Below are 48,011 nucleotides of genomic sequence, written 5' to 3'. Positions count from 1 at the left end.
CTTCTCTGGGGGATGGCGAAACTCGTTTTATCGAATCAAGCAAAGTAACCGAGCAGCTGCAAGAGGTACTGGGTCTTTTTGATGTGATTGTTGGTACAGAAGAAGAGTTTCATATTTGTGGTGGCTCTATTGATACCGTTGAAGCATTAAAGGCTGTTCGCCAAGTATCAGACGCTGAGCTTGTATGTAAACGTGGCGCGCTAGGTTGTTCCGTTTACACCGATGCAATTCCAGCAACGCTCGATGAAGGTATTACCATTACGGGTGTGCGCGTTGATGTATTGAATGTGCTGGGTGCAGGCGATGCGTTTATGTCAGGTCTGTTGCGTGGCTACATTAACGGTGAAGGTTGGGAGAAAGCTTGTGCGTATGCGAATGCATGCGGTGCACTTGTGGTCTCGCGCCATGGTTGTGCGCCAGCCATGCCAACTAAATTGGAACTCGACAACTATCTAGCTAGAGCAGAAAGTGTGAAGCGTCCAGACTTGGATTCCGAACTTAACCATCTGCATCGTGTGACAACTCGTAAACAGCAGTGGCCTGAGTTGTGCGTGATGGCGTTCGACCACCGCATTCAGTTTGTCAATATGGCTCGTGAAGTCGGCGCTGATGTTGCACAAATTAAACCGCTGAAAAAACTCATCTTAGAGGCTAGTCGTCAAGTCAGTATTGAAGCCGATCTTATTGGTAAGTCGGGTCTATTGTGTGACAGCTCGTTTGGTCAAGATGTATTGAATGACATTACTGGTGACGGATGGTGGATTGGTCGTCCGATTGAACTACCAGGTTCACGTCCGCTGAAAATGGAACACGGCAATATTGGCTCTCAGTTGATCGATTGGCCAAAAGAGCACGTCGTGAAGTGCTTGTGTTTCTACAATCCAGAAGACGAGTATCAAATTCGTTTAGAGCAAGAACATCAAGTGCGTGAAGTGTATGAAGCGTGCTGTAAGTCTGGTCATGAATTGTTGCTTGAAATCATTCTACCGGAAGGGATTGAGAAGAGTGACCAGCTGTATTTCCGAGCCATGACTCGCTTCTACAACCTCGGCATCAAACCAGATTGGTGGAAACTACCACCATTAGCTGCACAAACATGGGATCAAGTATCTGAGCTTGTGAACGCAAGAGATGAGCACTGTCGTGGCGTTGTTATCCTAGGTCTAGATGCCCCACAAGAGGAGCTAGCGAAAGGGTTTGCTCAAACTGCCGGGAAAGACATCGTGAAAGGCTTTATGGTGGGTCGTACCTTATTTGGCGAACCGTCGCGTGAATGGCTTGCTGGTCAAATTAGCGATCAGACACTTATCAATAAAATTAAAATCAATTACCACAATCTGATCGAACTTTGGAATCAGCAACGTGGTTAAAAATTAGTGAGACAAACGGAGAATTTATAATGGCGATTCAACTAGGTATCAACCCTCTAACTTGGACTAACGACGATATGCCTGCTCTAGGTGCGGAAACTCCACTAGAGACATGTCTAACAGAAGGTAAACAAGCAGGCTTTGCTGGTTTCGAACTGGGCAACAAATTTCCTCGTCAAGCGAGCGTACTCGGTCCAATTTTGGATGCGCATGGTCTAAAACTTGTGTCGGGTTGGTATTCACTTGAGCTATTAACGCGTTCTGTTGAAGAAGAGATTGAAGCTGTACAAGATCACTTAGTACTGCTTCGTGAGCTTGGTTCAACTGCAATGGTTGTATGTGAAGTGACAAACTGTATTCACGGTGCAAAAGATACACCAGTGCATCTGCGTCCTCAGTTCCCAGCAGAACAATGGGAAGAGTACGGCAAGAAGCTGACTGAGTTTGCAAAATACACACAAAGCCAAGGTGTGAAAATTGCATACCACCATCACATGGGTACCGTGATTGAAACGGCAGAAGATGTCGATAATCTAATGAAGCATACTGGTCCGGAAGTCGGTCTACTACTAGATACTGGTCACTTAACATTTGCAGGAGCAGATCCAGTAGAAGTGGCTCGTCGATGGGCTGATCGTATCAACCACGTTCACTGTAAAGATGTTCGTAAAGATGTGTTGGCTGATGTGAAAAATCGCAAGTTAAGTTTCCTTAACTCTGTACTAGAAGGTGTTTATACCGTTCCTGGCGACGGCTGTGTCGATTACCCTGCCGTCTTTAAAGTACTGAAAGATGTAAACTACAGCGGTTGGTTGGTCGTAGAAGCTGAACAAGATCCTGCGATTGCTCATCCACTAACCTATGCGACGCTTGGTTACAACAACCTAGAAAAACTAGCAAAAGACGCTGGTCTTATCTAGTTCGTTATGTGGAATAAAAAAAGCACCCTTTGTGGTGCTTTTTTTAATGGGAACGAAAAATTATGGATGCTCTTTTCATTACTGACCCTTGGTTTTACTGTACAGCAATTCCGGCAATACTCATTTTTGGTATTGGGAAAGGCGGTTTAGGCGGGGCTCTTGGTATCGTGGCAGTACCGTTAATGTCATTAACCATCGCTCCTGTTCAGGCTGCCGCAATAATGTTGCCTATCTTATTGCTGATGGATGCTTTTGCCGTTAAGCACCATTATCGCTCTATCGATTGGCAAATCGTTAAACAGATGCTGCCGGGAATGGTCATAGGGGTCGCAGCAGCAGGCATGTTTATGCTCTCTTTTTCAGAGGCATTGATCAGAGTGGGGATTGGGTTGTTGTGCTTGTACTTCTCTGCCAGATATTTTTTATCTTATCGACGACGTGACGAAGAGAACGCTCATTTAATGGCTACGCCGTGGGGGTTTTTAAGTGGCTTTGCTAGCACAGCGATACATGCAGGCGGTGGTCCTGCGAGTATCTATTTCTTGTCGTTGAAAATCGACAAAGTAGTACTTATTGCAAGCATGGCGGCTTTTTTTGCTTTAACCAATGTGTGTAAGTTAGTGCCGTTCTACCTGCTTGGAGAACTTGAAATCGCTAACATGGCAACAGCACTTTTGTTGATGCCTATCGCGCCAATTGGCGTCAAAATGGGGGTTTGGCTACTGCATCGTTGCAGCAATGAAACTGTGTATACCTTATGTTACTCTTTGCTCGTTCTTTCTGGGTCGAATCTATTTATTGATGGTGTTGCGGCACTGTAATTGAAAAGGAGATTTTGCTCATCGATTGAGGCATTCGGTTGGTGAGCGAAAGGGCCATTTGTTCCTTTCCAGCACGTTCCCCTTTGATGTCTCTCATTCTGTCCGGTCAATGTTTACTCGAACAGAACGCTGTCAGGTTATGTTAGCGTATAATGAACCAGTGTAGTGGGAGGGAATCAGCGATAAATAAAAAACCACCACTGCGTGACAGTGGTGGTTAAGAGTGATGTTGTTGATAATTACTCGGAAGAGGCTCGCATCATGCGTACACGTGGACTATTCATCAATACACGTGCAATTTGCCAGAATACATAACCTAATGCGCCGGCTGCTAATACGTAATAGGTGGTCATCAACCAACCCGGTACGTTATGGGCGAGGAAAATGTACATTGACACTGAAGAGAGTGTGATTAACACCGCTACGGCTGGCGTCATTGACCAAGGCGTAATATCTACTTGCTCGGTGTAGACGTCGACGTGCGCTTCTTGAGGGTAGAAGTAACCTACAGCCAGCATAAATATGACGTTCGCGACAAACAGCGCCCCAACTAAGTGGAAGAAGTGAATATCAACGGTGAAGACGAAGTTAAATAGAATGTAAGCTGATACACCGAAAAGTAGGCCCAATTTCGCCGCAATAGCCGGGACTCGTTTGGTTAACAGACCAACCAAAACCACACTTAGAATAGGTGAGTTAAATAACCCTTGAAGTTGCTGAATTAAGTAGAACAATCCATTTGGGGCGTTAGCGACAAGCGGCGCAACAATCATTGAGATCAGTGCTAACGACAAGCCAAACCATTTACCAAATTTAACTAACTGCTCTTCCGTTGCGTCTGGGCGTAGGCTCTTCTTGAAAATATTAACAGTGAACAGCGCAACGGATGAGTTGAGACCGCCACTGAAAGTAGAGAATACCGCCCCAACAACCACCGCGGCGAAGAAACCAACCAGCATTTCAGGCAGTACAATTTGTACGAGGCTCGGGTATGCATGATCAGGGTTACTGATTTCACCATTGAAAATGTGGAAGGCAATAATACCTGGAAGGATAATAATACTAGGGATCATCAATTTAAAGAACGCACACAGCAGTACGCCTTTTTGACCTTCTGCTAAGTTTTTAGCACCCAGCGCTTTTTGTACAATCGATTGGTTGGTACACCAGAAGAACATATTCGATACGATCAAGCCGGTAAATAGTGTCGAAAACGGCACCATAGAGTCTTCATCACCAATGGAATTAAACTTATCAGGGTTCGCTTCATATACCTCAACTAAGCCACCCCAAACGTCACCATCACCCACATAAGCCAGTGCAAATAACGTAACTAACAAACCACCAAGGATCAAGCCAACGCCATTGATAGTATCGGCTACGGCGATCGCTTTAATACCACCAAAGATAGCGTAAAGAGCCCCAATGCTGCCAACGCCCCACACCATGACCCAAAGCGCGGTGGTTTTATCTACATCGAACACATTGGATACTTGGAATAAGCTCTCGAGTGCAATTGCGCCGGTATAAAGCACAATTGGCAGTAGAGAAATTACGTACATAGCAAGGAAAAGGATGGATGTGATAGTTAGTGTTTGTTTGTCAAAACGTTTTTCTAGGTATTCTGGAATGGTAGAAATACCCAGCTTGAGATAGCGTGGTAAGAAAAATATGGCGAATAAAACGATGGTCATCGCAGCCATGACTTCCCAAGCCATAACGATAAATCCGGTTCTAAATGCTAATCCATTAAGCCCAACTAAGTGCTCGGTGGAGAGGTTCATTAATAACATTGAACCGCCAATGTAGATACCGGTTAAAGAGCGTCCTCCGAGGAAGTAACCTTCCGATGATCCTGTTACGTCAGTACTGCGGGTTTTGTAATACGCAAACCCTGCGACAAATAAAGTAAAACCAATAAATGAAATAAAAGCGAGCATGGTACCTCCAGTAGCTTTTATTACGACCCCGCGTCCTTAACTATGCAGAGCCTGGTAAGCCACCTAGGTATGACCTAGGTGGGAGCCGTATGGTATAGAGCTTTATAGTGCGATTTCTTTACCTGTTAGAAGAGATTCAAGAGCTTTGTCTGCCATTAGCAACGCTTGTTCACCGTCAAAACCGCTGCATTCGGGTTGGGCTTTACCTGACAATACATCAACAAAGTGCTGCCATTCTGCGCGGTAAGCTTTCTCATAACGCTGTAGGAAGAAATGTTCTGGTTTAGCCGCGACACAGCCTGGTTCACCCCAAACTTCAACGGCATCTTCAAGGATATTGTTCGCACGAAGTAAACCATTCTCACCGTGCAGTTCGATGCGTTGGTCGTACCCATAGCCTGAACGGCGACTGTTAGAGATCGTAGCCATTGCTCCTGACGGGAACTTCATCACGATAAATGCAGTGTCGATATCACCAGCAGCCCCGATAGCTGGGTCGACTAAATTACTGCCTTGCGCATAGATTGAAACTGGATCTTCACCCATGATGAAACGCGCCATATCGAAATCATGAATCGTCATGTCGCGGAACATACCGCCAGAAACTTTCACGTATTCTGCTGGCGGTGGGGATGGATCGCGAGAAGTGATCAGTAGGCTTTCTGCTTTACCAATGGTACCAAGGCTTAGTTGTTCACGTACCTTTCTGAACTGAGGGTCATAACGGCGGTTAAAGCCAACAAAGAGAGGAACGTTACACTCATCAACGATTTTTAAGCAATCACGTACACGCTCAAGATCTAAGTGAACTGGTTTTTCACAAAAAATGGCTTTGCCTGCTTTCGCCGATAATTCAATTAACTCTGCGTGAGTATCCGTTGCAGAAGCAATAAGAACGCCATGTACATTTGGATCAGACAGTGCTTCATCGATAGTTTGAATTTTTGCACCATATTTTGTGGCTAACGCTTCGGCATTTACCGTGTAAGGGTCACTGACTGAATAAAGTGTCGTTTCTTTGTGGTTGGCGATGTTCACAGCATGGACTTGACCAATACGACCTGCACCAAATAGAGCGATATTGTACATAGGATATGTTCCTCATTAATTATATTAACCACTCTTATCTTCTTAGAGCCAAAGTGTTATCTGTGTCTCATGTAGGGTGTGAAGGATAAGAGCATGTCTCGTTGTGGGACACATTAACAATGAAAATTATGTTTCACAATATTAATTAATGAAACGTACGTTTTTTGGTTTAATATTGTGACCTTGGTAGTTTTTTGCTCGATGATTGATGGGCGATATGGCGAGGCACACAGTGTTTTTTTTGGCTTTTCTTTTGTTAAGATCTTGATTTTGTTGGTTTTTATTGTCATTTGAGTGAGCAAGATCAAATAATGCCAAATGACAAGTGGTTGATTTGTTGCGCAATTTGGCGATTTGGTTCTTGAAATTGTGCTTTTTTGTTAATTGACGGGTGTTATCACTGGGTGAGAGAGGGGGTGGTGGTGGAGATAAATAGATTCTAACGTTTGATTTTTAACCATATATATCATGTAGATATGTGCTTTATTAGGACATATTTAGAGACCAATTGCTTGCGACGATAAGTCAGTAAAGCAAAATAGGTATGAAAACGTTGCCTAACTCACTAAATGATTATTTTGATTTGGTAAATTAGAATTATGAAATGTATATTTCATTTGAAGCGTTCATTTCATTTTAATTTGTAACGTTCATGGTTACCGCTTGAGCGTGATGCTAGCGCAAGGTTTTTTATCCTGTCTCGCTAATCAAGGGGGGACTTAATAAAGAATCATTGATTATTAGGATGTCGTAATGTTTGTAACTAACTTAGATGAACTCAACACACTCGTCTCTCGAGTGAAAGCTGCGCAAGCAGAATTTGCTACATTTTCTCAGGAGAAGGTTGATAAGATCTTTCGTGCAGCGTCGTTAGCTGCCAACCAAGCACGTATTCCATTAGCACAGCAAGCGGTGGCGGAATCTGGCATGGGTATTGTTGAAGACAAGGTGATTAAAAACCACTTTGCTTCAGAATACATTTACAATAAGTACAAAGATGAAAAAACCTGTGGAGTCTTGGAAGAAGACAAGGCGATGGGCACAATGACGATTGCGGAACCGGTCGGCATTATCTGCGGTATCGTTCCAACGACTAACCCAACCTCAACGGCGATATTTAAGTCGCTGATTGCACTCAAAACGCGTAATGGCATCATTTTTTCACCTCACCCTCGAGCGAAGGGGTCTACGAATGACGCTGCTAAATTAGTTCTTCAAGCAGCAGTCGCCGCCGGTGCTCCAAAAGACATTATTGGTTGGATTGATCAGCCAACAGTGGAACTCTCTAATGCGCTAATGAAACACGATGACATCGCGTTAATTTTAGCGACAGGCGGACCAGGCATGGTGAAAGCGGCATATTCATCTGGTAAGCCAGCTATTGGTGTGGGGGCAGGTAACGTACCGGTTGTGATTGATGAAACTGCGGACATTAAGCGTGCCGTGGCTTCAGTGTTGATGTCAAAAACGTTCGATAATGGTGTGGTGTGCGCATCCGAGCAAGCGGTTATCGTCGTTGATAAAGTCTACGATGAAGTAAAAGCACGTTTTGCTAGTCATAAAGCTTATGTATTGAATAAAACAGAAGCGGATAAAGTACGTAAAGTGTTATTGGTTAATGGGGCATTAAACGCCAAGATTGTCGGTCAACCAGCCATTGCTATCGCTGATATGGCTGGGGTCAATGTGCCTGCTGATACCAAAATTCTGATAGGTGAAGGGCTCGGCAAAGTGTCGATTGATGATGCATTTGCGCATGAAAAACTATCTCCAACACTTGGTTTATTCCGTGCGACAGATTTTGAAGACGCCGTTGAACAAGCGGTAACCATGGTGGAAATTGGTGGGATTGGTCACACCTCTGGCTTGTATACTGACCAAGATAAAAACGCAGACCGTGTGCGCTACTTTGGTGACAAGCTCAAAACTGCTCGCATTTTAATCAATATACCAACGACGCATGGTGGTATTGGTGACCTTTACAACTTCAATGTCGCGCCTTCTTTAACCTTAGGCTGTGGCTCTTGGGGGGGGAACTCTATTTCAGAAAACGTCGGACCGAAACATCTGATCAACAAAAAGGTGGTCGCGAAACGCGCAGAAAATATGCTTTGGCACAAATTACCAAAATCAATTTACTTCCGTCGCGGATGTTTGCCGGTTGCTTTAAGCGATTTAGCGGGCAAAAAGCGCGCGTTCTTAGTCACCGACCGATACCTATTTAATAACGGTTACGCCGATGATGTCGTGCGCCTATTAAAAGCACAAGGCATGGAAGTGAGCACATTCTACGAAGTGGAAGCAGACCCAACTCTAAGTGTTGTGCGTAAAGGGGCTGACGCAATGCAAAGCTTCCAACCAGATGTCATTTTGGCGCTTGGTGGGGGGTCACCAATGGATGCAGCCAAAATTATGTGGGTAATGTACGAGCATCCAGAAACGCATTTTGAAGAGTTAGCGATGCGATTTATGGATATTCGCAAGCGTATTTACACTTTCCCTAAAATGGGTGAGAAAGCCGATTTAGTATGTATTACAACCACTTCTGGTACCGGCTCTGAAGTGACGCCTTTCGCGGTAGTAACCGATGATGCGACAGGGGCTAAGTATCCATTAGCTGACTATGAACTCACGCCAAATATGGCTATTGTTGATGCCAATTTAGTGATGAACATGCCCAAGTCATTGACTGCTTTTGGTGGGTATGACGCAGTAACACACGCTTTAGAGGCATATGTATCAGTACTCGCGAATGAATATTCTGATGGTCAAGCATTGCAAGCGTTAAAAATGCTCAAAGAATACCTACCATCAAGTTATGCTAACGGCGCCTCTGACCCGATCGCTAGAGAGAAAGTGCACAACGCAGCAACTATAGCAGGCATGGCATTTGCGAACGCTTTTCTTGGTGCGTGCCACTCAATGGCACACAAACTGGGGGCTGAGTTCCATCTACCTCATGGTTTAGCCAATGCATTACTGATTTCAAACGTAGTGCGTTTTAATGCTAACGACAATCCAACTAAGCAGACAGCATTCTCTCAATATGACCGTCCGCAAGCTCGCCGTCGTTATGCAGAAGTTGCCGACCATCTTGGACTTTCTCTGCCTGGCGATCGCACAGCACAGAAAATCGAACGTCTACTTGATTGGCTAGAACAGCTGAAGTTAGAGCTTGATATTCCGCGTTCAATTAAAGAAGCGGGCATCAACGAAGCTGACTTTATGGCGAAGATTGATACGTTAGCGGTTGAAGCATTCGATGATCAATGTACTGGAGCGAACCCTCGTTATCCTCTTATTAGCGAACTACGTGCAGTTCTCGTTGCGTCCTACTACGGGCACAAATTTACAGAGGATCTACCTGAGTCGAATAAGCCATCATTAAAAGTGGTGAAAAAAGAGAAGAACGAAGAAGCTGTCGCTTAATCGTTGTTTGAGTAACATTTGACTCCAATTGCGCCGCATTGTCGGCGCTTTTTTGTTATTGAATAATGAAACGTACATTTCGCGTTGCAGCGTTTTGATTTGTTCATCATCAGATTGCAAGTGAGACAAAATACCCAGACGAGTGAAGTTTCTGATCGTTCAGAGAATTACCGCTATGAGAATGAAAAAGAGCACATTAATTTAATCACGTGCTCTTTGGAAGAAGGAAGGTGAAACGCAGGTTAGTTAAACTTCACCCAAGCTGATTGGTTGTCCGCTGATTCAACGCATTTTTCGCATAAACGAACACCATCGATACCGGCATCAATACCTGGATACCAAATGTTGTTTGCGGTGATCATATCATCACGATTAACCGCATCCATCACTAAGCCAAAGCGGTGGTAGAGGTTCGCCCATGATTCAAAATACCCTTCTGCGTGTCCGCCACCTACGTGACTAGCTGCAACGCCTTCAACATCTTTATATAGGTAATCCATATCACGGTCGAGCAGGCGAGCAGGCTCACCTTGAACTTCGTAGCGAAGCTGATTTGGGTGCTCATCCCACCATTCAATAGAGGCTTTTTCGCCGACAATACGGATTTTTTGTTGGTGCATCGATCCGGCATTGACGGCTGATGCCCATAAAGTGCCCACTGCACCACCTTTAAATTCCATCATGACATGGGCATTGTCCTCTAAAGGGGCGCGGGAGGCGATAAAGCTTTGGCGCATACAAGATAAGCGTTCAACTTTCAGCCCGGTCATCATTTCACATAGGTAGAAAGCGTGCGTCCCGATATCCCCTATGACATAAGTTGGTCCCGATACTTCTGGGCTTACACGCCACTTTAATCCAGGATTATCTTTCTCATGCTCAATATTATGGAAGCCATGAGCAAACTGCATTGTTACAACACGAACTTTGCCCAGGTCGCCTCTTTCAACCATTTCTCGCGCTTGATGTACCATCGGGAATCCCGTGTATCCGTACATCACTCCAAGGATTCGACCTTTTTGTTGGGCAATAGATTTTAGCTCTTCTGCTTCTTCCGTTTTGAACGTGATTGGTTTTTCACAAACAACATGCAAACCTGATTCCAGTGCGGCTTTACATATTTCATAGTGTGTAGAGTTTGGTGTAGCAATAGAGACTGCTTGGATACCATCTTCACGCTTGGCTTCCTCAGCAAATAATTCTTTGTAACTGGAGTAACAACGCTGTGGGTCAAGACCGATGTTTTTACCAAAATCACGACAACGATCCGCATCTAGGTCAAAGGCTCCTGCGACCAATTCAAATAGACCATCTCGTTGTGCGGCATTACGGTGGGAATAGCCTATTTGGCTGCCTCTTCCACCCCCGACCATCCCCCAACGAATAGGTTGTTCAAAGCGTCGTTCTTCATTAAACATGGTTACGTTCTCCTCAATTTCAAGCTGCGCATCAAAGCCCATCTGTCAGGGATGAGGCGCCTACAATTTGACATGATAGGTCGTAAGACCCTTAGATGTGCAGACTATAAAACAAGCTAAAAATGAAATTAGTATTCCAAAATTAAAACTGTGATGAAATAAAAATATTACCTGTAAAAATTAAGATTAACTTGCATTTGATCACAGAAAAATTCGTCATGAATCTGGTTTTTGTTCGTTTTTAGGGCATTTCTGTTCAATGTGAAGACATATGTTTAACGTGAGAGTTACGTGGTAATGAGTGAAGTTATTACTTTTCTTGTAAAAAATAACACTCATTAAGCTGCTAGTGTGAAAATTACATTTCATAAACGAGTTGCAAAAAAAGTGACAACGTCATGTTTTTAAGGTTACCTAGTTAGATGAATGCAACTCGACTGCTCAAAAGTGTCCTGTTTTAGGGCATGAATCATGACATGTCCTAAAACAGGACATGTGTATTAAATTGATGTCGATGTTTATCACGAATATACGTTATTAAAATTGGCACACTTGATGCAATAAGTACAAACACGAGATAAACGAATGAGAATTTGATTATTCATTAGATCTAATTTAGTGATTGATGGAGTTTTTATCCTAATTACTTTTATTTTTATTTTAAATTTGTGTTGGAGTATTTATGAAAGATTATAAGTTGTCAGTTTGTTCTGAAATGGTATTTCAAGAGTTACCACTACTTGAGAGAGTTAAAAAAATTCATGAACTTGGATTTAGTGTCGAAATTTGGGATTGGACAAATAAAGATATTGATGCGTTAGTTGCAACGGGCGCTGACTTTACATCAATGACAGGTTACATATCAGGAAATCTAACGGATGATGATGAGATTGAAAATTTACTAAATAGTGCAAAAGAATCGATTGAGGTTGCCAAACGTTTGAATTGTCCTTCTCTCAATCTACATGGCACAGGTTTAGGTGAAGGTGGTATTCCTGTAAAACCTGTTGAAGTTGTCACTGGTGACATGTGGCTTAAAGCTCTGGATACACTGACTAAAATCGCAAAACTAGGGGAAGAACACGGCAAAGTATTTACCTTAGAAAACTTAAACCTTGAAGTAGACCATGCCGGTACTCCTTTTGGTAAAGCGTGCGATACTTTGGCTCTTGTCAGCGCAGTAAATAGCCCTTATCTAAAGATGAACTTGGACCTTTATCATGCCCAAATTGGTGAAGGAAATTTGATTGAATTGGTTCGTAAATGTGACCAACATATCGGTGAAATTCAAATTGCAGATGTACCAGGACGAATGGAACCAGGTACAGGTGAAATTAATTACCCAGCGATTGCAACCGCACTAAGAGATATTAATTATACCGGCGTTGTTGCGATGGAAGCTTGGGCATCTGGTGACTCAGATCTTGCACTTGAAAGATTTAAAAACGCTTTTAAATAAATTTAACCACATAAATTAAACCTCAGTAATTTAATTAATTCACGTTCTGGTGAAGGAACGTTTACATAAAAAGGAAACATATATGTTTAATATTGCGCTATTCGGTGCTGGTCGAATTGGTCAGGTGGTACACGCAGTTAATATCGCTGAACACCCACAAACTAACCTTTACTCAATCATCGATCCGTTTGCGGACAACGCAAATAAAATCGCTAATAAGTACGGTTGTAAGATCCAATCAGTAGAAGAAGCGATGCAAGATGCCAATGTTGATGCTGTTTTGATTGCATCAGCAACGGATACTCATGCAGAACTAATTGAACTTGCAGCAAAAGCGGGTAAGCCAATCTTCTGTGAGAAGCCTGTACATTTGGATATGGCTCGAGTGGAACAATGTTTAGCCGTGGTCGAAGCGCAACAAGTGCCACTATTTATCGGTTTTAACCGTCGCTGGGACCCGCAGTTCAAGCAAGTAAGCGATCGTTTAAGCCTAGGTGAAATTGGTAAAGCAGAGAGTCTTCTGATCACCTCTCGCGATCCATCGCCACCGCCAGCTGAGTATGTGAAAGTGTCAGGTGGTCTATTCCGTGACATGACAATTCATGACTTTGATATGGCACGCTTCATCATGGGTGAAGAGCCAGTGTCTATTTACGCTTGCGGCAGCTCAATTGTTGATGAAGGCATCAAAGCGGTGGGTGATATTGATACGGCATTCGTGGTCATGAAGTTCCCATCGGGCGCAATGGCTACAATTTCGAACAGCCGTCGCTCTGGCTATGGTTACGATCAGCGTATCGAACTGCATGGCGAAAAAGGTGTCCTAACAGCGAAAAATCTACATGAAGATGCGGTAGAACTATGGACCGAAGAAGGCTGTAAATACGCGAAGCCTGAATTCTTCTTCCTGGAGCGTTACAAAGCCGCATACATCGCAGAATGGAATCACTTTGTCGAAGTACTCAATGGTCAAGCCATTCCAGCAACCAGTGGTCTTGATGGTATGCAAGCGCTTTACTTAGCAGACAAAGCGCTAGAATCACTACAAACCGGCAAAGAAATTCAACTCTAAGTTGATTTGAAGAAATTCGGTAGTGAGCATCACAGTTCACTACCGAACGTCTATCAGTTGCATGAATTGTGAAGTGCTAACTATCGAGTTGAGTAATGGTTAAATTATACTAATGCACTGATAATTATATAAATAACTGTATTTTCGCTTGATGTATACGCAACCATGAGTTGGTGTATCTGCGGGATTGGGCTTTTGAAATGCTAGTAGAACATAATAATAGGCGCGATGTCGTCGAGCTTGAGCTGCTTCCTCAAGAACAAGAAGCTAAAAGTACCGATAAAGTAATCCGCTATGCATGGGAACAATTTATTGAAGGAGGACAACCAAACAACGTACGTCCTTCGATATTGGCGTCTTGGCAACGCTCACTCAAAAATAATATTGACCCTGAAACCTTTGTTTACCGCTCACTCCCTGAAGATGAGCTTGCGACCGTGCTACTTGATAATCGAGAACTGATCTCTGTCGCCAGAAAGTTCATGCAAGACCTGCTTTACTACAATCCTGATGGTCATATTAATTTAACGGATAATCACGGTACCACCCTTTGCTATTGTGGGTCCGATCTGACCCCGGTAGGCAGTATTCTCCATGAAGAAGAGCTCGGCACTAACTGTACGGCACTGTGTCTGCGCAAAAAAAAACTGGTGTACGTTCTCAGCGCTGAAAACTGGAAATTTCATCTAAGAGATCGCAGAAAACAATGTGCAGCCGCACCGATTATGGACAGCAAAGGGACACTTATCGGTGTACTAACACTCACCGCCACTCAAGAAAACTTTAATACACATACTTTAGGTACGGTCCAAGCAGCGGCGCATGCGATAGAGCAACAACTGCGGCTTAAAGAACTGCTTGCTGAACAACGTTTGATTTTAGAGACCCTAAATGAGGGTGTTATCGTGATTGATGATGCTGGCATCATTAAAAACATCAATCGTTATGCAAAACAGATTTTCAGCGACTTAGATCTCCTCGGGCGCAATATTGATAGGGTACTCAAACCGGAAGATGAATCCATGTTGCGCATTCATCAAGGTAATGATCATGAAGTGCTCTTTCGACCAAGCAGTAATAAAAGTATCAATTGCCTCATCTCTGTGATGGAAATGAATAATGGCAACCGCGTGATATCGTTGCGCGAAGACCAACGTATTAAACGCATCGCACGTAAAGTACTTGGTGGAAACGCGACCTACACCTTTGATCGCATCATGGGCAACTCTGATGCACTCAAAGAAACCGTATCACGAGCAAAAGTTGCCAGCCGCAGTCAAAGTACCATTTTGATCACCGGTGAAAGTGGCACGGGTAAAGAGCTATTCGCTCAATCTATTCATAATCACAGTGAGCGCGCCGACGGTCCATTTATCGCCCTCAATTGCGGGGCAATTCCGAAAGATTTGGTGCAAAGCGAACTCTTTGGCTACGTTGAAGGCGCGTATACTGGTGCAAGGGGCGGTGGTGCTGCAGGTAAGTTTGAACTAGCTGATGGCGGAACGTTATTTCTCGATGAAATTGGCGAGATGCCGCTTGAGGCTCAAACCAGTTTACTGCGCGTCATTCAAGAAAGCGAAGTCATTCGTATTGGTTCATCCAAGCCAAAAAAAATTGATGTGCGCATTATCGCAGCCACCAACCGAGATCTAGTCAATGCCATTGATGACTCAATGTTCCGACGCGACCTCTATTATCGCCTCAATGTGATTTCAATCCATATCCCGCCTTTGCGCCATCGTGACAAAGACATTCGGGATTTAATCGAGTATTTCTCGGTGAAAATGTGCAATACTTTTAAAAAGATGCGTCCATCAATTTCATCTGAAGCACTCGAAGCGTTGTGTGCTTACACTTGGCCAGGTAATGTCCGTGAGCTCGAAAACGTTATTGAACGTTTAATCAACCTTAACAAAGGATTAGCGATCCAGCTCCACGATCTACCTGACGAAATCCAACTACCGCCACTGCCGGTTATGACCGTTCCGACAGCATCCGAAGTACAACCTTTTACACCACATATCATGCCTGTTTTTTCAACCATCAAAGTCTCTTTAGAGAGCAATGAGCGCCAACACATCATTAATCTTTTAAAGGAGTTCAGAGGAAACATCCGCAAAACAGCAACCACACTATCTATTTCTAGGAACAGTTTGTATTGCAAACTGAAAAAGTGGGATATAAAAATACACGAATACCGGCAGTAAATTATAAATCACCTGTATTGATATTGAACATGAATTAATACATGTTCAATATTAAGACATCGGTGAATATATTTATCGTTTTTTGATCACAAATAAATAAGCAAATATATGGCACAGCTATTGCTAAATTAAATAACAAAAACCAAAAGGTTAATAACATTAAATTTATTTGCTTTTATTAAATCTAATTAAGGAACAATGATGGTCAAACATAATATACTTTACGCTACGATGATATGTATTATCGCCTCGCTGAGCGGTGTTATGCTAGGATACGATGCCTCGGTAATATCTGGCGTTATCGAGCCTCTAACAGCTTACTTCCAACTGACTCCAGCGGAAAGTGGTTGGGCGGTATCTAACGTGCTCTTTGGTTGTATCTTTGGCGCATTGATAGTCGGATCAATCTCCAACAAATACGGTCGTAAGAGAACCCTCATCTTTACTGCCGTATTATTTTTTGTTTCTGCAATTGGCTCTGCACTCGCAACCACATTTTTCTGGTTTGTTGTTTATCGCATGATTGGCGGCTTTGCCGTGGGTATGGCCTCTGCCATTACGCCACTATACATCGCAGAAGTCTCTCCAAAAAACTACCGAGGTCGCATGCTTGGCTTACAGCAAATGCTGATGGTTGGCGGGCAAATGGTGGTGTATATCGTTAACTTTATGATCGTGAAAGGCATGGCTGAGGCATGGGTAGTCGATATGGGATGGCGCTGGATGCTAGCGTCTGAACTCGTGCCAATCACGCTGTTCTTATTACTGGTCACCTTCATGCCTGAATCGCCACGCTGGTATGCAATGGTAGGTCGTAATGATGATGCTTTGAAAGTACTCTCGCGACTGTCTAATCTAGAGCATGCGAAAAAACTACTCAGCGAAATTACTGACTCAATTCGCCAAGAAGAATCAAGTAAAGCCGCCAGTTTAAATGTCTCGCAAATTCTTTCTAATCCCAAAACTCGTTACATTGTACTGATTGGTTGTGTTATCGCGACACTGCAGCAACTTATTGGCATCAACATCCTACTTTACTACGCCCCATCACTTCTATCGAACATTAACGCCAACATCCAAGATTCTCTTTTCCAAAGTATTTTCCTTGGCGCAGCCTTGTTCATTGGTGTCTGTGTAGCGATCTTTATGGTTGACAGAGTCGGTCGCAAACCGCTACTGAAATTTGGTGCTATCGGTTGTATGGTGTGTCTAATTTTAACGTCAATTCAATTTATCATGGGGATCACCGGTTACCTGCCAGTCATTACACTGGTGATGTTTGTGTTCATCTTTGGTCTATCATGGAGCCTTGGTGCCTGGCTATTAATGTCTGAGATCTTCCCAAATCGTATGCGTGCCGTTGGGATGGGAATTGCATTTTGTGCCATGTACATCTCGAATTTTAGCGTGACACAAACGTTCCCGATGATGAACCGCAGTGACTTCTTAATGGAGCAATTTAATGGCTCATTCCCACTACTAATGTGTGCGGCATTCTGCTTGCTTGGTTACTGGTTTATTGGCCGTTTCTTACCAGAAACTCGTGGCGTTTCTTTGGAGAATATTGAACCATTGATGTTGTCTAAATCTAAACGTTTTGGCAATGCACAACCTGATACGCCAAAAGAGCCATTAGAAGACATTGTGGTGAGCAATTAATCTTATCATATGCGATATCATATAAAATGACGCAGTATCAGCATTGATCCTGCGTCATTTTTTAATTGGATAGAAAATAAAAATAACGGTTAAAATAATTAATGAACTAATAAGATGATTCAATATAAAAAAGGCCTTTTGTATATTCTATAAATAAATCCTCATAAAGTTTAAGTCAACCACATCTAATTTTAATATCAAAATAAGATAAATGATTTATACTTGGCACACTGTTTTAATCGATAAATCTTACCTAGTTGGCGCTAATAAATTCATACCTGTAAAAAAGCCCCCCAATGGCAGTCATGGGAGGCTCTTCAAGTAACACAGCAAAAATATCACAACGATCGTCAAACGATGACACCGAACAAGAATGTGTGACGCCGTCACTAAGTCCGGCGTTGTAGATAATCCTGATAATCAGGGATTTCCAAAGCAACTTCTTGATCGAACAAAGGCGATGCGAGCAGGAATTCCGCGCAAGCTCGGTTTGTCGCGACCGGTATGTTCCAAACACTGGCAATCCGTAATAATGCTTTTACATCGGGGTCATGCGGTACCGCATTCAACGGGTCCCAAAAGAAAATTAAGATATCAATATCGCCTCTTGAGATACGTGCACCAATTTGCTGATCGCCCCCCATTGGACCGCTTATCATTCGTTCAATTTGCAAATTTGTCATTTGGTTAATTAGCGCTCCAGTCGTACCGGTTGCACATAACTCATGGCGACTCAATCGAGTTTGGTTGTCTTGGATCCACTGCAGCAGTTCGGGTTTGCAGTTATCGTGTGCAACCAATGCAATCCGCTTAATGGCAGGCATAAGACGCGTAACGGTTTTCATTTTATTCTTCCTCCTCCAATGCCCTATTGGAATGCTAGTGACAGGCATAACGACTGAATTAAACACTGAGTAGCGGATAAGGTACGAAATGCATCTTTCACCTTGGTCTCTTTTATCACGATGGAAACATCACCAAAGCTGGCCAGCGGGCTAATTGGGTGGTCGGTGATCGCCAGTTGGCTAACGCCTTTGTTTGCTGCATAGCTGCAGGCGGCCACCGTTTCTTCTGCATAGGGTGAAAAGCTCACAGAGATCAGTAAATCGCCGGGCATTAACGCGTCCAGTTGCTCATCGAGCGTACCGCCCACCCCGTTTAAAAGATAACTCGCAACATCAAGATGAGAGAGTGAATAGCAAAGATATGACGCTATGCTAAACGAACGACCTATACCAATAACAAACACATTATTAGCCTTAGCGATCAACGCCGTTGCTTTCGCCAAATCGACTTCATCGACCTCTCGAGCTAAATTGCTCAACGACTCTATATTGGAGAGAGAGAACTCCTTAAGTAACGCATGAGGCGTCACATCACTGTCACTCGCTTGAGCTAACTTCGCCCGTTCAGCATAATTCGGTATTTCACTCAGCATTGAGGCGCGAAACATCTTCTGAATATTGCTAAACCCTTTATGTTCAAAAGTTTTTGCAAATCGGACTAGTGTTGAAGGGGGCACGTTGGCTTGTTGGGCTATATCATTAATTGTCGCAAATGCCACGGTAATTCTATTTGCCAGCAAATACAAAGCCACTTGCTGCAATCGAGGGCTTAAAGTGTCAAACTTATCGTGAACTTGTTTTTCAAAATCACTTAAGATTTGATAATCGTCCATAGGGGCTTCTCATCGTAAAAGCCAGCCCCAGGGGCTGGCTTAATCACAACCTATTCGTTGTCACCTTCTTGCCAAACCTTGTTGTACAGTTCAACCATATCTTCGACTGACGGTACTCTTGGATTATTCAGAGGCGATCCCGAAGCTAACGCTTGTTCAGCCATCGTCTTGGTTAGCCCCAAGAACTTCTCTTTATCAATACCGTATGCCAGTAATGATGGTACGCAAAGCTCTTGATTGAGAGCACGAAGCTCAGCCACTAATTTTTGACAGGCTACAACATCACTATCGCTTGGCGTCGCCACTCCCATTGCTCGAGCGCAGTCGGCATAACGATCTTCTGCGTTAGGTGTAGAAAACTCAGTAATACAAGGCAGTAACATCGCATTAGATAAGCCATGAGGCACATGAAAGAAAGCACCAATCGGTCTGCTCATGCCATGCACTAACGCAACAGAAGCATTTGAGAAAGCAATGCCTGCTAAGGTTGAGCCTAACATCATCGCTTCACGTGCTGCGCCGTTATCAGGTTGTCGATAAGCCATTCGTAGATTCTGGCCAATTAGACGCATTGCTGTAAGAGCTTGTGCATCAGAAAACAAGTTTGCTTTCTGGCTGACATAAGCTTCAATTGCATGAGTTAGTGCATCCAAACCACAATCAGCCGTCACTCGCGGCGGCAAGCTCAACGTGAGTTCATAATCCACTAATGCGGCTTGAGGCATAAAGCCAAGTCCCATGCACAGCATCTTTTCATCGCTTTTTTCATCAGTGATCACCGTAACACGCGTCACCTCCGACCCGGTTCCAGCCGTAGTTGGGATCGCAATGATAGGCAATCCTTCGGTTGAGACATCAACAGGAAATTTATAATCACGAACTTGGCCACCCAGTTTACCCACAACCGAAATAGCTTTCGCACTATCGATAGCACTACCGCCACCAATTGCGATGATGGAATCAAACCCCCCTTCTTTAATCATCTCAACACCAGCCTGAATTGAAGCAGCTGTAGGTTCAGGGATTGTGTCTGCAAATAGAGAAGATTCAATGCCCGCTTCTAATAGAGATTGTCGAATACGCTCAACGTAACCAAGTTGTACCATCATCTTGTCGGTAACGATTAACGGCTGATTGACTTGCAACGTTTTAAGCACTTCAGCAGCTTGCAAAGCCGCGCCCTGGCCAACATGCATGATTCTCGGTAATACAATCTTTGCGCTCATGAATAGTCCTCATTTAGCAGTTAAAGTATGAAATCAATTTGAAACAAGATAACCGATAAAACACAAAAGCGAAATAAATTAATGAAAAAATCATTTCAAAACAAAGAGAAGATCAAATCCTTACAAACTACAACTAATCACATAAATCACTGTACAAAAAGACAAAATATTAGGGAGACTTAGATTCCAACGTAAAACTTCGTGGCTAGAAAACAAAAAACACTTTAAACAAAATGAAATAAATGATTCAATTATACCAATTGATGAAACAAACTTGTTTCTTCGGGTGATTACACTTAGATATTGGAGCTCATCGTGGATCTAGGAATCTTTGGCATTTTATTGTCATTAATACTGTTGATGTACTTTGCGTACAAAGGAATGTCAGTTATCTGGCTAGCACCGATTTTGGCACTGGTTGCCGCGCTTTTTTCCTCAGGCACATACCTTATGGCAAGCTACACCGAGGTATTCATGTCGAGCGCAGCTAACTACGTAAAACTCTATTTTCCTGCGTTTTTACTCGGGGCGATTTTCGGCAAAATCATGGATGTATCAGGTGCCGCGAAGACCATCGCACGAGTTATCACCACCAAAGTGGGCGAACAAAATGCCATCCTAGCGGTTGTACTTGCAGTCACAGTACTTACCTATGGTGGCGTGTCGATGTTTGTCGTCGTTTTTGCTGTTTATCCTATTGCTGCCCAAATCTTCCGTGATAGTAATGTGCCTAAACGTCTCATCCCTGGCACCATTGCACTAGGCTCGTTTACCTACACCATGACAGCACTACCAGGTTCACCACAGATCCAAAATACCATTGCGATGCCATTCTTCGGCACCACAGCTTACGCTGCACCAGTGCTCGGTATTATTGGTTCAGCCATCATGTTTGGTTTGGGTATGATGTGGCTAAAACGTCAAGAAAATCGCGCGCAACTGGCTGGTGAAGGATTTGGTGGAATAGTCGAACTCGAAGAGGAAGAAAACGAGAGTGATACCCCGTCTGTGATTAGTGCCTTTATCCCTATCATTATTGTGCTTGGTCTAAACTTTCTTATCGTTACTTTTTATTATCCAAATGCGCATACCGCTTATCTAAGTCAGTTCGGAACAACCGTGCAAAAAGTTCAAGGGATGTGGAGTTTAATCATCGCCTTAACCACCGCGATCACAGTTGCGCTAGTACTGTTTAGAAAATATATCCCTGATCCGCGTGATGCGATAAATGAGGGCGGTGAAAGCTCGATCATGCCTATTATGAATACCGCAGCGGCCGTTGGGTTTGGTAACGTGATCAAATCACTAAGCTCGTTTGAAGTGGTCAAAGAGATGGTGCTTTCAATCCCAGGCTCGCCGCTTTTCTCATTCGCGCTTTCAACCAGTTTACTAGCCGGCATCACCGGTTCTGCATCCGGCGGTTTGAGTATAGCGCTGGACGCATTAGGGGATGTCTACATCCAACAAGCCCAAACATTAGGGATCAGCTTAGAGACATTACACCGAGTTGCTGCTATTGCTTGTGGTGGATTGGACTCACTGCCACACAATGGCGCAGTAATCACCTTATTGGGAATTTGTGGTATGACACACCGTCAGTCATACAAGGATATTTTTGTTTGTACCTTAGTGATCCCAATGATAGCAACACTCGCAATCGTTATGATTGGTTCAATGGGTATCTAGCCCTAAGAGCAGGTCTTCAATCCGCAAAGAGCAAAATCATTTCTGGTGATTTTGCTCTTTTCACGTCGCAATAGTGAAAAATAAATTTCACTATTGCATTCAATTTGAATAAAATTGTGAAAAATGTAATGCGGAGAACGATATGACACCGGCCAGCACATTGAACGAACTGCAAGATCAGATTCGAGCTAAATACACAGATTTAAGTAAAAGACTTCAGCAAGTTGCCGAGTATGTACTTGATAATAAGAGCAGTGTGGCGTTTGAAACTGTACAAGTAATTGCAAAACAAGCCGATGTACCACCATCCACATTAATTCGATTTGCGAGTGCGTTTGGATTTAATGGTTTCAATGAAATGAAACAAGTTTTTCGCAATCACTTACTTGAAGAGACATCGAACTACACAGACCGAGTAAAATTACTCAAAGAGATGGACGAAGATAGTCATACGCCGGATAACCCTATCGATATCCTGCACGAGTTTGCACGTGCAAATACTAATGCGATGCAACAACTGTCATCTCAAACCCCTGCAGACAAACTCAATGAAGCAGTTGAAACATTGTCAAAAGCAAAAACGATTTATGTCATGGGGCTAGGTCGCTCTTTCAGCGTCGCATCTTACTTAACGTATGCGTTAAGACACCTCAACAAGAGAGCATTCTTAATAGATGGGTTAGGTGGCATGTTCAAAGAACAGTTAAGCATGGTAGATGCCGATGACGTCGTGATTGCTATCAGCTTCTCACCGTACGCCAAAGACACCACTGATATTAGCGACTCTTTAGCAAAATCAGGTACCAAACAAGTGATCATCACCGACAGCCCGATCAGCCCGCTCGCCTCATTCAGCGATGTGTGCTTTGTGGTAAAAGAAGCCAAAGTCGATGCTTTCCGCTCACAAGCCGCCTCTCTATGTCTCGCGCAAACGCTCGCGGTGTCGCTAGCGTTTCACGAACAAAAATAATGACATCTAAAAGGAGCACTCGCTCCTTTTACTTTTTAATAGCGAAACTAAACTCATGGAACCCACAACCTCGATTCGTTGTGTCATTTTTGATTGTGACGGAACGTTAATTGATAGCGAAAGATTATGCTTACAGGCGATATGTCTGACTCTTGAAGAAATTGATATCCACGTCAGTTACCAATGGTTAAAAGAAGAGTGGCAAGGTACAAAGATCGACATCATTTTCAGTTCTATTCTCGGTATGCATTGCCAAATTGAAGAGGTCAATCTAACGGCACTGATCACGCGCTATCGTGAACATTGCAACCAACTTTTTGCTCAAGAACTCGAACCGATTGATGGGGTAATGGAAGTCATTCAAGAGCTCGATAAACGCAATATCGCCTATTGTATTGCTTCTAACGCACCACTTGAAAAGATGGACATTACTCTCAACCTAACCAAACTGATGCCTTATTTTGAAAATAAGATTTTTAGCGCATTTGAAGTTGGCAGTTGGAAACCTGAGCCAACACTATTGCTAACCGCACTCAACACGCTTGGGTTTACCCCCGAGCAAGCCCTATTTATTGATGACTCACCGGTCGGCGCAGAAGCAGGCGTTAGAGCAGGCATTCGCACACTCTACTTCACTCATCAACAAACAAACACCACTTCCCTGGCAGGAACTCACACAATTACTCATCTGAAAGAATGCTTAGCTCACCTTATTTAACGCCTCATCAGCTTTGTTTCTCATCGGCTGCTTAAAATGAGAAACAAAGCGGCTTTTATCACCAAACGCTAATTGACAACAATACAATTAAATGGAAAATATATTTCACTTTATCTTTGTTTTAGAAAAATAATTTCAAGAGCGTATTATGAATTGTGTTTTGGACCAAAATGATTTCTCCGCGTTAGCTGAATTACTTGCTACTACTGATGCTGTCTCTGTTCGCAGCAAAGAGAAAATCTCAGAACTGCTCAATCAAAGCTCATCAAGCAACACATGGTTCGGCTACAAAATTGCCAATAAACTGTGTGCGGCGGCGCATGTCACCAGTGATGAATTTGCCAGTGGAACTTGGATTGTTAACTTTGTCGTCGTACGCCCAGATCAGCAAAATCGAGGGATCGGTAAGGCGCTACTCAAATACATCGAGTTTAAATTACGCACCGGAAATCATCGTCGCTTATTGGTGCATAGCTACGGCAAGAAAGAGTACAGCAAGTACCGTCATCTATGTTTACGCTTGGGTTATATCTGCGAAGGCATTGTCAACGATTACTATGAAAATGGTAATGACAAAATCACGTACAGTCGCGTTATCGCCCGCTAGTGTGAACCTTCTTAATCCACGGTCAATGCACTCTTTTACTCATCTTTTTACACTACACACAACGACCTATCTCTCAAAAAACATTCATCCCTTAATTTTTACTACTAACCTCAAAAATTAAGGGATATACTATTTCTAATTCCTTCATGGAGATAGAAATGGACACCCAACACACCACTCAGGATTTTCAACACCTTAAACAAGGTGCGGATGACTACATTAAACGTCGTAACCTGCGTTTGCTTGCGAACCACCGTAAAGAGCTGCGTAACTTTACCCGCGCAGAAGCGTCGGCTTATCTTGGCATTGATGCAAAAACGCTAGACAAATACGTCTCAGCGGCAGAAATCGACCCGCGCCGTCACGAAGACTCACAATGGTCGATCGACATTGCGGAAATGTATCGTGTGCGCGCTTTACTGCCAGAGTCTTTACGTAAAGAGCCTAAGTTCGTGCGTAATGACAAACAGCAAACACAAGTCATCGTGATCCAAAACCAAAAAGGTGGAGTGGGTAAAACCGTGTCAGCGGCAACCATCGCTTCCGGTCTGGCGACCGAATTTCATCAAGAATACCGCATTGGTCTGATTGATATGGATGGCCAGGCAACGTTATCGATGTACTACGCGCCAGAGGCCGAGCAAGAAGGTAACCTCTCGGTTGGCGATCTCATGATGCGCAACTTCGATCTTGATGAAGGAGAAACGTTCGAGCAGGTCGTTCGTGAAGCCTTTTTAGAAACCACCATTCCTAATCTTCGAATCCTACCGGCGGCGCAAAGTGACCGCGCGATGGAAGGTTGGTTTCACGAGCAGGTGTTTAGCCACCAACTGCCCTCGCCTTACTCACTACTGAGTGACATTATCGAGAGCGTAAAGGACGAGTTTGATATTCTGATCATTGATACGCCACCGTCTCTAGGTTACGCGACATTCAATGCTTACTTTGCGGCGACCTCAGTTGTCTTCCCATTGTCGATCACCGAAAACGACATCGACGCAACCTGTTCGTACTTTAGCTACATCCCGCAAGTATGGGCGCTGCTCGAAAACGCCAATCACCCAGGTTATGACTTTATGAAAATATTGCTCACTAACCACCGTGACAGCTCAACCACAACCGAGCTGATGAACAGTCTTTATGACTACTTTGGACCGTACTTGTACTCCAAAGAATTCAAACACAGTGAAGCGATCCGTCAGGCCTCTTCCCTACTTTCTACGGTATTCGATATGTCGAAAAGCGAGTACCCAAAGAGCAAAGCAACTTTCCAATCTGCGCAGCAAAATGGTTATGAAGTCACTAGTCAGATTCTACGCGACATCGTCAACGTTTGGCGTGAACAGGAGCAAGCATAATGGCGAAAAAACGTGGCGGCAGCCCATTAGGAAATGCACCCGGTGCCGTAGCAGCGCAACAATCTGCCGCGAAAGCGAACGTAGATTCATTAGCTAAACAGCTAACCAACGAGCTTGCCAAATCTGGCCAAGATGCGGCGGCGTATCTGCAGCAACAATTTGGTCTCACTGCCGTCGGTCAAAGCATGGTATGGCAGCTTGCATCCGGTGACACTGCAACGTTCAACGAAGTGACGCTCTCTTATGAACAAGTGCGCGACACTACCTTGGTGACGTTTGATGTTAACGGTCGCGATCAATCCATGTTAACCGCAGAGTCACTGCAAGATTTGAACTCACTAGAGTTCCAACAGTTCTATCCTGCCGTTGGTCGTGAAGTCGACGGTAAAATCGATGTTCTGGACGGCTCACGCCGCCGTGCGTGGTTCTTACTGCAACAAGGACGCGTAAAAGAATTTCGTCTGCTGGTTACCCAAGACACGATTTCCATTGCCGATGCCAAAGCGCTGGCAAAACAACTGCAAACCGCCAAAGAGCACAACTTGCGTGAGATCGGCTTGCAATGCCTTGCCATTCAGAAGAGCGAACAAGGAGTGACACAAGCTGAAATCGCCAGTCGACTTGCACTAAGCCAAGCCGGCGTCAGTAAAGCGATGAAAGCCGCTTCCATTGACGAGACGTTGATTCAGCTTTTCCCGGTGGTTAACGCCCTTTCACATCCAGACTACGCATTACTGGATAAGGTGATGAAAGCCTGTGGCGAGCCAAAACAGTTGGCGAGTTTCGTGCAGAAAACTGAGAAAAATCTTGTCAATATTCAGGCTGAATATCCGCTCGAAGATCAGAAAGACGCCATCATTACGTTAATCAAATCTGAGCTTAAAATCGCTGAAGCGAAACAAGAGAAGGACAAGGCGCAAGTGACTGCCCTCGCCCAGTTTGACAGCAAAGGCATGTTCGCACGCAAGAAGGTCAAAGGTCGTAATTTCTCGTATGAGTTCGGGCGTTTGTCCAAAGAGGTTCAAGCTGAGTTGGATAAAGCTATCGCTGCTGTGTTAAGTAAACACCAATAACGTCATCATCAGATGCACAAACGCCAGCTATTTAGCTGGCGTTTTTATATCGTCACTCAATCACCGCATTAGCGATTTTCCCAACGTTGGCGAAGTGTGCCTATTCTTGCATCCGCGCGTAATGAATGTCCTTCGGGATCACAAAGCTTAACCGACCCTTCTGGTAAACCAAAAACCTCTTCAATTGTCGCGCGAATTGAACCAACTCTTGCATCAGATCGAACGGCTCGCTCCCGTGTATACACACCTTTAGAGGGCATTGAAACACGATCATCGACGCTTACACTCGCATCGGCTGCAACGCTATTAATTTGGTTCATCTCTCTCAATAAGTCGCCAGCTTCGTAAACCTTAGTGTTACTTGGATATCTAGCATAGTCTTCATCGGTATATTGATAGTCGTCATCGTCTAGTTCTGGTGACTCTTCGCTATCATCGAGGTCAGAATAAGCAAACCAAGTCACGTCATCGTCTTGCTGCCAAACATAACCATCCTCGATATGAAGCCTGCAGCGCGATTGCTTGGTGAGAATAGAATCGCCGTAACGGACATCAACCCCCGGCATAGACTCGAAGCCCTCCAAAATTAACTCAAGAGCATTTTGGCTCCCCACAACCCCAATAAAGACTGAGTAACCAGAGCGCATAAAGTTCACTGATGATGCCTGCTGCACATACACCGTCGCCCGCAGCTCCGGTGATGACTCAGCCAATGGTTGCAAGCTCTTAATAACAACGTCGAGGTAGTCATGACATCCCTGCGGAAGGCTATCGAGATCCACTTCAACAGTGTCTATCGCCTTTGCTGAATTACTAAAATGCAAAGCATTAATCAATCGTTTCATTTTTAGAGCTCCAGATTCTTAACGAGGATGACATTCCTATATTTCACTTTAAGGAATCGCTTAATGACTCAAGCGCTCATTCTCCCTCGACAATACTTTAATAATGAGACCCATCTGAACCATCATTTGAGCCTCGATAGTTTGTGACCACCCATAGTGCTGAGAGATCGCTTGCAACTGGCCATCAAATGAAAAAGATTTCCTGATCAATTTTTCTAACGCCTGTCGATTTTCTGGTGTAATCGATGATAAGTATGCTGTTCTCGCAAGGTGACATACGTTTTGCAGAGATAGCTGAAGCTCAAGGACCGAATTTTGCTCACCTACAGAGTCAGAATGTTCTTTCTGAGCATCTAAAAGCTGATAAAGAGTGGCAATTGGGTCAGCGATCTTGCTTGGCAATTCAGGAAAATGAGCTTTGTTCATGTTGAGTCCATTAAGGTGACTTTAAAAAATAGGGCAACATCAAAGATAAATCAGACTACCACTTAAGCCGCGATTCGTAGCGAGCAACCAACTCACTACGAACCGTTGGATAATGACTCCTTAACCGACCGAGTAAGTCGTCGACCTGAAAGTAGAAGCAATAAAACTGAATGTCCCCGCGCCAACAATGTGATTTAGAACTCTCACATCTTGGCTTGAACTCGTCGAAGATGATAAAGCTCTGTGATACAAAGCGCTAAATGCCACCAATCCTTCGCCCCAAGTGATTGGGCGCGTAGGAGCGATGACTGCATTGCAAAATGACTTATGGTATTCAAATATTTCTTCAACGCCTTTAGCAACGTCACAACTCGAAAAGCATAAGCAGGTATCTTTCAGGTGAGGCCATGCTATTTGGTCAAGTTCTTTCCAAGTAATAAAACCGTCTGTTAATTCAATTCCTTCTTCACTACCATGCCCACTAAAGTGCACATATTTTATGCTCTCATTTGCGGCATACTTGATGGCTTTTTCAAAGTACGTTTTATTAATCACTTCAAAGTGCTTTGCGGATATCCCTTGCAGTTTCAAAACTTCTTTAAGAGTGGCTCCTTCATATCTGTCTTCGTAAATGTCTCTTGCACTTCTTGATTCAATAATCAAGATTTCGTTTTTAGCCATAACCACTCTATCCATACTACTAGTTTTCTTTATTTACAGTATCTTAGGTGATTTTTAAGACCATTTCTTTGACATAATATACAAGATGCATAAAAAGAGGATGGAGCATGATTATCGTTAATACTCCTAATCAGAATATTAGGAGTATTAACGATAATGAAGTGCAACAATGGCTTGTCACAATCTATGCTCGGCTCCACATGATTGTCACCTAACTTGGTGAAATCATGACAAACTGTTACTGAGCGAACTCCTCAAAAAATTAGCTCGAATCTTGTCAATATTCAGGCTGAATATCCGCTCGAAGATCAGAAAGAAGCCATCATTACAGTCATCAAATCAGAGCTTAAAATCGCCGAAGAAAAGTAAGAGAAAAACCAAGCAGAAGTAATCACCCTAGTCCAGTTTGGCAGCTAAGACATGTTCGCGCGTAATAAAGTCAGTGCGCAACTTCTCGTATGAACTCGGGTGCCTATCTAAAGAGGTATAAAATATATCTAGTTCCCGGAGACAAAAACACCAGACTTTTAGCTGGAATTTTTTATTAAACAAGGTCAACCTCTCTGTTAAATAATATATTGCTTGCATATGAAATGTTAAGGCATCATCATTTCCAACAATAACAAACGGGGAATACACCATTGAAATCTATAGCTTTCTTTAATAACAAAGGTGGGGTTGGAAAAACGACACTACTTTGTAATCTTGCAGCATCACTATCTATGAAGTTTGATAAAAAAGTACTTGTCATTGATGCAGATCCACAATGTAACGCTTCAGCTTATTTGTTGCCCGAAGAAAATCTAGAGAAAATTCTAATGGATGAAAAGCATTATAGTGTCGATGCTTTTTATGAACCTATTAGACGTGGGCGCGGTTATCCTGCAGAAGTCCCATCTGTAGTTAGGAGTGAGAGGTTTTCTGTCGATTTAATCGTAGGTGATCCTAAGCTTTCGATTCGTGAAGATTTGATCGCTACCGATTGGGCTTCGACTAGAAATGGAGATCCCCGAGGGTTTCAAACAACATATGCATTCAAAGAACTGGTATCCCGCTTTGATAACTATGACTATGTTCTTATAGATATGGGACCATCCTTAGGTGCCCTTAACCGCTCTGTACTCCTTGCTGCAGACTATTTTTTAATGCCATTATCAGTTGATATATTTTCAATGATGGCTGTCGAAAACATAATCAAGTCACTAACAACTTGGAAATCATCACTCGAAGATGCTATTCAAAGGCATACTCGTGAAGAAGGATACAGTTTTCAAATAGCTAATGCAGATGTGAATTGGAACTTAAGTTTCGCTGGTTACGTTGTACAGCAGTATCGAGCTAAGAAAAAAGAAGGTGTAAGACAAGCTGTAGGGGCTTTTGAAAGAATAATTGATAGACAAAAAACCGAATTAAAAGAACTTAGTTCATTTTTTGATATTCCCCATGAATATACAGATCTAGGTGAAGTACCTACTCTTTCTAGTGTGGTTCCTTTGTCACAACAGGCCCACGCTCCAATTTTTGATTTAGGCTCCAAGGATGGCGTTGTAGGCGCTCAATATACTCGTGTTTCTGAAGCATCTGAATTTTTCCATAACATTTCTAATAAATTGATTGAAAGGTTAGAGCAATGATTGAATGGCCACCAATCTTAGTTGATGTTCTAGCTAGGCGCCGCTGCGTAATCGTATTAGGTGCTGGTATTTCCAAAAACTCAAAAAATAGACATGATAAAAGACCCGATACTTGGGAGGAGTTTTTACGACACTGTATGCAAGGACTGGATAATACCGAATGCATCGAAGAGTTATTAGCAAGACATGATTATCTGACGGCTTGTGAAATTATAAAAAACAGGTTAACTACTGATGTTTTTATAGATAAAGTCCAACATGAATACCATCAAGCAGGTTATGTTCCTGCTGATATACACAAACAAATCTATTTACTAGACGCAAGCATTGTTTTAACACCAAATTTTGACCAAATTTATGATACATACGCTCGAACTGAATCTGCAGGGACAATTTTAGTCAAAGATCATACAAGTAATGATATTGCTAACTATTTACTAGGTGGTGATCATCGCTTAATACTAAAAACTCATGGTTCCGCGGACTCTCCTCAAGAGCTTATATTCACTCGACGTGATTACGCAGAAGCAAGAACAAAATTTGTTCTTTTTTATGAAATTTTAAAATCTTTAGCACTGACGCACACATTCTTATTTCTTGGCTGTGGAACTGATGACCCTGACATTCGAATGTTATTTGAAGATATTCAATTTGCACACGGAAGAACTCCATTTCATTATATGACATTACCTTCAGGTGAAGTTCATTCAGATATCTTAACTATCGCAAATGAATCAATGAGAATGAAATTCTTAGAATACTCTTCAAATAATGGGCATATTGAACTCACAGAGTCCCTAGAAGAATTAGTTTCTAAAGTTGAAGAACTCAGAGCAACAATTAGTGCAAACCAAAGTTGGTAATCTAATCGATTAAGTATATGCCTTGTGAGGCATTACATAATTAGAGTGTCATACGTATATGGACTACTGAATAGTTCATCTTCATTCAGTAGTACCGTATGATCACGCCATGCCGACTATGCTCCAACCAAGATACAATATATAAAGCTTCTTACAACTACCTCAGCTTTACACATGGTCAGTTGTCGATTTTCTCGGCCTTATTGACCCAAATGGCATAAAAAAAGCTCAAAAGTTTAAAGAGCACTTGGGTAATGAAAAGCCAATAAGCAAATTTACTTTGGCGTACTAATTCTGAGCAATACTTGTCATTATTCAGCCTGAATATTGACAACTTTTCTCCCCTTTAAATCAGTCTAAATCGGTTCTGTTTCCACTCCTGTGCATCGATGAGCCCCTCGTTATACATCCCCGACCAATCGTAAAAGAATGGCGCAAAACCTTGTCCTCCCGTCAGATGGACAAACGCCAAACACAACAAAACAACACCAGCGGCAATTGCGTACTCCACCGGGTCACCGGTGCGAAATCGACCACCGAACAAATGAAAGCGTCGGTCGCTGTAGGGCGAAAAAGGCACACCTGAAACCGTCATCGCATCGGTGAGTATGTGGCTTACACCGCCCCAGGCAAACGCCATCCCAATTCCTTGGTAATCCCACACCAATGTGCACGCAATCGCGGCAATCAACCAATGGGTAAAAATATGCGTCACGCCACGATGTTTGATGTGCTTGCCCGACAACTTAAAAAGATATTCCAACCAATCCGGCGCCGTTGCGCCAGCAATACAGATTGGCACATGCGGCGGTGAGATCACCGCGCAAATTGAACCGGCAATTAAGCCGTGATTAAGCCACTTCAACGAGCGTTCTCTTGCGCTAAGGGTTGGTTAGGCGGAGGAGGTAAGTAAGCGAGCTGCTGCAAATAGTGGTTCACTTGTTCACTGTAGCTCTCCTCACATAACGCCACCAAGACTAAGCGATGCTCCACAATTTTGGCTTCATGCGCTAATACATCACGGTGCGCAGTGGCGACTTTTTCTAGCAAGGTGACTTGCTCCGATACATTGGCCACGCCTTGCGCTACTCGCCGTTGTGCGCGCGCCTCAAGCGACAGATAAAGCCCCATTAAGCGATACGCATAATTGCGGTCCGCCAACGCTTGAGTAAATGCCGCTACCGACGTGGCAGTCGCGGTACGCCGTTGATATTCCCATTGGCGTTCGCGAGATTGCTCAGTGGAAGAGTAGAGCGGCATCTTGCCTACGATGCCAATATAGTGCTCCGAGATCTCCGGCCAATCATCACTGTTGTACTCATCAAGATTGGTTTTCATCCCAGCCACCAAATTCAAGTCCAATTTGAATTTGCTCTTCTCTGGGTAGCAACTCAGCACAGTGTGAAAAATCCGGTCAGGGTCTATTTTGGGCGCTGGTTTCAATGCCGGAGTAGGGGTGTTGTAGTGAGGGGCGACGCCTTTAAGGGTAGGGAGCTCAAACGGTTTGATTTCAGGTGCTATGACTTCCGGCTCTTGCCACGGTATTTCAATTCCCCAATCAGCGGCAAACACCTCCCGAAACGAAAATATCAACGTGATTGCGATGGCAAAACTAATCAGCACGCGTCGACCTCCTTCCCGAACCCAACATCTGCAGCCCACCAATCACCGCGCCCGCTTCCCAAGCACCCGCGACCACACACAATGCCACCATAAACCAAATCAGCGCTTTAGTGGTGTCGTAACTGACATCACTCTCTAAATTGATGCGTTGCGGATCACGTCGCTCAATAATAGGGCGTATGGATGGCGGCAAACGACCCTCTTCGCTGCAGGTGATCAGCCATATTTTTGCTGACAACAAGCACTTTCTCGCGATCTGCGCTTTGCGACCGGTGAGCTTATGCGCGTCATCAATAAAGAGTAAGGACTGGGTATCCACCAAGTAATCAGCCAGCAAATCGGCCTTCTGTTGCAAGTTGAGTTTATGCCAATGCATGGCTTGGCTCTCATCTTGGCGGTATTTGCTGTACCACTTATCGATGCCCTTAATTTCAACCCAACTAGAGAGAGGTAAAAGACCCTCTAGTAAGACAGGCTGCGTTTTCTTCCCCCATATTTCGTGCCGGTTGTCTCGCAGGCGCGTTAACCAGCGACTCTTTCCCGAGTCGTGTGCGCCCGTGATGAGCTGGCACTGTTTTCGGCGCAAGCAGGTTTCCTTTCGATCACGGCTCGGAGCAAAGCGGCGCGGTGCATCCACCACTAACGGCGTGACATAGCGCGCGCCATCTTTACGTATTCGGTTATGATCGGTTCTGAGTTTCAAAAATCGCATGATGTCTTATCCTCTTTACCGACCATACGCGCTTTGCCAGCAGATGAAAGCTGATGAAGCGAGCTTGAGAGTGCACAGAAGCTTGCTTGTAATTGAGTTGTTTATCGCCACTAAAAACGCCTGCCGTATTCGCGCGAATGCCAGCGGTTATTTCTGCACAACCAGAAAAAATTTAAACCAAAAGGAAGGGGTAAATAAAAGTGATGAGAGCGATAAAAAGACAAGAATAGGGAGGTGAACAAAAGTAATGACCGTTTATTTCGCACATTAGGGTTCTAAGACGGGGCTGGGTGATGCAACACAAAAGCGTTAACGTCAACCCAAGATCCGACTCTCTATTTGATGTTGGTTTTTCAACATAATGCGTTATCAGGTGCGTATTTACGTGACAGATTAGTTAAGGCTGGGCATAGTCACACGGCTCGCCGCACCGCTGCAGGTTGAGGCGTTACTCTCTTCCCTTTCCTAGACTGGTCTGTGTACTGACTAAATCAACCTAACAGCTAGGCATCACTTGTTAACCCGTTTATCAATTGTCCACACAACACCATTGGTCAATCGCGTCCCCCGTAAGACGGCATTACATTGTCACTTACTCTTATTTCATTTAGACAAGCCTAAATGCCACCCAATTATTTCACATCGCTGGCGTCTGCTCCCGCAACGACCAAGTGAGTAAGTTACTCAATTAATTTGGCTTCGTTAAGCATTCCTTAAAAAGTGAAAATCTCTTTGAACGTATAACGGGAGGCATATGGGGGACAAAACGGAGACCGCGAGATCCGATCCACTGAGAAAAATCTGATCTTAACAATCTTATGAATTGCATTTACCTAGGATGAATTCACGAAATTGACACATAGATGACAAAATTTAGGTGGAAATACTAGATATACACCTAAAAGATGTCATAATTACCTAGATTTTGTCAGCATTGGATTTTTTGTTAATGGATAATGAAGAGTATTTTTACCCAGTCGTTAGCGATAACCTACCGAAACATATCAAGAAAGGGCATCAACTTGTCTTTAGCCGACAAGATCTTTCTTCACGTGAAGCGGACATGTTTGCCTTAATGGTGGCACACATGAAAGCAGCAGATTGGGACCAGTCGACTCCTCATTATGAATTTACTTCCCACCAACTCTCAGAATGGCTTGGGGTCGAATCCAAACACATTGGTAGCAATCTAAGCCCAGTCGCCAACCGTTTAGCTAGTCGAAAAATTGGTATTAAGGTGGAAACTCCAAAAGGAGACACCGAGTTCGATTACCGTCCATTGTTCAAGCACATTGCCTATAAAAGCGGTGTTCTGACTATGGTACCTAACGATATGCTGAAATCTGAGTACATCGAATACAATCAAGGCTTTGCTCTGATCAATACTCGCAACTTCTTCGATGTAAAAAAAGAATACTCAAAAAGATTGTATGAGCTTCTTAGCCGCTTTAAAGACAAGGGCTTTGAAATGCACTCACAAAAACTAGACGAGTTAAAAGGCGTGTTTGGTTTACTTGATGAAGTTGGCAAACTGAAAAAAGACAAAGCATCATTTAAAAACAACAGCGTTTTTATGAAGCGCTGCATCCGTGAGAGCATCAAAGAGCTCTCTGAGCATCCACAGATCAGTAAAGAGTTGTTGTTCTTAGAAAGCGACAAAGGTGAGAAAGGTTTTGAGGTGATCAAAAAAGGTCGCTCAATTACAGGCATTAAGTTCCTTTTCCGCTGGATAAAATTGGGCACCATCGACGAGCTAAACCAACATGATGCACTCAAAAACATCCGCGAACTTGAACTTAAGCGTTTACAAAACAATGTCAAACTCACCGATTCAGAACTGGAAAACCTTGCGATAGCTTACCGATACATAGGTCGCGATGAACAAGCTCTAAAAGTAGAAGAGAGTTTATCACGAAGACATTTCCAACAAGTTCAGCAGGTTGAGGAAGCAGAGCAGACGGATATCGACTCATTGATGGAAAAGATAGACACGCTCGCGACTATGAGTAATAACCCGGATTATTAAAGCAAACACTTTTTAGGTGTTCACTTCAAATAAATGACATTATTTAGGTGTTTTTCTCTTTAAGTGACTTTTTTTAGGCGAGAAAGTGGTGTTCAAGCGAGGTACATGCCCAAAATTAGGACACCGAAACCTAAAATATGTCATCTATACCTCAAATTTGTCACGTTATAGGCACTCAAATGAGGCAACACCTAAAATGTGTCATCTAAACACCTAATATTTACACTCAAACACCTAAAATATGTCATCAATGACCTGATATAAGATCATTAAGACCTATAATATGATCATCACCACCTATATTTTGTTATCTAAACACCTTAAATATGATCATTTGAGCTTGATTTATCATTTAAAAACAATAGCTTACAAGGTCTATAGATCTTATAGATCTCATAGTTAAAATAGTAATATATAGATATATATAGATCCTTATAGTTATTGTGGATAACTGGAAAATCAAAGATTTACACAGTTGCCCACAATCCAAAATCAATCTTTCTCTTTTTTCTTATGATCACAAATTAGGTCAAACCGCACTTTCTCATTACAGACTCTTGCTATAACAACTCCTTACACAAGGAGGGACCATGAGTCATTACGCTTACTTAAGAGTGTCATCAGATAGCCAAGATACCGCGAATCAAAAACACGGCATTTATGAATACTGCAATAAATTTGGGATTGGTGATCTTTGTTTTGTTGAAGATGTCGTCACAGGTAAAAAGAAATGGCACGAACGCAAACTTGGTCGACTAATTGAAGGTATGGAAAGGGGAGACAAACTCATCTTTGCCGAAGTCAGCCGGATCGCTCGTTCAACCTTGCAAGTATTAGAAGTGCTTGAGATCTGCATGGAGAAAGGTATTGATGTATACATTGCCAAACAAAACATGCAATTGGATGGTTCAATGCAAGCTCGTATTACCGCGACGGTATTGGGTTTAGCGGCTGAAATTGAGCGCGAATTTATCTCAATGCGCACCAAAGAAGCTCTAGCAGCCAGGAAAAAGGCCGGCGTGATACTCGGTCGACCAAAAGGTCCCGCTGAGCGCTTAAAGTTAGACGCCAAACGTGATCAGATAGAAAAGTACATAAAATTAGGGTTGGGAATTCGCCCAACCGCCAAATTGATTGATGAAGCGCCAAGTACGCTGCGTGATTACATTAAGCGCAAAGGTATAAAAGCGATCACTGTTGCTGAAAGTGCTTAGCAGGGGACATATTGCGACCCAATACCGCGGCGATAACAATATGGTCCGGTTTTCTAATGTAGTAAATCACATGATGCTTTAAAGGAAAGCGGCAATAACCCGCACCCAGTTCGGGCATGTCGATACCAATTAATTCGTTATTGGCTAACAACGTCATTGATTGTTTGAGTTCATTGAAATAGTTAGTCCATTGCACACTTCCCCAGTTTTCGAGTGTGTAGCGGCGGATATCGATAAGATCGGTCTGTGCGGCAGGAGAAAGTTTGTATTGTGCCATTAGTCAAACTTGCCTAGATCCAATTCGTTCATGAAGGTATCGCCATCGACCAAATTATCATTCGCGATATCTCGCTCCGCTTGCTCAAAACGCGACTTCACCATGGCCATCTTTAAAGCTTCAAGCTCTGCATATTCTTCGCATGACATCATGACTGCCACCGGTGAACCATTTTTGCTGATTTGTACAGGCTCACGCTGTACCTTCATAAGTAGGTCACCAAATTTAGTTTTTGCCGTATTAGCGGTTAATGATTGCATAGAGTGCTCCTTTTTCGTTCATTATAGTCGAATCGTTCGATTCATGCGAATCATTCGAGGGGATGGGAAAAGGGAGTGTCCATAAAGGTGTACTTTTAGGTCACTAAACTTATAAGTACCTCATTGCGTCCAATATGTCCTGTTGAATTCAAATGTACATGCCCATAATATAAATTATATGTTTTTGAACAATTTTGGTGTCCATCATGCAAATAGGCTACGCGCGCGTCAGTTCCAGCGATCAATCTCTAGCGATTCAAGTAGATCAGCTTACCCAACTCGGTTGTGAAAAAATTTTCCAAGAAAGTGCCAGTGGTAAAGATTCGGAACGCACTCAGTTAAACGCTATGATCGATTTTTCCCGCGAAGGCGACACCATCCACGTAATGAAAGTTGACCGCTTGGCTCGTAACACCATCGATGCATTACAAATTGCCGATACCCTGGCACAAAAAGGTGCAGGTCTCGTCTTCCATGATTTAGGTAACGTAGATATTAACAGCGATGTCGGTCGGGTTATTTACACCACAATATCAGCGTTCGCAGAAATGGAGCGAAAACGTATTCTAAAGCGTTGTAATGAAGGTAGGGAGCGCGCCAGAGCCGAAGGAAGGCACCTCGGCCGATTTCCTGATAAGACGCTTCATCAGCGCATACAAGCGCTGGCAGAGCAAGGAATGAACAAGCATGCGATCAGTAAAGAGTTGGGTTGCAGTCGGACGACGGTGTATAAGGTTTTAGCCAATAAACTGTGAATGGTGCAAATTAGCTTTTTAATCAGTAGTCCGAATACTAATTTATTCGTATATGGGTAATGTTATTCCTAAATCCAAAGAAGTTACTTACCTTATTTTTAATGTAGGAATAATTAAAATCCCCCTCCATTGATAAGGTTATGTATTGATTTATATGCCAATAAAAGTTAGGTCTTCTTAAACACTGTAGACCGAGTTTTGGTGTTGGTATGCGGAACATGAAGTAGCCTTGCTAATAATATAGTGTAGTATTAACCGATTTTTATCGCCCCGAGATAGTGTTTATGAACAAATTTTTAGAAATTATTGATACATTTTCAGAGATGCAAGATGTCGAGAATGTATACGACAAAAAAGCGAGAACGTATGGAGATGTTGAGGGTACATACACTCCTTCTGAGGCTTTTTTGGTTAAGTATATTTATGAAAATGATCGAATTTCTGTCACTAACATATCAAAAAAAATGTACAAGTCTAAAAGTGCCATATCACAAATGCTTAAGCGAATTGGTGATAAGGGTTTGATTGTAATCAATAAAAATTCAATCGATGCTAGATATATGGACATTACACTAACTGAATTGGGCATAGAGTTATATTTTGCTAGACAAAAAGTTAACGATAACTATTCCGAGCAACTCGAAAAGTACCTAGAGCCTTTATCATCCGAAGAACTGGATACAGTAATGAAGTTTCTCGATTTATATATGAAATTCAGGAAAGACACTTCTCTTGGGAAAAATTAGACCTTAGTCATTTCTAAACACAGTCCTTTTTCTTTTTTGCTGATTCATCTCACAAAGTAGCAGCAATTGCTTTTTTCTACATTGATAGTTAAGGACCTTAACTATATAGTTAACCACCTTAACTATGTGTTTGTTTTGATCTATTTGAGGTTGTTTATGACAGAAAAAAGCTCGTTATCTCATACAGTTAGACCGCCCACGGCGGTTGAGTCGTTCTCTTGTTTTGCCTTTCTAATTGGTGCGATATTTTTTGGTATTGTGATTCATGGTGTCAGCATAGGGATTATCATGGTCCTTGCGACAGTAGTGGCGCTAATAGTCGGCTATCGTTGTGGGTACCAGTGGAAAGATATAGAACAAGGTATTGAACAGGGAATCGGTGATGTGATTCCCGTGCTAACGATAGTACTGGGTATTGGTTTTACGATTGCTACATGGATGTTTTCGGGAACTATCCCTGTTTCTATCTATTATTTACTTAGCATTGTAAACCCGGATTATATTGTTGCTTTTGCCTTTATCGCATGTTCAGCTACCGCTGTAGCCATTGGTACCTCTTGGGGGACCGCTGGTACTATCGGTGTCGTTATGATCGGAATGGGAGAGATTGCTGGCGTGCACATGCCCTTATTAGCCGGAGCTGTTGTTGCTGGCTCTATGTTTGGTCAGATTTTTTCTCCTATGTCTGATATGTGTAACCTTGCATCTTCAATTAATAAGATTTCCACTTACAACACCCTAAAAGGGACTTCGTATATAGTTTTCCCAGTGACAATTATCTCTATTGTTGCGTATCTATTTTTGGGTATGTCTTACAATGAAGAAGTTGCTACAACGACGTTATCGAACAACTTTTCAGAACAAGTCGAAGCACTATTCAACGTTAATCCTCTTGCCGTACTTCCGTTAATCATACTTATGGGTTGCGCTATTAAAAGGCTCCCAGTTGTACCATCAATGTTTGGTGCTGGTTTTTTAGCGATTGCTATTGGTGTCGGTCTGAATGGCTTCAGTGTTATTGATGGCTTAAAGGCAAGTTGGGGTGGTTTCAGTGTAGATATGATACCAGCATCAAAAGACATGATTGTATCGGACCAAATCCGTTCTCTTGTTGGTCGAGGTGGTATCGATTCCATGGCATGGATGTTCACGCTAATGTTCTGTGCAATGATGTTTATCGGTATTTTTTCTAAGATTGGTTGCCTGAATGTCATTGTCGAGACTTTATTCGGTAATATGAAGAAAAAATCATCGCTTGTTTTTGCTTCTGTTAGTGCAACGCTAGTGACAGCTATTGCGACAACCGAATCTTATATTTCAGTTATCGTTCCCACTGAGTTGTTTAAAGAAAAATTTAAAAATGCAGGGTTGCCTCGCGTTAGCCTTTCAACTGCAACACTATCAGCATCAGCTATTTTTATTCCTTTAATACCTTGGGGCAGTACTGGTATCTATATGTCAGGTGTAACAGGTGTATCGATCATGCAATTAGCTCCGTTCGCATTTTTCTGCTGGATGCCCGCTATCATGACAATCGTATTTGGTTTCTTGAATTTTGGAGCAAAAGACGAAAATGAACAACTTGAACTAGCGGAGGAAAAATAATCATGAAGTATAATTTTGATAATATTGTGGATCGAAGTGGCACAGATAGCATGAAGTGGGAACACATCAGTATGTTTTACCCTAAAGCTCAAGATGATGTGCTATCTATGTGGGTTGCGGATATGGATTTTGCGTGTGCACCACAAATTCTAGATGCTATAAAACAGCGTACGGATAGACAAATTTTAGGTTATTCTCATTCTTCAAACGAACAGTTTTTAGATGCTGTTCAAGGTTGGTTCTCTCGTCGTTTTAATTGGACTGTGGATAAAGAAAGCATCGTTTACGCCCCAGGTATCGTGCCTGCTCTTGGATTCTTGGCTAATATTTTGGCTGAAGAAGGGGAGGGTATTTTAATTCAACGTCCGGTCTACTACCCTTTTACGCGGATGATTGAAAAAAATAACCGCAAGTTGGTTAATAATCCGTTGAGGTACCAAAATGGTGACTGGTTTATGGATCTAGATGACTTGGAGAACAAGATCGTTTCTGAAAATGTTAAAGCGATTTTCTTCTGCAGTCCTCATAACCCAACAGGAAGAGTATGGACAGTTACAGAATTGGAAGGATTCTTATCGATCTGTAAGCGTCACAATTTATGGGTCGTATCGGATGAGATACATTTTGATTTGATTCGTAAGGGTATTAAACATACGCCTCTTGAGTTAATTGATCCATCTTACAAACATCGAATTATCACTTGTACTGCTCCGAGTAAGTCATTCAATTTAGCTGGCGTCCAATTGTCAAATATCGTAATTAATGATGAAGAGATGCGTAATAACTGGCATGAATTTATGCATGGTCGTTTTGGTCTTGGTGATCCGAACGCATTTGCGCTTGTTGCTTGTCAGGCTGCGTATAATGAAGCGGAGTCATGGCTTAACCAAGTGAACGAATACATTGATGGGAACTTTAATTTCATTCGTGAGTTCATAAATGAGAATAATCTCAAGATGAGACTGGTTGGTGGTGAAGGTACCTATCTTGCGTGGATTGATATGCGAGCTTACAACTTGACCGATGAGCAATTGACCGAACTGGTTCTCGAAAAAGCCAATATCGCCCTTGATGATGGTTATATTTTTGGTGAAGAAGGCACGGGATTTCAACGGATTAATGTCGCGTGTCCACGCTCTAGGGTTGTTCAATGTATGAACTCACTTAAAGCTGCATTCTCGGGGTTATAAAAAATAGAAGGGAAGTGAGTTATTCACTTCCCTTTTTTGCAGGAATTAATCACCCATCAGTTCATTTTGATACACTAAAGAACTTTAAATTATCAGTTGGTGTAAGAGGGTTAACCTGCTGAAACGGGATTATTGGTTGAGTAATAACGCTTAGTTAACTCAGCTTCTGGTAGTTGAAGTCGCATTTTTATTTTCGAAGAGCTAGCGTGAGCCATGCTATTGATGGCCTTGCTAAGCACTCCAGCCTAAACTAGCCACTACCCAGTGGTGAACACGCAAAAACATGTCATGGGCTAAGCGCGTGACGCTGCGCGACACAGCCCATCACATAAACGTCATCATCACTGAGGCGGCTGCATTTAGGCTTCCGTAGCAAGGCCGCTGAAAAGGTCGATTTCCAACCCCATCCCCCAAGCTTGGGGCTTTCAGTTCAAATTCAACATAATGTGGAATAATGCGCAATTGCACGGGCTTTTCGTCAGCAAGCTGCCGAGCCCTGAGCAACTACAAGCATTATTGGACATTATGTGTAAATTTTCACAACCGCACAGAAAGCGTGCTCTAAGGTGGCCAGCAAAGCTGGCGTCTATTTATCTGCCTTGCCCAAAGGGCAAAGCAGGGAAAAGGCGTGCGCATCGCAAAACCAGAGGTGTTTGCCATGCGGTTTAGTGAGTTGCGCTTTTATGACGTTGTCACCAGTTGAAGAGTTATGTTGTCCGTACCGGCCAATCCATAAAAATCGCAAGCTATTTTATGGAGACCCACCACATCCCCCGCCCACCCAATGCTGCGCCCCGTTCTTTGGTAAAGTGAGAGCGGCTGGGTTGGCGTAACATCGCTTCATCACATGAAATTTAATGGCGCAGCGGTGGTCGTGTCGTGGTTGGGGGGCGATCGAAGATGATTTTGGACCGTTTAAATACCACCCATCAACACGTATTTCACTTCTTGGTATTCCTCTAGTCCCTGGTAAGATCCTTCGCGACCAAGTCCTGATTCTTTTACACCACCAAAAGGTGCAACCGTCGTTGAAATCAGCCCCTCGTTTACTCCAACAATCCCAGTCTCTAGGGCCTCACTCACTCGCCACGCTCTAGAGAGTGAGCGTGTATAAATATAGGCACATAGACCGGACTGCCCGCGATTGGCACGCTCGAGCACACTATGTTCATTTTGAAAACGGAACAACGCGGCAACAGGACCAAAAGTCTCTTCGTGAGCAATCAACATATCATCGCTGACTTCAGTGAGCACATAAGGTGTAAAAAAGTTGCTGTCTGCGGAGGGGGCTTTCCCAAATGCGACCTCAGCCCCGAGGGCGAGGGCATCATTGACATGAGTAATAACCTTATCGACGGCTCGACGATTAATCAGTGGACCAATCTGAATATTCGGTTCAAACGCATCGCCAACCTTTAGCTGCGCAACGCGATCAACGAGCTTCTTCGTCACCTCTTCATATACTGAGTCGTGTACGTAGATGCGATTGGCGCAAACGCACGTTTGCCCAGCATTTCGAAATTTAGCAATCATGATCCCATCGATAGCAGCATCAATGTCTGCATCATCAAAGATGATGAAGGGGGCGTTTCCACCTAATTCAAGGGACAGCTTTTTGATGGAAGATGCCGCTTGTTGCATTAATTCTTTGCCCACCAAGGTGGAGCCAGTAAAAGAAAGTTTTCTAACAATTGGGCTACTGAGTAACGTTTTACCAATTGCTTTGTTGTCCCCAGTGATCACCGAGAACAGCCCACTTGGAATTCCAGCTTGATGAGCTAGGTCGGCAAGTGCAAGTGCAGTAAATGGTGTCTCAGGTGCGGGTTTTAAAATTACCGCGCAACCTGCGGCAAACGCCGGTGCGCATTTACGGGTCACCATTGCAGCTGGAAAATTCCAAGGGGTAATCGCAGCAACAACACCGATCGGCTCGCGTAGAGTGAGGATACGTGCGTCATCGCGATGTGAGGGTATGACATCACCATAGCTGCGCCTAGCCTCTTCAGCAAACCATTCGACAAAGCTTGCGGCGTATTCAACTTCGCCACGTGCTTCTTTTATCGGCTTGCCTTGTTCACGGGAGATGATATAGGCGAGCTCCTCGGTGTGTTGTACGATTAATTGATACCAACGGCGCAGAACACGCGCTCTTAACGCCGCTGTTTGGGCTTTCCAGGTTTTAAATGCTTGCTCTGCCAATTTAATGGCTTCAGCAGTCTCTTTCGAACCCATGTAAGGGACACTACCTACAATACCTTTTGTGGAAGGGTTATAGACATGAAATGAAGCGTTATTTGTCGCGCTACACCAATGGCCACCGATAAAACATTGCTCTCTAAATAACGATCGAGTTTGAGTCGTCATGATCATTTCCTATCTACCCCGAATGGAATGAGGTGTTATCCAGTTTTTGTTGTGAGTAATTAAACTTCGGCGTGCTTATCGCGGTAAGTTTGACTATTTACCCATTCATGGTCTTTTTCCCAAGTGAACTGCCACTTGCGAGAAGGACCAGCCATCACATTTAGGTAGTAGTTGTCATAACCTGCAATGGTCGCAACTGGGTGGTAGCCTTTCGGTGCTTTCACGACATCCTTGTTATATACCGCCATCGATTCATCCAATGAACGGTCATCCGTGTAGACGCGTTGTAGGCAGAATCCTTGTGATGGATTTAAGCGATGGTAGTAGGTTTCTTCAAGATATGTTTCGTGAGGCTCATTCGATTGATCGTGTTTGTGACTTGGGTAAGAGCTTGTGCAACCTTCTTCAGTATACACTTCGACCACCAATAAGCTGTCAGCCGGTTTGTAGTCAGGAAGAATGTTGTGCACATAGCGGCGGTTGTTTCCAGCGCCACGCGCTTCTGCGTCGATATCATCCGGGGAGATTAAACGAGTCTCGTAAGTGCCTTTTCCTGGTGCTTTACATACGGCGAGTTCGAGTTCTGTCAAAGCTTCAATATCGATAGATTGATTAGGTGCGACGTATACTGCATACGGTTTTTTGCGCTCAAACGGATCCATGCGGTCACCAATGTTTTCAAAGCAATGTTCGCCCGCTTTTATCGTCGCTTTACCGGCTACAAGTACTAAACAAATCTCTAGGTCAGCTTCGAACTGTGTCAGTGTTTGACCTGGTTGCAGTTCGAATGCCTCAAAGCCAACGTAGTCCCACTGGGCATTTGCAGGGGTAATTTGTTGCGTGCAGCCATCAGGGGTTCCTGGCTGGTATTTTGAAAGAAGCTTAGACATAGCGTCTCCTGGAATTTTACAACTGTCGAAAGGATTTTGTTTTTTGGATATTATGAAATATTTATTTCATTTTCAATGCAAAGTTCATACAGTTTATCTCTCAAATTGCCGCTCTAATCTTTTTCTTATAATAACTTTACCAAGATCACAAAAGTCACTGAGCATTTCAAAATGGTGTTGAAATGAAAATTTTATTTCATATAGTGACGTTGTTATGAGCTGTGCTGATTTAGACGTTAAAAGCGTGAAGTTGCTTTAGCGTCGCTGTTTGGAGATGTGGTATGGGCACTTTAAGAATGACTACCGCGCAAGCGTTAGTGAAATTTATGAATCAACAGTATGTTGAATTTGATGGTATAGAACAAAAATTTATCCATGGTGTATGTACCATTTTTGGTCACGGTAACGTCGTGGGTCTGGGGCAAGCACTTGAAGAAGACGCCGGTGATTTGATTGTCCATCAAGGATGCAATGAGCAAGGCATGGCTCATATTGCCCTCGGTTTTGCTAAGCAGCACAAGCGCAAGAAAATTTATGCGGTGACTTCTTCGGTTGGTCCGGGCGCAGCCAACATGATCACTGCAGCGGCAACGGCTACGGCGAACCGCATACCTGTTTTGTTCTTACCGGGTGACATCTACGCCACACGCCAACCAGATCCTGTATTGCAACAGGTTGAGCAATATCATGATGCATCGATTAGCACGAATGATTGTTTTAAACCTGTCTCTCGTTATTGGGATCGTGTTAATCGACCAGAGCAGATCATGAGTGCAATGATTAATGCAATGCGAGTATTAACCGATCCCGCCGATACTGGCGCGGTGACCATCTGTTTGCCTCAGGATGTTCAAGGTGAAGCTTATGATTACCCAGAGTATTTCTTTAAGAAACGTGTGCATCGTATTGAGCGTCGCCCAGCGACTGAGGCAATGATCGATGATGCGATTGAGCTGATTACTGCCAAGAAGAAACCAATGCTAATTTGTGGTGGCGGTGTTCGCTACTCTGAGGCTCACGAAACATTCCGCAAGTTTGCTGAAACCTATGGCATTCCATTTGGTGAAACCCAAGCAGGCAAAAGTGCGATTGTGTATGACCATGAGCTCAATCTGGGCGGAGTGGGAACAACCGGCTGTTTAGCGGCAAACCTTATTGCTAAAGAGGCAGATTTAGTGATTGGGGTCGGCACTCGTTTCACGGATTTTACGACGGCATCAAAGTCATTATTCCAGAATCCAGATGTTGAGTTTTTAACCATTAACGTATCTGAATTTGACGCCAGTAAGTTGGATGCCGTTTCAGTTGTCGCGGATGCGAAAGTAGCGCTCGAGATGTTGCATGAGCGTTTAGAAAAATTGGGTTACGCCGTGGGCTATTCGGTGGACTATCAGAATAAGATCAGTGACGCGAAACAAGCTTGGCGCGATGAAATCGAACGGCTATTCACCACCCAGTTCAGCGATGGGTTTACACCTGAAGTGGATGGACATTTTGATTCTCAACTTACGGAATACCGTGAAGCACTTAATACCGAGCTGACACAAACTCGCGTATTAGGGTTGTTAGATAGACATCTTGAGGATAATGCGATTGTCGTTGGTGCGGCAGGTTCACTACCAGGGGATCTGCAACGCGTTTGGCGTCCAAAACAACCAGATACTTATCATATGGAGTATGGTTACTCTTGCATGGGGTATGAAGTTGCGGCAGCTGTTGGCGCGAAGATTGCGATGCCAGAACAACCGGTTTATAGCTTTGTGGGAGATGGTTCTTACATGATGCTTCACTCTGAGCTGCAAACGTCGATTCAAGAAGGTGTAAAAATCACAGTCATGTTGTTCGATAACGCGGCGTTTGGTTGCATCAATAACTTACAAATGAGCCAAGGTATGGGAAGTTATGGTACAGAAAACCGCTTCAGAGATCCAAAAACAGGTCAAATGACGGGTGCGTTAGTCCCGGTTGACTTTGCGAAGAATGCAGAGAGCTATGGTTGTAAAGCTTATCGCGTCCATAACGAAGAAGAGCTGTTATTCGCAGTTGAAGATGCGAAGAAACAAACCGTCTCTACTTTGATTGATATTAAAGTGCTACCGAAAACTATGACGAACGGTTATGAATCTTGGTGGCGTTGCGGTACAGCTCAAGTCGCTAAGAAGCCAGAGATTGTGGCTGCTGCGGACAGTATTCGTGAAACGTTAAAACGTGCACGTCAGTATTAATACTCAGACTTCTTTTTAATTGCTTACTACTTGTTATACCCCACTTTCAGAGTGTTTCAAGGGTTTTTACCACCATGATGGTCATCATGGTGGTTTTTTTTTGCCTAAATGGTATCGGGGGCAATAGCGCATCATATCGAGAACTAAAATGAAACAAAATATTCATTTTATTGGCAAGTGAAAGTTTCGTTGTTGTGGTCTGTTTTCTATAAGACTTTAAAGAATAGACATTTTTGTGTTTTTAAGTGGTGTTCTTAAACTGTAATCTCAATCACATATGGTGAAATTTGTTTCATCATTCATTGTAAATGAAACAAATATTTCGTATAAATGTAGCATTGAAATTTAAAGTGTTCGGCGTTTTTCAGGTTTGAGCACAGATGAGTTTAACCAGTGGTTTCAAATTTCAGCTTGAGCTGATCAGTTATAAGGTTTGAAGATTGATGGACAAGAAACTAGATGTAATTTGTATGGGGCGCATCGCAGTTGATCTTTATGGTCAGCAGATCGGTTCACGTCTCGAAGACATGACTACATTCTCAAAGTACCTAGGTGGTTCTTCGGGTAACGTTGCTTATGGCACTGCCGTTCAAGGTTTGAAATCGGCGATGCTAGCGCGTGTGGGCGATGAACATATGGGGCGCTTTTTGCGTGAAGAGTTAGCCAGTGTTGGGTGTGATACCAGCCACTTGATCACTGATAAAGAGCGTTTAACTGCATTGGTGATCCTAGGTATTAAAGATGAAGATACTTTCCCTCTGATTTTCTACCGTGATAACTGTGCAGACATGGCGATCACCAAAGAAGATGTGTCAGAAGAATTCATTGCTTCTGCTCGTTGTCTTGCGATTACAGGCACACACTTATCGCATCCTCAAACACGTGAAGCGGTGTTAACGGCATTGAAATATGCCCGTAAGCACGGCGTTAAAACGGCTTTGGACATCGACTATCGTCCAGTGCTTTGGGGACTGA

At 43.3% G+C, this 48,011-nt stretch carries 40 protein-coding genes; 24 read left to right on the top strand and 16 right to left on the bottom strand.

Annotation, left to right across the window (positions count from 1 at the left end; genetic code table 11):
* From iolC to GZN30_RS21240, 3 genes are all read left to right on the top strand, one after another.
* Window positions 1-1,370: 5-dehydro-2-deoxygluconokinase (gene iolC, locus GZN30_RS21250; RefSeq protein ID WP_161987140.1), on the top strand; the 1,370-nt coding region annotated here is incomplete at its 5' end.
* 29 nt (window positions 1,371-1,399) lie between these two features.
* Entirely contained in the window at window positions 1,400-2,290 is an 891-nt protein-coding gene (gene iolE / locus GZN30_RS21245) for a myo-inosose-2 dehydratase (protein WP_075651183.1), read from the top strand.
* Window positions 2,291-2,352: 62 nt separating this feature from the next.
* On the top strand, window positions 2,353-3,111 hold the full coding sequence (locus tag GZN30_RS21240) for a sulfite exporter TauE/SafE family protein (RefSeq protein ID WP_075651185.1): 759 nt from the start codon (window positions 2,353-2,355) through the stop codon (window positions 3,109-3,111).
* 239 nt (window positions 3,112-3,350) lie between these two features.
* Here the strand turns inward: GZN30_RS21240 and GZN30_RS21235 are convergent, their stop codons facing one another.
* Together GZN30_RS21235 and iolG (GZN30_RS21230) are read right to left on the bottom strand one after the other, a co-directional pair.
* Complete coding sequence (locus GZN30_RS21235) at window positions 3,351-5,051, bottom strand: solute:sodium symporter family transporter (protein ID WP_075651187.1); 1,701 nt, start codon at window positions 5,049-5,051, stop codon at window positions 3,351-3,353.
* A 102-nt stretch (window positions 5,052-5,153) separates the two neighbouring features.
* The gene (gene iolG / locus GZN30_RS21230) at window positions 5,154-6,140 is read right to left on the bottom strand and encodes an inositol 2-dehydrogenase (protein WP_075651189.1); all 987 of its coding nucleotides are present in this window, start codon (window positions 6,138-6,140) and stop codon (window positions 5,154-5,156) included.
* A gap of 753 nt (window positions 6,141-6,893) precedes the next feature.
* Here iolG (GZN30_RS21230) and adhE point away from each other — a divergent pair.
* Window positions 6,894-9,569 (top strand): bifunctional acetaldehyde-CoA/alcohol dehydrogenase, encoded by a 2,676-nt coding sequence (gene adhE / locus GZN30_RS21225; protein WP_075651191.1) that lies wholly within the window; start codon window positions 6,894-6,896, stop codon window positions 9,567-9,569.
* 242 nt (window positions 9,570-9,811) lie between these two features.
* Here adhE and GZN30_RS21220 read toward each other — a convergent pair whose 3' ends face one another.
* Window positions 9,812-10,987 (bottom strand): Gfo/Idh/MocA family protein, encoded by a 1,176-nt coding sequence (locus GZN30_RS21220; RefSeq protein WP_075651214.1) that lies wholly within the window; start codon window positions 10,985-10,987, stop codon window positions 9,812-9,814.
* Window positions 10,988-11,669: 682 nt separating this feature from the next.
* On the opposite strand from GZN30_RS21220, the gene GZN30_RS21215 reads away from it, so the two are divergent.
* The 4 genes from GZN30_RS21215 to GZN30_RS21200 all read left to right on the top strand — a co-directional run bounded on the left by GZN30_RS21215 (window position 11,670) and on the right by GZN30_RS21200 (window position 17,384).
* Entirely contained in the window at window positions 11,670-12,446 is a 777-nt protein-coding gene (locus GZN30_RS21215; protein WP_075651194.1) for a TIM barrel protein, read from the top strand.
* An 82-nt stretch (window positions 12,447-12,528) separates the two neighbouring features.
* Entirely contained in the window at window positions 12,529-13,518 is a 990-nt protein-coding gene (iolG, locus tag GZN30_RS21210) for an inositol 2-dehydrogenase (RefSeq protein ID WP_075651196.1), read from the top strand.
* Between the two features lie 200 nt (window positions 13,519-13,718).
* Window positions 13,719-15,725: a sigma-54-dependent Fis family transcriptional regulator gene (locus GZN30_RS21475; protein WP_075651198.1), complete on the top strand. Its 2,007-nt coding sequence runs from the start codon at window positions 13,719-13,721 to the stop codon at window positions 15,723-15,725.
* 198 nt (window positions 15,726-15,923) lie between these two features.
* Window positions 15,924-17,384, top strand: coding sequence for a sugar porter family MFS transporter (locus GZN30_RS21200; RefSeq protein WP_408646847.1), 1,461 nt, complete (start codon window positions 15,924-15,926; stop codon window positions 17,382-17,384).
* Between the two features lie 389 nt (window positions 17,385-17,773).
* Here the strand turns inward: GZN30_RS21200 and GZN30_RS21195 are convergent, their stop codons facing one another.
* Genes GZN30_RS21195 through GZN30_RS21185 form a run of 3 tightly spaced genes read right to left on the bottom strand, consistent with a single transcriptional unit; the run spans window position 17,774 to window position 20,288 of the window.
* Entirely contained in the window at window positions 17,774-18,229 is a 456-nt protein-coding gene (locus GZN30_RS21195; RefSeq protein ID WP_075651202.1) for a methylglyoxal synthase, read from the bottom strand.
* Window positions 18,230-18,252: 23 nt separating this feature from the next.
* Window positions 18,253-19,062: a MurR/RpiR family transcriptional regulator gene (locus GZN30_RS21190; RefSeq protein ID WP_075651204.1), complete on the bottom strand. Its 810-nt coding sequence runs from the start codon at window positions 19,060-19,062 to the stop codon at window positions 18,253-18,255.
* A 50-nt stretch (window positions 19,063-19,112) separates the two neighbouring features.
* Window positions 19,113-20,288: an iron-containing alcohol dehydrogenase gene (locus GZN30_RS21185; protein ID WP_075651206.1), complete on the bottom strand. Its 1,176-nt coding sequence runs from the start codon at window positions 20,286-20,288 to the stop codon at window positions 19,113-19,115.
* 315 nt (window positions 20,289-20,603) lie between these two features.
* Here GZN30_RS21185 and GZN30_RS21180 point away from each other — a divergent pair, with 315 nt between their 5' ends.
* The 6 genes from GZN30_RS21180 to GZN30_RS21155 all read left to right on the top strand — a co-directional run bounded on the left by GZN30_RS21180 (window position 20,604) and on the right by GZN30_RS21155 (window position 26,700).
* Window positions 20,604-21,974: a GntP family permease gene (locus GZN30_RS21180; RefSeq protein WP_232060587.1), complete on the top strand. Its 1,371-nt coding sequence runs from the start codon at window positions 20,604-20,606 to the stop codon at window positions 21,972-21,974.
* Between the two features lie 142 nt (window positions 21,975-22,116).
* Window positions 22,117-22,944 (top strand): MurR/RpiR family transcriptional regulator, encoded by an 828-nt coding sequence (locus GZN30_RS21175; protein WP_075651210.1) that lies wholly within the window; start codon window positions 22,117-22,119, stop codon window positions 22,942-22,944.
* 55 nt (window positions 22,945-22,999) lie between these two features.
* Window positions 23,000-23,662, top strand: a complete 663-nt coding sequence (locus tag GZN30_RS21170; RefSeq protein ID WP_075651212.1) for an HAD family hydrolase — start codon at window positions 23,000-23,002, stop codon at window positions 23,660-23,662.
* A 148-nt stretch (window positions 23,663-23,810) separates the two neighbouring features.
* Window positions 23,811-24,269, top strand: a complete 459-nt coding sequence (locus GZN30_RS21165; protein ID WP_075652700.1) for a GNAT family N-acetyltransferase — start codon at window positions 23,811-23,813, stop codon at window positions 24,267-24,269.
* Between the two features lie 158 nt (window positions 24,270-24,427).
* Window positions 24,428-25,627 carry a ParA family protein gene (locus tag GZN30_RS21160; RefSeq protein ID WP_075652699.1) on the top strand — a complete coding sequence of 400 codons (1,200 nt, stop codon included), beginning with the start codon at window positions 24,428-24,430 and terminating at the stop codon, window positions 25,625-25,627.
* On the top strand, window positions 25,627-26,700 hold the full coding sequence (locus tag GZN30_RS21155; protein WP_075652698.1) for a ParB family protein: 1,074 nt from the start codon (window positions 25,627-25,629) through the stop codon (window positions 26,698-26,700). Before GZN30_RS21160 ends, GZN30_RS21155 begins: the two co-directional genes overlap by 1 nt.
* 68 nt (window positions 26,701-26,768) lie before the next feature.
* Here the strand turns inward: GZN30_RS21155 and GZN30_RS21150 are convergent, their stop codons facing one another.
* The 3 genes from GZN30_RS21150 to GZN30_RS21140 form a co-directional block, all read right to left on the bottom strand.
* On the bottom strand, window positions 26,769-27,545 hold the full coding sequence (locus GZN30_RS21150; RefSeq protein WP_075652697.1) for a hypothetical protein: 777 nt from the start codon (window positions 27,543-27,545) through the stop codon (window positions 26,769-26,771).
* 60 nt (window positions 27,546-27,605) lie between these two features.
* Window positions 27,606-27,971 carry a hypothetical protein gene (locus GZN30_RS21145; protein ID WP_075652696.1) on the bottom strand — a complete coding sequence of 122 codons (366 nt, stop codon included), beginning with the start codon at window positions 27,969-27,971 and terminating at the stop codon, window positions 27,606-27,608.
* Between the two features lie 120 nt (window positions 27,972-28,091).
* Complete coding sequence (locus GZN30_RS21140; protein WP_232060584.1) at window positions 28,092-28,652, bottom strand: hypothetical protein; 561 nt, start codon at window positions 28,650-28,652, stop codon at window positions 28,092-28,094.
* A gap of 641 nt (window positions 28,653-29,293) precedes the next feature.
* Here GZN30_RS21140 and GZN30_RS21135 point away from each other — a divergent pair.
* Together GZN30_RS21135 and GZN30_RS21130 are read left to right on the top strand one after the other, a co-directional pair.
* Window positions 29,294-30,286, top strand: a complete 993-nt coding sequence (locus GZN30_RS21135) for a ParA family protein (protein WP_075652694.1) — start codon at window positions 29,294-29,296, stop codon at window positions 30,284-30,286.
* The gene (locus GZN30_RS21130) at window positions 30,283-31,149 is read left to right on the top strand and encodes an SIR2 family protein (RefSeq protein WP_075652693.1); all 867 of its coding nucleotides are present in this window, start codon (window positions 30,283-30,285) and stop codon (window positions 31,147-31,149) included. Before GZN30_RS21135 ends, GZN30_RS21130 begins: the two co-directional genes overlap by 4 nt.
* A 346-nt stretch (window positions 31,150-31,495) precedes the next feature.
* On the opposite strand, the gene GZN30_RS21125 is transcribed toward GZN30_RS21130, so the two are convergent.
* Genes GZN30_RS21125 through GZN30_RS21115 form a run of 3 tightly spaced genes read right to left on the bottom strand, consistent with a single transcriptional unit; the run spans window position 31,496 to window position 33,484 of the window.
* Window positions 31,496-32,014, bottom strand: a complete 519-nt coding sequence (locus GZN30_RS21125; RefSeq protein ID WP_075652692.1) for a metal-dependent hydrolase — start codon at window positions 32,012-32,014, stop codon at window positions 31,496-31,498.
* The gene (locus GZN30_RS21120; protein ID WP_408646846.1) at window positions 32,011-32,772 is read right to left on the bottom strand and encodes a hypothetical protein; all 762 of its coding nucleotides are present in this window, start codon (window positions 32,770-32,772) and stop codon (window positions 32,011-32,013) included. Before GZN30_RS21120 ends, GZN30_RS21125 begins: the two co-directional genes overlap by 4 nt.
* Window positions 32,762-33,484, bottom strand: a complete 723-nt coding sequence (locus tag GZN30_RS21115; RefSeq protein WP_075652701.1) for a hypothetical protein — start codon at window positions 33,482-33,484, stop codon at window positions 32,762-32,764. The genes GZN30_RS21120 and GZN30_RS21115 overlap by 11 nt, the downstream gene beginning before the upstream one ends.
* A 949-nt stretch (window positions 33,485-34,433) precedes the next feature.
* Here GZN30_RS21115 and GZN30_RS21110 point away from each other — a divergent pair.
* Window positions 34,434-35,510, top strand: coding sequence for a replication initiation protein (locus GZN30_RS21110; RefSeq protein WP_075652691.1), 1,077 nt, complete (start codon window positions 34,434-34,436; stop codon window positions 35,508-35,510).
* A gap of 590 nt (window positions 35,511-36,100) precedes the next feature.
* A complete protein-coding gene (locus GZN30_RS21105) occupies window positions 36,101-36,724 on the top strand; it encodes a recombinase family protein (protein WP_075647685.1) in 624 nt (207 codons plus the stop codon).
* Here the strand turns inward: GZN30_RS21105 and GZN30_RS21100 are convergent.
* Window positions 36,702-37,001, bottom strand: coding sequence for a type II toxin-antitoxin system RelE/ParE family toxin (locus GZN30_RS21100; RefSeq protein WP_075647684.1), 300 nt, complete (start codon window positions 36,999-37,001; stop codon window positions 36,702-36,704). The two genes, GZN30_RS21105 and GZN30_RS21100, sit on opposite strands and share 23 nt — an antisense overlap.
* Window positions 37,001-37,261: a type II toxin-antitoxin system Phd/YefM family antitoxin gene (locus tag GZN30_RS21095; protein WP_075647683.1), complete on the bottom strand. Its 261-nt coding sequence runs from the start codon at window positions 37,259-37,261 to the stop codon at window positions 37,001-37,003. Before GZN30_RS21095 ends, GZN30_RS21100 begins: the two co-directional genes overlap by 1 nt.
* Before the next feature lie 206 nt (window positions 37,262-37,467).
* Between GZN30_RS21095 and GZN30_RS21090 the strand changes: the two genes are divergently transcribed.
* From GZN30_RS21090 to GZN30_RS21075, 4 genes are all read left to right on the top strand, one after another.
* The gene (locus GZN30_RS21090) at window positions 37,468-38,016 is read left to right on the top strand and encodes a recombinase family protein (protein ID WP_075647682.1); all 549 of its coding nucleotides are present in this window, start codon (window positions 37,468-37,470) and stop codon (window positions 38,014-38,016) included.
* 284 nt (window positions 38,017-38,300) lie between these two features.
* Window positions 38,301-38,762, top strand: a complete 462-nt coding sequence (locus GZN30_RS21085; RefSeq protein WP_075647681.1) for a MarR family winged helix-turn-helix transcriptional regulator — start codon at window positions 38,301-38,303, stop codon at window positions 38,760-38,762.
* A 156-nt stretch (window positions 38,763-38,918) separates the two neighbouring features.
* A complete protein-coding gene (locus GZN30_RS21080; RefSeq protein ID WP_075647680.1) occupies window positions 38,919-40,367 on the top strand; it encodes a Na+/H+ antiporter NhaC family protein in 1,449 nt (482 codons plus the stop codon).
* A 2-nt stretch (window positions 40,368-40,369) separates the two neighbouring features.
* Window positions 40,370-41,557: a MalY/PatB family protein gene (locus GZN30_RS21075; protein WP_075647679.1), complete on the top strand. Its 1,188-nt coding sequence runs from the start codon at window positions 40,370-40,372 to the stop codon at window positions 41,555-41,557.
* Window positions 41,558-42,472: 915 nt separating this feature from the next.
* Here the strand turns inward: GZN30_RS21075 and GZN30_RS21070 are convergent.
* Both GZN30_RS21070 and iolB read right to left on the bottom strand, forming a co-directional pair.
* Complete coding sequence (locus GZN30_RS21070) at window positions 42,473-43,921, bottom strand: NAD-dependent succinate-semialdehyde dehydrogenase (protein ID WP_075651175.1); 1,449 nt, start codon at window positions 43,919-43,921, stop codon at window positions 42,473-42,475.
* Window positions 43,922-43,980: 59 nt separating this feature from the next.
* Window positions 43,981-44,811, bottom strand: a complete 831-nt coding sequence (iolB, locus tag GZN30_RS21065) for a 5-deoxy-glucuronate isomerase (protein ID WP_075651177.1) — start codon at window positions 44,809-44,811, stop codon at window positions 43,981-43,983.
* A gap of 281 nt (window positions 44,812-45,092) precedes the next feature.
* Between iolB and iolD the strand changes: the two genes are divergently transcribed.
* Window positions 45,093-47,036: a 3D-(3,5/4)-trihydroxycyclohexane-1,2-dione acylhydrolase (decyclizing) gene (gene iolD, locus GZN30_RS21060; RefSeq protein WP_075651179.1), complete on the top strand. Its 1,944-nt coding sequence runs from the start codon at window positions 45,093-45,095 to the stop codon at window positions 47,034-47,036.
* A 443-nt stretch (window positions 47,037-47,479) separates the two neighbouring features.
* The coding region (locus GZN30_RS21055) for a PfkB family carbohydrate kinase (protein ID WP_232060582.1) at window positions 47,480-48,011 on the top strand (532 nt) is incomplete at its 3' end.

Origin of the sequence: Vibrio ponticus (genome assembly GCF_009938225.1) — a bacterium.
In the GTDB taxonomy this organism is placed as follows: domain Bacteria; phylum Pseudomonadota; class Gammaproteobacteria; order Enterobacterales; family Vibrionaceae; genus Vibrio; species Vibrio ponticus.
The sequence above is the reverse complement of the archived record's forward strand: the minus strand, read 5'-3'. Positions and strand labels throughout refer to the sequence as shown.

Excerpts from the sequence above, each read along its gene's own strand:
- GZN30_RS21200 (WP_408646847.1), top strand. The coding sequence starts at position 15,924 with ATGATGGTCAAACATAATATACTTTACGCTACGATGATATGTATTATC.
- GZN30_RS21130 (WP_075652693.1), top strand. The coding sequence starts at position 30,283 with ATGATTGAATGGCCACCAATCTTAGTTGATGTTCTAGCTAGGCGCCGC.
- GZN30_RS21190 (WP_075651204.1), bottom strand. The coding sequence starts at position 19,062 with ATGGACGATTATCAAATCTTAAGTGATTTTGAAAAACAAGTTCACGAT.
- GZN30_RS21240 (WP_075651185.1), top strand. The coding sequence starts at position 2,353 with ATGGATGCTCTTTTCATTACTGACCCTTGGTTTTACTGTACAGCAATT.
- iolD (WP_075651179.1), top strand. The coding sequence starts at position 45,093 with ATGGGCACTTTAAGAATGACTACCGCGCAAGCGTTAGTGAAATTTATG.
- GZN30_RS21075 (WP_075647679.1), top strand. The coding sequence starts at position 40,370 with ATGAAGTATAATTTTGATAATATTGTGGATCGAAGTGGCACAGATAGC.
- GZN30_RS21160 (WP_075652699.1), top strand. The coding sequence starts at position 24,428 with ATGGACACCCAACACACCACTCAGGATTTTCAACACCTTAAACAAGGT.
- adhE (WP_075651191.1), top strand. The coding sequence starts at position 6,894 with ATGTTTGTAACTAACTTAGATGAACTCAACACACTCGTCTCTCGAGTG.
- iolG (WP_075651196.1), top strand. The coding sequence starts at position 12,529 with ATGTTTAATATTGCGCTATTCGGTGCTGGTCGAATTGGTCAGGTGGTA.
- GZN30_RS21140 (WP_232060584.1), bottom strand. The coding sequence starts at position 28,652 with ATGGCTAAAAACGAAATCTTGATTATTGAATCAAGAAGTGCAAGAGAC.
- GZN30_RS21105 (WP_075647685.1), top strand. The coding sequence starts at position 36,101 with ATGAGTCATTACGCTTACTTAAGAGTGTCATCAGATAGCCAAGATACC.
- GZN30_RS21165 (WP_075652700.1), top strand. The coding sequence starts at position 23,811 with ATGAATTGTGTTTTGGACCAAAATGATTTCTCCGCGTTAGCTGAATTA.
- GZN30_RS21085 (WP_075647681.1), top strand. The coding sequence starts at position 38,301 with ATGAACAAATTTTTAGAAATTATTGATACATTTTCAGAGATGCAAGAT.
- GZN30_RS21170 (WP_075651212.1), top strand. The coding sequence starts at position 23,000 with ATGGAACCCACAACCTCGATTCGTTGTGTCATTTTTGATTGTGACGGA.
- GZN30_RS21220 (WP_075651214.1), bottom strand. The coding sequence starts at position 10,987 with ATGTTTAATGAAGAACGACGCTTTGAACAACCTATTCGTTGGGGGATG.
- GZN30_RS21090 (WP_075647682.1), top strand. The coding sequence starts at position 37,468 with ATGCAAATAGGCTACGCGCGCGTCAGTTCCAGCGATCAATCTCTAGCG.
- GZN30_RS21070 (WP_075651175.1), bottom strand. The coding sequence starts at position 43,921 with ATGACGACTCAAACTCGATCGTTATTTAGAGAGCAATGTTTTATCGGT.
- GZN30_RS21115 (WP_075652701.1), bottom strand. The coding sequence starts at position 33,484 with ATGCGATTTTTGAAACTCAGAACCGATCATAACCGAATACGTAAAGAT.
- GZN30_RS21110 (WP_075652691.1), top strand. The coding sequence starts at position 34,434 with ATGGATAATGAAGAGTATTTTTACCCAGTCGTTAGCGATAACCTACCG.
- GZN30_RS21155 (WP_075652698.1), top strand. The coding sequence starts at position 25,627 with ATGGCGAAAAAACGTGGCGGCAGCCCATTAGGAAATGCACCCGGTGCC.
- GZN30_RS21080 (WP_075647680.1), top strand. The coding sequence starts at position 38,919 with ATGACAGAAAAAAGCTCGTTATCTCATACAGTTAGACCGCCCACGGCG.
- GZN30_RS21215 (WP_075651194.1), top strand. The coding sequence starts at position 11,670 with ATGAAAGATTATAAGTTGTCAGTTTGTTCTGAAATGGTATTTCAAGAG.
- GZN30_RS21235 (WP_075651187.1), bottom strand. The coding sequence starts at position 5,051 with ATGCTCGCTTTTATTTCATTTATTGGTTTTACTTTATTTGTCGCAGGG.
- iolG (WP_075651189.1), bottom strand. The coding sequence starts at position 6,140 with ATGTACAATATCGCTCTATTTGGTGCAGGTCGTATTGGTCAAGTCCAT.
- GZN30_RS21095 (WP_075647683.1), bottom strand. The coding sequence starts at position 37,261 with ATGCAATCATTAACCGCTAATACGGCAAAAACTAAATTTGGTGACCTA.
- GZN30_RS21475 (WP_075651198.1), top strand. The coding sequence starts at position 13,719 with ATGCTAGTAGAACATAATAATAGGCGCGATGTCGTCGAGCTTGAGCTG.
- GZN30_RS21150 (WP_075652697.1), bottom strand. The coding sequence starts at position 27,545 with ATGAAACGATTGATTAATGCTTTGCATTTTAGTAATTCAGCAAAGGCG.
- GZN30_RS21185 (WP_075651206.1), bottom strand. The coding sequence starts at position 20,288 with ATGAGCGCAAAGATTGTATTACCGAGAATCATGCATGTTGGCCAGGGC.
- iolB (WP_075651177.1), bottom strand. The coding sequence starts at position 44,811 with ATGTCTAAGCTTCTTTCAAAATACCAGCCAGGAACCCCTGATGGCTGC.
- GZN30_RS21145 (WP_075652696.1), bottom strand. The coding sequence starts at position 27,971 with ATGAACAAAGCTCATTTTCCTGAATTGCCAAGCAAGATCGCTGACCCA.
- GZN30_RS21100 (WP_075647684.1), bottom strand. The coding sequence starts at position 37,001 with ATGGCACAATACAAACTTTCTCCTGCCGCACAGACCGATCTTATCGAT.
- GZN30_RS21175 (WP_075651210.1), top strand. The coding sequence starts at position 22,117 with ATGACACCGGCCAGCACATTGAACGAACTGCAAGATCAGATTCGAGCT.
- iolE (WP_075651183.1), top strand. The coding sequence starts at position 1,400 with ATGGCGATTCAACTAGGTATCAACCCTCTAACTTGGACTAACGACGAT.
- GZN30_RS21195 (WP_075651202.1), bottom strand. The coding sequence starts at position 18,229 with ATGAAAACCGTTACGCGTCTTATGCCTGCCATTAAGCGGATTGCATTG.